This is a genomic window from Neobacillus sp. GCM10027624, from assembly GCF_042675345.1.
GTDB classification, from domain to species: domain Bacteria; phylum Bacillota; class Bacilli; order Bacillales; family Cytobacillaceae; genus Neobacillus; species Neobacillus cucumis_D.
The window spans coordinates 56,785-113,079 of sequence record NZ_JBHTHD010000014.1; the positions used below are offsets into that span (position 1 = coordinate 56,785).

Consider the following 56,295-nt stretch of genomic DNA (forward strand, 5'->3'; position numbering starts at 1 on the left):
AACAGCTGCTAATTCTGCAGCAATCGTAATAGCCCAGTTATACCAATAGTTCCACCCAAGAGCAAATCCTAGTGAAGGGTCAACAAATTTGGTTGCATACGTACTAAAGCTTCCAGCAACCGGCATATAGGAGCCCATTTCGGCTAAGCTTGTCATTAAAAAGTAAACCATAATCCCAATGATTAGATAGGAAAGAATCGCACCACCAGGTCCGGCAGTAGCGATTGCGCCGCCGCTTGCAAGGAATAAACCTGTCCCGATTGTCCCCCCGAGTGAGATCATTGTAAGGTGACGGGCTTTTAAGCTGCGCTTTAATCCTGATTTTTCTTTGTTCGAGATTAGAACATCAGCACTTGAATTTTCTTTTGATACACGTGCAGTTTGCATATTATCTATACTCCTTTTCTTTGCTGTCTAGTTACAGCACCTAAAAAAAGGTGCTACAGCTCTTCTAATAGGAAGGAGTTTGGAATAAAAAATGCCACCGAAGTAGATTCAGGTGGCATATCAATACCCCGCATCATACCTTCCGAAAGATAGCTCAACACGATTGGCTGGTAGGGCTAATCATGACAGTTCTGTTCCTATTCGGAGACAGCCCCAGCATACTTTTTTAAGAGAAAAAAATACGCTTCGGCGGCTTTTCCTTTCAAACGGAGTTAACGATGTCTCTCGCATCTCGTCCGCATTACTAATAAAAACCGCGACCTCTACCTCATCGGTTTGATGAGGATTTAAATAATAAAGTTAATATATTAATAAAGTATAAATAATATTAAAGAATTGTCAATTGTTTTTCTTGAAGAATAATTTCCATCAAAATAAGGGAAAATATATCATTGAATAAATAGTACATATCCTACATAAAAATTCAATTTTATCAGGTTTTTTTCAATAATATTGGTAAAATATCCGAAAAGATTAATAAAAGAAAATTAATATTTATCTGATAATTGTATATTATTGTAAAAAACTATTAAATTTACTTGGGGACCGAGAATCGGTATGATATTTGAAAAGAATAGATAGTAGGAGGGACACTTTCTTGCAATATCTTGGAATAGTTTTCGGTTCTCTCATTGTTGCTTTTGGATTTAATCTTTTCTTAATTCCTCATCAAGTCTTAAGTGGAGGAATGAGCGGAATTTCCATGATTCTAGGGATGATAACCCCGTTAAATACGGGATTTGCAAACTTTCTTTTGAATCTTCCGTTATTAATTATTGGATATAAAATGCTCGGTAGAAGATTAATTATTAATTCAATCCTATCGGTAATCATTATTTCGATTGGTCTTTATATCATTCCTGTTCATGCCATTGCGCAAGATAAAATACTTTCTTCTATATTTGGAGGAGCTATTACGGGACTTGGGGTTGGGATGGTATTTCGCAGCTCTGGATCTACAGGCGGTTTTGATATCATTAGCATGATTCTAGCTAGAAAAATGGATTTTCCGATTGGTGCCCTTCTATCTGGAATGAACGGTGTAGTCATTATCATCAGTGGATTTTTATTCAATTGGGATTCTGCTCTTAATACATTGGTCTCCATTTTTGTTACCGGTAAAGTAGTCGATGCCATTTACACGGATCATGCCAAGCTCACCATTATGATTATTACTGAAAAAGGCGAAGAAATGCGGAAACATCTGCTATCTAATTTGTACAGAGGTTTAACCATAATGGATGGAGTAGGCGGTTACTCCAATAACAAAAGGAATATTTTAGTCACGGTTATTTCCAGGTATGAATTAAATGATGTTAAAAATCTCATCTCTGAGGTGGATACTTCAGCATTTGTTAATATTACCGAAACAATCGAAGTAATGGGACTGTTTCATCGACCCAGTCCAAATTAGTACACAAAAGGCTTGCTCCTAGTTTAAGGAGCAAGCCTTTTTAATTGCAAAAGAAAATGGGAATGATACATTACCAATGGGGGGCTTTAACAAAGAAGAATTTACGAAGAAGTTCAATGTACCGGATTCCGCGAAAAATGAAAATAAGTTCGTAAAGACGAAAAGATCCTTATCTATTGAATAAGGATCTTTCTTTTTAACCATTCAAATATGGTTCTAACTGATCCATTGCATTTTGTACAATCATCGCATTCTTCTGATACATTTCCTTTGAATTTTGACACTCTGTGGCTAGAGAAAATAGTTCTAGGTCAGCATGAGTCTTTTTCAGCATTGCCATAAGCAGAGGCCTTTGCTGCGGGGAAGGCACTTGTAATTTGTCATCATAAATATCAATGGTTAATTCCCCGTATGAGTCGACCTGTCCAATAAACACATTATCAAGTGTTACCCCGAGTTTTTCTAATTCTGTATTAAGCCAGCCACGGCTTTTCCCTGATGAACGCAATGCTTCATCTAAAATTTTCCCATCCATAATAACGGTTTGAGGCTCTTTTTCATTGGCTGTTTTCATTTGCAAATCTTTTGGGGTAAGAGGACGATTTTCTTTTTTCAATAAAGCACTCAAATTCCCTTTAGGTTCAAGAACAGCAAATTCAACATCAGCGATTTTAAAAATATCCTTCTGCCTAAGCAGGGCGGATAATTCATCAATCGTGTATTTTTCCTTCTTTAAATTTTCTTCTAAAACTCGTCCATCTTTAATTACTACAGCTCCTCTACCATCCATGACATCTCGGAATTTTTTGCTTTTTAATGAAAGGAAGTCTGCCATAAAAGTAACTAGGCCAAAAACGATGATGGCCAATGCTCCATGATATGCATTACTTTCAAGTCCAGTCACTACTTCACCGGCAATACTGCCAATAGTAATACCTGCAACATACTCAAAGAAGTTAAGTTCAGAAATTTGCTTTTTTCCAAGGAGTTTTGTGGTTAAAAATACTAGTAACAAGAAGATTAGTGATCGAGCAATAATTAAAACCCATCCAGGCATCTTTTCTCACCCCAATCCATTATCCTTTGTATTGCGGTTCTTGACGTTCAAGTTCATATACTCTTGTTTGAATGTCTTTTTTTACATGTTCAAATGTAAGGGCAGTCTCATGAAACACTCTTTTTGCATCCTCATCCAGTGAATTCAGAGCTAGAGCTGACAATTGTGCCTCAATATCCTTTATCGTTACAAGGGTTTGCTTTACGTTAGAAGCAACTGTCATGATTGATCTTCCTTTCCTGCAAGCTTTGGTATGTAATGGGATTACTTATTGAAATGAAAAATGGGTTGGCATAAACGCCAACCTATTTTGCTTATTATTGATTGTATTGGGGCTCTTCCGCCTGAATTTCCTGAAGGCGTGGCTCCAAACTATCTAAAACGGATTGTGTTTGCTGGGCAGCTTGTTGATATAGCTGTTTTGCATTTTGGTTATCAGTGGCTAATGCGAAGGTTTCAAAACTTGCTTGGGCACTTTTTAAGCTTGCTAAGGCTTGCTTTACTTGTGTTCCGACTGTCATCTAATAATCCCTCTTTCATTAATGAAATCAAATACAAAAATAGTATGCGAACTTACACATTAACCTATGTACATTTTTGTTTTCTTTTTTAAAAATTTCGCGCATATAGTTAAGCAGCAGGGATTTTCAAACATGGAGGGAAGAGTATGAGAGATAAAATAGGAAAAGATGATTTTGTACCAGGTTTTGTTCCCCATCATAACCATGGTTCTGTTGATTATACAGGTGTAAGTTCCAACCATGTCCACCAGTGCCTAGATGTAACATCGCCCCCAATTCAAACCCAGGATGGAAGTCATATTCATTATACGGAAGGGTATGTACTATTTGAGGATGGGCATACCCATTATTACAAGGCCTATTCAGGTCCAGCTATTCCTGTCGGCAATGGTATGCATGTTCATTATTATGATTTTCATACTACAGAAGAAAGTGGACATAGCCATCATGTAAAGGGCGTCGATCACCCCGCTCCAGGGTCAAAATAACGGAAACAAAAAGGTCTCTCTTCCGTAGAAGAGGGACCTTTAAGGTTTAAAAAATGATTTTTTCCAAAACAAGGGGATTCAAAGCTGTGGTTTGGTCTATAAATATGAACGCATCATAACGTTCACCCATTTGAGAAGGAACATAAATACCAAAATGCTCATATTCCGGCTGATAGACAACACCGATTGCACGATGACCAATGGTATTGTCGAATTCATGGCGATTTACATCTGTAAACAAAAGAAACTGATTAAATTCTCCACTCAAATGCATAAGATACTCCCAACTTCCATATTGAGCAGGAGGCACTTCCGTAATTTGAAAATTCAATCCCCATTCCCTCGAAGCAATGACAGTGCCGCTATAGGTACCAAATCCCACGATATAAACATCATTTTCGGAATGATTCTCCCGGAGCAATTGTCCAACATTGACCATTCCTTCGTCCTTCATGTCGGTTGCCCGAGCATCACCAACATGTGTGTTATGCTCCCAGATAATGATTTTTGCATCGTTACCATAAAAGTTGACGATTTTTTCCACTGCTTCAGCCATGTGACGATCCCGAATATTCCAAGACTCTGAATCACTTCGTACCATAATTCGATAATATTCTTCTGCATGGGCTGTAACCAGGGCGTTCACTTCCATGTTAAGGCTACCCTCAAAGTCATCCCGGTATTGCCATTTATTTTTTTGAATGGATGATAATAATTGGAGTGCTTCATTGGTGCAGTTTTCTGATAAATAACCAGCTGAAACAGCATAAGATTCATGATTACGATTATATGTTTCGAAACAGGAAAAAGCTCTTCTAGCTGTTTCAAGTTCTGGAGATTGTGTTTTTTCAAGGTAATGGATAATTTCATCCAAGCTTTCCCATAAACTGTAGACATCGATACCGTAAAAACCAATATTTTGATTACATTGTTGATTATAATCTTTTAACCATTCGATGAAACCGATTATTTCATGATTTGCCCACATCCAGGTTGGCCATCGTTCAAATGCCTCTAATACTTCTTTTACATTTTGTTTTGTTTGGCCGTATCCTTTTATATAGCGATTGATATTTTGACAAGCCGGCCAATCTCCTTCAACCGCAATCATAGAAAATCCTTTTTCCGTAATTAATTTTTTTGTTAATTCAGCACGAAGTGTATAAAATTCGGAAGTCCCATGTGATGACTCCCCTAAGAGCACATATTTTGCTTCCCCAATTTGCTGGATAAGTGGTTCTAAATCATTAATGGAAGAAAACCGTTTGGCATGTTTCTTAATTGATTCTTGCATTCCATCCATTCCTTTCATTTTAGACTAAATGAAGGTCTGGATTTAATGTTCCCTAGTCCATAAAAAAATGCTTCCCACTTTTCCATTGGGAAAAGAAGGGAAGTTTCTTGATAAGATCAGCAGTAACTTAATGTAAGAGTGAAATATTTTGTTGTTGACATACTAAAGGGTATCTATATATAATTCTATCTTGTAATAAATCAATTCGTATACGAAATATTCGATTTAGAAACCTTAGATTATCGAGGCAAAGGAGGAAGAAATGTACGAATTAAATAATGTAATTGTTGAGTCATTTTCAGAAATAAACAAGGCCATTTATCGGCTTATTAAGACTGAGGCAGACCGGATGGGAATTACGGTTGTTCAACTGAAGGCTCTTTATAGAATTTCTTCAAACCCTAAGATTGGATTGGGCGACCTAGCCGATAAATTGAGGTTAACGAACAGCACAGTCAGCGGGGTTATTGACCGATTAGTTCAAAGTGGTTTGGTAGAGCGGATTGTTCCGCCTGAAAATCGCAGAGCGGTTTCGATTCATTTAACACAAGCTGGAAAAGAGCTGTTAGATCAAGTTTATTCTTCTGAATCTACCCTAAGAAAAAAATTAAATGATGTGATGGATTTACCAAAAGAAGAAATTGAACATTTATTAAGTTTACACAGGCTTATCCTATCGAAGCTTTCAATTGAGGAGGATTAACTTTTTATGAATACTAAACGAATGGTTTTACTAAACATTTTGATATTACTTATTTTAGTTGGAGGGGGTTTTGCAGCCTATTCCTACTACAACAAAACCGTAAATTATATATCTACTGATAATGCTCAAATTGCAGGACAACAGGTGACTGTTGCTGCCCCGGCTAATGGGAAATTAACAGATTGGACAGGAAATGTAGGCGATCATTTTTCAAAGAATCAAAAAATCGGAACCATTGTATCTGCTGGAACGGGAGCGGGGGCAGCTGCTGCACCTACTTCAATTAATATAACCCTTCCGACTAGTGGAACAGTAGTACAAACAAATGCTGTGAAAAATTCCTTTGTAGCTGCCGGTACCCCGCTTGCTCAGGTATATGATCTTGAAAAGTTATGGGTAACAGCTAATATTGAGGAAACTTCAATTGATGAAATAGCTGAAGGACAAGATGTTGATATTTATGTAGATGCTTTCCCTAATACAACATTAAAAGGAACAGTAGAGAAAATTGGTCTTGCAACTTCAGGTACTTTTTCTCTTCTACCAAGCTCAAACAGTACAGGTAACTATACAAAAGTAACTCAAGTCATTCCTGTTAAAATTACAATTGATGATAACAAAGGACTTCAGATTGTCCCTGGTATGAACGTGACCGTGAGAATTCATAAGTAGGTGATTCGATGTCAATATATATCACGGTTTATGTCATTTTAAGCATATTGGTGTTATTACTGTTTAATTTTATGTTTATGAAAAAAGGAAGAAAACCTAAGAATCGTTCTGTAAAGGATTCTCCTCTAGTTGTTCAGGAAGAGAAGCACAAAAGGAACATGGAAGAAGAAGTAGAAGATTTATTAAAAGTATCTGCGATAACAGAGCCAGCATTAGAATATGTAGAAGCAAATGTAGAACCGATTGAGGAAGAGGAGTCACCAACATTATCAAGGGTGAAAGAGTCGAAAAGAGAAGTAGGAAAAGGAAAGATTCTTACAGCTTTGATGCTGGGGGCTTTCGTCGCGATTTTGAACCAGACCTTGCTCAATGTTGCCATCCCACATATCATGTCGGATTTAAATGTTTCAGCAACAACTGTTCAGTGGTTATCCACTGGCTACATGCTTGTGAACGGAATTTGTATCCCAATCACTGCCTATTTAATTGAGAAGTTTGGTACAAGAAAATTATTTATTACCGCAATTTTGCTTTTTACCATCGGATCGTTTATATGTTCATTTTCAACAAATTTTAGCCTGCTAATGGTAGGCAGGATTGTGCAAGCATCCGGTGCAGGTATCATTATGCCTCTCTTGATGACTGTTTTCTTTGCTATTTTTCCACCGGAAAAGCGAGGAATGGCGATGGGGATGATGGGGATTGTTATGCTGTTTGCCCCTGCCATCGGTCCTACTTTATCAGGATGGCTGATTGAACATTATTCTTGGAGATTATTATTTGATATTGTTATCCCAATTGGTATTATTGATTTAATCTTAAGCTTTATATGGATGAGGGATGTAACGAAAGTTACCAATCCAAAGTTTGATCTCCCAGGTGTATTATTCTCCACATTGGGATTTGGTTTCCTCCTTTATGGATTTAGTGAAGCCGGAAGTAAAGGGTGGTCGAGTGGAACGGTAGTGATCTCGCTTGTCATTGGGATCATTACATTAATTGCCTTTGTCATTCGCGAGCTTACAACTGATCACCCGATGTTAGAACTGCGTGTTTTTAAATATGATATTTTCGCCTTAACCACGATTATCAGTATGATTATTAATATGGCGATGTTTGGTGCAATGATCTTGCTCCCAATCTATCTGCAAAATATTCGTGGATTTACTGCTTTAGAATCGGGTCTTCTGTTACTGCCTGGAGCAATTGTGATGGGAATTATGTCGCCCATATCCGGTGCCTTATTTGATAAAATTGGGGCCAGATGGTTAGCCGTTGTCGGGTTAACGATAACCGTTATTACAACTTGGCAATTTTCTAGCCTTAGCATGACCACAAGCTATTCTCATATTTTATTCCTATATGTAATGAGGATGTTTGGAATGTCATTTTTAATGATGACGGTTATGACAGAAGGGTTAAACCAATTACCGCGTCACCTTGGCGCCCATGGTACTGCTGCCTCTAATACAGCTCGACAGGTTGCCGGAAGTATTGGAACAGCGTTTCTAGTTACAGTTATGTCGACTAGACAAGAGGCCCATATGGGTGAATATTCAAACCTGATTACAAGTGCAAACCCATTTATTGCAGGAAAAGTATCACAAATTGGTCAAGGGATTGCGGCGCTTGCACATGTACCTGCAGGTGCTGGTAACCAACTAAGTTTGTATATGATTTATGGGCAAACCATGAAACAGGCAACCATTGATGGAATCAATGATTCCTTCGTTGTTGCAACGGTTATTGCAGCGGTTGCACTGGTTCTCGCTTTCTTTATTAAACGTGCACGTATAAAAGAACAATAATAGGCAAAGGGCTCAGCATTCGCTTAGCCCTTTATTTCTATAGGATTATTTCCAAATATTTCACATTTTTGTCACAGGTAAATGGTGAATTCTTATTTCTCGGTGCTATACTATAGGTGTAGAGGTTAATAAAACAAATTAACATCTTAGGAGACTCAACCATACGTGTTCGTTCCGTTTGTGAACGAGTAGTAAGGTAAATTTGTACCAATATTTGGATAGGAGGAGCGATGAAAGCAACAAATTGGAAAAAGGGAATTTCTTAACTGTGAATAAACAAAACCTGAAATCAAATCAGTAAACTAGAAATTATTGGGTTCTTGGAAAATGAGATTTTAATTTCTACCGCTTAAAATTCGGGCGTAGAAAAATAACTCAAACCAAAGCGATCTTTCTAATCATATTATAGAAGCTCCCTAAGTGGAGAAACCTATTGAATGTTAAAGAAAGAATCAAAAACCAATAATCGTAACTGATTAAAATAGGGTGTCCAACCGAATTTTTAGTTGGGTTCACAAATTAAAGAGTAATAAAAATGGATTCTATATCTAAAAGCATCCTTTTGTATGGATAGTAGAATCTACACCTTTTACTAATTAATTATTTCATTGCCATGAGACTGACCAAATGAATGGAAATGAGTCTAAAATCGGTAACACACCAAAAAAATTGTTTCTTTTTAGGAATTTGAATTCCATTTAACATGAGAATTAATTCCTTCAACGGAACAAACACATATCGGCTGATGGTTCAAACCTTCTGGTATATAGGAAGGGGGAATGAATGAACAAATTGGCGGATGTCATGGTTGGGTCCCCTAAGATATTATAAACCTAAAAGCTGCCGGCCCAAACGGCAGCTTTTTATTTCTGAGCGGAAATCAACAACTAGTTTAACAGGCTATTTTTCAATGACAAAATCAAGATTAACCGCTCGGTAAAAATGTTTACTCCCAAAAAATTGGAATAATCGCTGATGTTGTAGGAAAAAATTAGTGAGGAAGGAGTGGATTTGTTTATGTATAACCGAATAGATAAGAAAAAAGAACCAACTGTTGCACCTGGAATGGATGACCAGGAAGAGTTGGAGCAAAGTGCAACGGAAGAAGAGGTTGAAAGTGGAGAATACACAAGTGTCACGACCCTTTCATATGATGAAGTAGATCCAAGTTGATTTTCAACCGTTCTGCCTGATATACCAGGCAGTTTTTTTGTTCCAATTTGGAGCAAATGAATATCAATATCAGTCATAGTTCGATATACTTAAATTAGAACATCAAATGAAAGGGGCAGGTTAATGGCAGAAATTCAAAATATCTCTATTACGGAACAACAGGAAGCGCTTTTGGAAAGAATGCAGCACCGGAGACTAACAAAAAGAAAGATATTTCAAAGAATCTTATTAATCACGCTCGGGGCGACATTAATGGGAGTTGGGCTCGAAATTTTTCTTGTTCCCAACAATGTAATTGATGGAGGTATTACGGGTATTTCCATTATGCTTTCCTATCTTACCGGATGGAAAATAGGTATCTTCCTCTTTATTCTAAACATGCCGTTTTTCTACATCGGATATAAACAAATTGGAAAAACCTTCGCTTTATCCACTCTTTATGGAATTATCATTCTTTCCATTGCTACAACATTACTTCATCCAGTCCCTGCGTTTACACAGGATATTTTGCTTGCATCTGTGTTTGGGGGGATTATTCTCGGAATTGGAGTCGGAATTGTCATTCGTTACGGTGGTTCTTTAGACGGAACCGAAATCCTTGCGATACTTTTTAACAATAAGCTCCCTTTTTCGGTTGGGGAAATCATCATGTTTTTTAATCTCTTTATTTTAGGCAGTGCTGGTTTCGTCTTTTCATGGGATCGGGCCATGTATTCGTTAATTGCCTATTTTGTCGCTTACAAAACGATTGATATCACGGTGACCGGTCTGGATGAATCTAAATCGGTTTGGATTATAAGTGACAATGCCAAACAAATAGGGGATGCCATCATGAGCCGGCTTGGCCGCGGTGTGACTTATATGAAGGGTGAGGGTGCTTATTCCGGGGATGATAAAAAAGTAATCTTTTGTGTCATCAATCGTCTTGAAGAAGCAAAATTAAAGGAAATTGTTGCTGAAAATGATGACAGTGCCTTTTTAGCTGTTGCGGACATCGCTGAAGTGCGTGGAGGAAGATTTAAGAAAAAAGACATCCATTAGAAGCTTACAAAAGCTTCTATTTTTTTCGTGGTTTATGCTAATTTCCTAACTAAGTTGATTGAAGCGAAGTGCCTGAAGCGGAAATCAACAGGCAATTTCAGCTTCGGAAATATTATTTTTCCTTGTCAGAAATGGAGTGTTTATGCGGAGATTTTTGTCGTTTGCTGATGATTTTGAAGAGAAGAAATAACGTATTTTGTCAAAAAATGCGCTTACCTAGGAAATATTATCAGAAAATACAGGAAATTCCCTCAAAAAAAAATGGCAGAATCATACCGCCATTTTTTTTTGAAATATTAAAACAATAACTCATAAACTTCATTTAATTCATGTGCCCTTTTTTCATCAAGTTCTTCTTTCGCATACATAATTTCTTTTGGCAGGATGTCATTTAGAAATTCAATTTCTTTTTGACTTAAATGGCGAACAAAGTCCCCCTCAGAGGTAAATCTCCCCTCTGACACCTTGCGAAATAGGTGGCGGCCCTCTGAATGGTGCTCGTCATTGTAATTTGATAATATTTCACGGAGATATCCTAATGTTTTATCCATTTATATTTCACCAAACCTTTCCCGTTCTTATTTTTTGACGGAAAAGCATTTATATACGTTAAAATCTTATAGAAAAGAAAAAAGAGCAAGCGCGGAGGCATTGCTCTAAACTAAATGTAATTAAAAGAAGAAGACTGGGAAAAAAGGAACACCAAACGGTACAAAGAAAGGTCTTCCGAAAAACGGCCCAGGGAAAAATCCAAACCCATAGCCTTCATTCGGTTGTTTAGAATTTAATTCAGCCACTTCAAAACCGTCTTCTTTTACCTTAACAATTTTTCCGATCACCCAATCTCCCTTTTCATTTTTAAACCGAATCATTTGACCTTCAAGTTGACGAGATCTTTCATAATTCATGCAAAAATCCTCCTTCCGTTAGGGACTTGCTATAAATTATGTAAAGGGCTCACAAGTTGAAAGGGCGAGTAACCATTCTTGTCCAATAATTACTGACAAAAAAAGCCTCCCGATTAACGGAAAAGCTCTTTTTCAATCATTATTTTGTACAGGTAATAATCCGATAGCTTAGGACATCTTGATATTTTAAAACCATATTAGCATGCATGTTGAAAATTGCAAATAATTCTGGTTCGAAATTAGCTGAAAAATTGAATTCTGGTGCATGGTTTCCTTCTGCTAAGGACTGTTTTTGTTTTTTTACTTCTATATTTTTATATCCTGTTTTTTCTAATAGTTCTTTCCAATCTTCCTCCAATAATAAAGAATCCACAGCATAAAATTGTTTAATTTCTTGCTCCTCTTGTATTGAAAGCTTTTGGTTAATCGTCATTTCATTTGCGATAAAACGTCCGCCTTTTTTTAATACCCGATAGAATTCTTTTAACGTTTTGGGTTTATTTACAAAAGCCAAGACTGACTCAGATAAGACGAAGTCAAAAGAATTGTCGGCAGAAGGAATTTCTTCAATGGATCCTTGAATAAGTTGAACTGGCAATTTCATCGTTTGAAATCGATCTTTTGCTTTTTCAATCATAATCGGATTGATTTCTACCCCTGTAACGTTTGCTTGATATTGCTGGGCTAAAAATGCTGCAGTTTGCCCTGTTCCACATCCGGCATCTAATATATGTGATTGATTTGTGATTTTTTCATTTGCAAGTAATTCCTTTGTTAATATGATACCACCGGGATGAGCACCGCCAACACCAAACTTGGCTAAAAAATCAAAATAGGTTAAGGCTCCCACCAGACACACCACCCAAATCTCTTTTTTTGCATACTATGTAAAAGGACTTGAATGGGTTCTTTTTCAAAGATTTAAATTTATTTAAAATGGATAATAATATTATTATGTAAACTGATTAGCGAATCCCATTAACTCCCACTATAAGGAATCCCCCAAAGACTCTATACTTGGAAGTGGGAGGGGATCATTTGATTTATTTACTTGGTATCATTTTTTGCGTTTTCAGTATTTATTTTTTTTATAAAGCACATAAAAATACAAAAGATGTTGTTTTAAATAATATCACGGTTTCACATTCAAAATTAACAGATAAACCACTTAATATCCTTCATCTATCCGATCTGCATCTTGAAAATATATCGATTTCCCCAGAAGAATTGTATCAAACTGTCTCAAATCAAAAAATTGATTTAATTGCGCTTACGGGTGATTTTTTGGATCGAAAAAGAAGTATACCAAAATTGGTTCCATATCTTTCAGCATTATCACGTTTGAATCCGAGATTTGGAATGTATGCTGTGTATGGCAATCATGATTATTTCTTAAAAAAAGAAAATTTTGCCCTTCTTAAACAGACATTAGAAGAAAATGGATGTATAACACTTCAAAATCAGCATGTTTCTTTTAAAGTGGATGGTGAAGTGATTAACATCATTGGAATTGATGACCATCATTCACATCGAAGTAATGTGGAAGAATCCTACCGAAACCTGCAGGAGGGCTACAATCTAGTTTTAACGCACGACCCTAATGTGGTGTTGAAAATGAAAAACTATCCGTATGATTATCTTTTATCTGGTCATTTTCATGGCGGGCAAATCCATTGGCCCAAACCATATCATTTGCTAAAAATGGGAAAGCTTATTCGGATGAACATTGTGAAAGGTTTACATTACCATGAGGGGAAGCCATTTTATATAAGTGAAGGTTTAGGCCAAACGGGAGTGAATATCCGGATTGGCAGTCGTCCAGAAATAACCTTCCATCATATTTCGTAAAAGCTGGGGAGTTTCCTCAGCTTTTATCATTTTATCTTCAAAAACATATCCTGACATTACCATAACTAAAAAGGTGATACTTAAACATCCTAAAAAGGAACACTGGCAGAAGGAGAGCAGGCCATGAGGATACGCCTAACGATTTTATGGATATGGAAATTAATTGATCCGTTATTTTATTTGTGTTCACGATTACATTATATCCAAGAAGAGAATAAGAAAAAATCAATTTTTAGAGTGAGAATTACCAAATATAAAGGGAAAAACATCATTTTATCTGACGGTACTTTAATATGCCGTAACGATCTTTTGATTAAGATTCATTTACACAATGTCCGGCTCCTAAATGAATATATAAAAATTAAAAATGACTTAAACCGCGCAAGACTAATTTATAAGGCAGTTCTAAGGTCGATGCCCTCACTTGCCCGTTATGTAAACACGCATCCAAGAGAAACGCAAATTAAGGGTATCATTGGAATCACAACGATTAATAAAGGGGTTGTACCTTTAGGATTTGAAACTTTTAGACCCAAGAACCGCCTATATCGGCGCGTCAAAAAAGTCGGCCAACTGCCTATTTTTCTGCTTACAAAATCATCCTTCAGAAATTTTCAAAAAAATAAACTGAATTATTTATTGATGTCTAAGGATAAGCTTTATCAACGGTATGGACGTAATCTCCCAGCAAATAACAATCAATGAGTACATTCCCAAACATAAGCTCAAATTAAAGTGCACAAATTAAGCTAATGAAAGGGTTAAACCTTTTCATTATAATTCGAAGGAGTGCTTTGATATGAGGAACGTTAAAATCGAACCGTTTTTCAATATGTTTAAACGAAAACGAAAAAGTCGCGGGGCTATGTGGGCTTCCCTTTTTGGTCTTGGTTTAAGTGCTGCTGTTTATGGAGTTACAAAAGGAAAACGCAAAATTTCAGCACCTCCTTTACAAAATATGCAAAATATGCAAAATATGATGAAAACTTTCACTCCTAAAACCAATATAAATATGATGGATAATGCAGCATTAACAGAGTTTTCTGAGGAGTTATTAGAAAGTGCTTTAAGAAATAAAAGACAATAGTCGAAAAAAAGTCCGCTTCAGGAGCGGACTTTTTCAATAGGGTGGATTTGGTACTTCTTTTGGCTGATAATTTATGACTTCAGAAGAATAAAGCTTAATGATTAATAAATTCCCTAATGTTTTAGCACGAATTAAAACCGGCTGATTGTACTTATTTTTAAATTCGAAATCGGGTCCAAACCAGCTGACGGTTGCATCACGACCTTTTGGGATGTAAGGAACCTCTCTAGTATGCGAAAACCGTTGGACAATCTGCAGTCCTGCATTATCCACGGCATTAAAAAGGGTGGACGATACCTGACAAATTCCTCCGCCAATATCTTCAGCATATTCCCCCCTGACAATAACGGGAGCCTTTAAATAACCTTTTGCCGCTGTTCTTTTTCCAACCACTTGGTTAAAGGAAAAATTCTCACCTGGGAAAATAACATAATTATTAATAGCCTTTACCGCCAATTTAATATTATTGGTTCTCGTTTTATTTCCTGAATTAAAGGAGGTTACATATCGGCCAATTCGTTTACTTTTTATATCGGCTAACAATTCACTATCTATTCTTGGGTAAACAGTCAGCATGGGAATTTCTAGATTAACCGAGCTATTTCCAAAATAAAAAGCATAAAATTGTTCGGTAAAAGCTTTGCGGTAAACTTGGTATCCAACCTGCTCCGGTACAATATTCCCATTTTGATCAAGCCTGGCGTCCTGTGAAGGAACAGTGAGCTGTTGATCCAGTTGGTCTAGAAAAGAAGTGTATTTTTTTTCAGCGATAATCGGTAACCCGGGATATTGATAGGAGAATTCTGCCCGTTTAACAACAGATACGGTTCGGCCATCCTTTGTAATCGACAAAGTATCCTGTGGGAGCATTTGCCCAGTATAAACCATTAACCCTAATAACCATGATAACATTATCAACCCTCCTCATTTTAGGATGGTTCGAAAAAATGATTTCATGTAATCAATTTGGAAAAAAATTAACTATTTTTCCATCTTTGCCTTTACAAATATCAAAAAGTATAATATTATCATTATTGATAATGATAATAAAAAATAGGAGCATGGTTCATAATGAAGGAATCAACCGTTGATGTGATATTGCATCCAGTTCGTATAAGAATTATACAGTGCTTAATAAACCAACAACACACTGCCCAGCAATTGAAGGAATTGCTTCCGGATATCCCGCAGGCATCTTTATATCGGAACATAAAAAAATTAGCCGAAGCCGAAATTATTCATGTGATTGAGGAGATTCCGAATCGGGGAACCGTCGAAAAAGTTTATTCCATTCACAATCCGAATAAATCCTTAATTGGCCCAGAAGAAATCAATCGATTACCCAAGGATGAGCAAATGGGGTTGTTTATTAAATTTATGGCTAATTTAATGGCGGAGTTTGAACAGTATTTACAGCAGGAAAAAAAAGATTTTGCTGCAGAGGGAGTAACCTTCCGCCAGGCTTCTATTTATTTAAGTGATGAGGAATTTTCCGAGTTTGCCCAGGACCTTGTCAAAGCTTTTTCAAAGGTAATCAATAATAAACCGTCAAAAGAACGAAGGCGGAGAACCGTTGGCACCATAATTATTCCGGATAAAAAAAATATATAAAATAATTAGGGGGAATTCCAGAATGGAATTTAGGGAGAAGGAAGTAACGATTCATAGTCAGGTAGGGCTTAAAGGAACACTAAGTTTACCAAATGTGCGTAAAGAAAAGGGGCCGGCGATACTGATCATAGGCGGTACAGGGAAATTGGACCGCAATGGAAAAGTAAATGAAAAGCTGGATTTAAAACTTTATCGCCAGTTGGCTGAATTCTTAACGTCTATAGGATTCATTAGTTTGCGCTACGATAAGCGAGGAGTTGCAGAAAGCGAAGGGGATTATTATAAAACAGGACTTTGGGATTTAGTGGATGATGCCAGAGCGGGAGTTCAATTTTTGAAAAATCTACCTGAGGTCAACTCTGATCAAGTAATCGTGTTAGGTCACAGCGAAGGAAGTATGATTGGGACGTTAGTAGCTGCAAGAGAAGAATTAGCAGGGGTCATATTACTTTCCGGCGCAGTTGTAAACTTGAGCGAAGCATTAAAATATCAACGGGATATTGCGAGCCAAGACGTGCTGACGTTAAAGGGCTTTCAAGGATTTTTACTGCGATTGCTTGGAGTTCAAAATAAAATTGAAAAACAAGCTCAAAAGTTTACAGATAAAGTCCTTAGTTCCGATAAAGAGGTAATGAAAATCGGCTTTTCGAAAATAAATGCAAAGTGGATGCGCGAACATTTTCAACACAATGTGAGAGAGGACTTAGTGAAGGTAACCTGTCCGGTCCTTGCGATTACGGGGGCAAGGGATATCCAAGCAAACCCAAAGGATTTAGAGGATCTTTCCAAATACGTACAGGGTGAATCAGAATATTATATTGTCGAAAATATGGGGCATTCCTGTAAATTTCAAGAGAAAACATCTAATATGCTTTCAGCAAAGAAGGATATCATCTCGGATTGCAATTTGCCCATTCATCCTGAACTATTAGCATTACTAGCGAAATGGTTGGAAAAACAATGTACGGTCAATTACTCTGATGAACCGGTTATATTATAGAGCCTTATGCAGTGGGGGACAAAATGTCTCTCACTGTTTTTATTAAAATCAATGAAAAATATGTAGAAAAATAGTATAGTAGCAGTAGTTGTAACAAAAAGATAGCTTATGCTAGCAGTAAGCTATCCTATATATAGGAGTGGAAAACATGACGGAAAATGGACGTGTCCAATTAAATGTAAGAGTATCGAAGGAAATTGCTGTGAAGCTGGATGAAATTGTCGAATATTATCAGGAAAACTTAAAATTTGGCCGAGTGTATAAAGGCGATGTATTAACAGATATTATCGAAAAATACTATGAGGTGATGAAAAAACAGAAACAGATGAATAAAAGATTTTAGAATATTTACAAAATTATTTGAATAATAAAATTCAGAGAGTATAATTGTACTTATAACATACCAACTGGTTAGTATGTAGAAAGAGGTGGAAAAGTGGACTTTTCATATTCTCAAAGAGTGAGAGATTTACAACAGAAATTAAATGACTTTATGGAAGCATCTATTTACCCAAACGAGCATGTATATGAACAACAATTTAATCAACAGGAAAGCCGCTGGAGTGCAGTGCCGCCAATCATGGAGGAATTGAAGGAAAAAGCAAAAGCGGTTGGTCTTTGGAATCTATTTTTACCGGAAAGTGAATACGGGGCAGGCCTAACGAATCAGGAATATGCACCATTGTGTGAAATAATGGGGCGTTCCTTGATTGGTCCTGAGGTGTTTAACTGCAATGCACCTGATACGGGAAATATGGAAGTCCTTGTCCGGTATGGCTCCGAACAGCAAAAAGAACAGTGGTTAAAGCCGTTATTAACAGGCGCCATTCGCTCCTGTTTTTCGATGACGGAACCGGATGTAGCTTCATCGGATGCGACCAATATTGAGGCAAGAATCGAACGGGATGGCGACGAATATGTCATCAATGGCCGGAAATGGTGGTCTTCAGGTGCTGGGGATCCGCGTTGTAAAGTTGCGATTGTCATGGGGAAAACGGACCCGAATGCCAATCGTCATGAGCAGCAATCTATGATTCTTGTACCACTCGATACTCCTGGGGTGAAAATTGAAAGGATGCTGCCGGTATTCGGCTATGATCATGCCCCGCACGGACACGGTGAAATCACGTATGAAAATGTTCGTGTACCGGTAGAGAACATACTTTGGGGAGAAGGAAAAGGATTTGCGATTGCTCAGGGGCGTCTCGGGCCAGGTCGCATCCATCACTGTATGCGTTTGATTGGGGCAGCGGAGCGAGCGCTTGAAGAATTATGTAAGCGCGTCCAAAGTAGAGTGGCCTTTGGAAGACCATTGTCAAGCCAAGGAGTGGTCCGCGAATGGATTGCCGATTCACGAATGGAGATTGAACAAGCTAGACTGCTAACTCTAAAGGCTGCCTATATGATGGACACAGTCGGGAATAAAGAGGCGAAAACAGAAATCGCGATGATCAAAGTGGTTGCGCCTTCCATGGCCCTTCGGGTAATTGATCGTGCTATTCAAGCCTATGGTGCCGCTGGTGTTTCTGGTGACTTCCCGCTTGCCGCTTTATGGGCAAATTCCCGGACCTTACGTCTTGCAGATGGACCAGACGAAGTCCATAGAGCACAGGTTGCCAAGCTTGAATTAAAAAAATACCAATAAAGGAGAATCGTAAAATGGAAGTATTCAAACTTTTTGATTTGACGGGAAAAACAGCAATTGTTACCGGAGGAGGCCGCGGTCTTGGTGCCCAAATTGCCCAAGGTTTTGCAGAAGCAGGGGCAAATGTTGTTCTATGCTCACGAAAGGTGGAGGCGTGCCAAGAAGTGGCTGAACAGTTGGAGAAACTAGGGGTAAAAACGCTTGCGCTAAAATGTGATATTGCCAATCCGGATGATGTAGCCCATGTTATTGCAGAAACCAAAAAGGCTTTTGGTTCGATTGATATCCTTGTTAATAACAGTGGGGCAACATGGGGCGCACCTGCAGCAGAAATGCCTCTTGATGCCTGGAAAAAGGTCATCGATGTCAATGTGACCGGAACCTTTTTGATGAGTCAGGCAGTGGGAAAAGAGATGATTGAACAGCGGTCAGGAAAAATTATCAATATTGCTTCCGTTGCTGGATTTGGCGGAACCGACCCAAGATTAATGGATGCGATTGGCTATAACACAAGCAAGGGTGCCGTTATAACCTTTACAAAGGATCTCGCAGTGAAGTGGGGGAAATACAATATTAATGTGAATGCAATTGCCCCTGGGTTCTTCCCAACGAAAATGTCAAAGGGATTAATTGAACATGGAAAAGAAGCGATCTTGGCGGGAACCCCTTTACGTCGGTTTGGTACAGATGACGATTTAAAAGGAGCCGCACTGTTTCTTGCCTCAAATGCCTCAAACTATGTTACAGGTAATATATTAGTAGTTGACGGCGGAACAGCAGCAATGTAAAAACGGAAATGCGTATTAAGGGAGCGATTGGAGATATGGTATAATTTTCTTTAGATTTATAACAGATTGCGGGGACATAGGTGTGAAAGAAAAAATTACAGAACAAAGCATCCGTTTATTTGAAAAAAAAGGCTTCAGCGAAACATCCATACAGGATTTAGTTGAGTCAATTGGTGTCACAAAAGGGACGTTCTATTATTATTTTTCCAGTAAAGAAGAATTACTTTTAGATATCCATCTTGGCTATATCAATGACTTGCTGCAGCACCAGGAACGGATTTTACATGACACCAGCAAAAGCTGTAAGGAAAAATTATTTGAGATTGTCAGTATGCTGATCACAAATATTAAAACCCAGGGACAGGCAGCAAAAATCTTTTTTAGAGAAATGAAGAATCTTAGTGAAGAACGACTTGCCATAGTCGTTCCAAAAAGAGATCAATTTCGCTTAAATATCGAAGGCTTGATCAATGAGGGGATGAAGCTCGGTGAATTCCGTCCCGATTTAAATGCTTCTATCATTACGTTTGGGATTCTTGGGATAACGAATTGGAGCTATCAGTGGTTTAATCCAAGCGGTAAATCCTCTGACAGTGAGGTTGCCGAGATTTTTGTGGAAATGATTCTAAAAGGGATTCAGGTAAAATAAAACGATGTAGAGGATATTTTACACCCCTCTACGATCGTTTACATACTGACTAGTTAGTATGCAATATGAATTTGTTGACTGAAAGTGGAGGGATACGATGCCACATCAAATAAATCATGATACCATTCCGGTTCGAAAGGGTGAGGAATTAAATCCTCCTATTCTTGAACAGTTTTTACGGGCGAATATTGAAAATTTGCCGAATTATCCGCTTGAAATTTTGCAATTTTCAGCCGGGCATTCCAATTTAACCTATCAATTAAGGATTGGGGATTGGGAAGCGGTACTAAGACGTCCGCCGCTTGGCCCTGTGGCCCCCAAAGCCCATGATATGGAAAGAGAGTGTAAAATCCTTTCAGAACTACATCCGATTTTTCCAGTGGCACCGAAACCGATATTATTTTCAAATAGGCTAGAGATTGTGGGCAGTCCGTTTTTTATTATGGAAAGAAAAAATGGGGTCGTTCTTGATAGTTCTTTTCCACAGGGTGTCGAAGTCAATAAGGAACTTTGTCGCCACATTTCTGAAGTTATGGTTGAAAAGCTCGTTGAACTGCACTCGATTGATTATCAGCAGACTCGCCTAGCTGAAATGAGTAAACCAAAGGGGTTTATGGAAAGACAGGTAAATGGCTGGATAGGAAGATATGAACGTTCTAAGACAGATCAGGTTACTGAAGTGAATACATTAATGAAATGGCTGGTTGACCATACTCCTAAAAAACACGAGGCAGTCATCATTCATTATGATTATAAATTGAATAACGCGATGTTTAATGAAGAATTAACCGAAATGGTGGGTTTATTTGACTGGGAAATGACAACAGTCGGAGACCCGCTGGTGGATTTAGGGGCAGCGATGAGTTATTGGATTCAAGCGGATGATCCAGATTTATTGAAAAACGCATTTGGAAAGCCGCCGGTAACGATTTTGGATGGATTTTTAACGAGAAATGAATTTATTGATTTATATGCTAAAAAGAGTGGGCGGGATGTGTCTACTATTCATTTCTATATGACTTTTGCCTACTTTAAGCTTGCGGTTATTTGCCAGCAAATTTATTACCGCTATCAAAAGGGGCAAACAACTGATTCGCGCTTCGCCCATTTTAATCAATTTGTGAAAAGCCTGATTCAGCATGCCGCAGGAATTCCAGGAAAGGCCCTATGAAATTTTGCGGGCTTTTGTTGGTTGCGTACTAGATTAGTATAAACAGAATGAAGAGTTAGCAATTGCCGCTTGGGTAAAATTGACTTGATTGTGCCGGCAATAATTGATGGAAAATGATGGTTGAAAATAGTGAGAGAGGAAGTTGGAAATGACTCAAGAACATCTAATCGTCGAAAAATTAGGTCCGGTATTATCTTTAATGTTAAACCGGCCGGAAAGCTTAAATGCATTTAGTCCTGAAATGATTTTGGGATTGACTAGTTCCATTCGTGATGCACAGACTGATGCGGATGTTCAGGTAATTGTTTTATCGGGAGCTGGCCGGGCCTTTAGTGCCGGCGGTGATGTGAAAACAATGGGGCAGGCAGGTCCGGCGCAGGTTTACGAGCATATCGGCAAGCTCAATGAATTGATCTTAACCATGAAGGCTGTAGAAAAACCAATTATTGCGTCTGTTCATGGTTTTGCTGCTGGTGCAGGGTTTAACCTGGCGCTCGCCTGTGACTTAATTGCGGCAGCAGAGGATAGCATGTTTGCTCTCAGTTTTTCACAGGTTGGTCTGGTTTCGGATGGCGGCGGCTCCTATTTTCTGCCAAGATTAATCGGCCCACATTTGGCTAAAGAATTTTTCTTTAGTGCAGAACCGGTTCCGGCACAAAGACTTTATGGTCTTGGCTTAATTAATTTCCTTTTTCCATTGCAAAAGCTTCAGGAAGAGACCATGAAATTGGCGGTGAAACTGGCTAACGGACCAGGCAAGGCATTTGGGAAGCAAAAGAAACTGATTGAGCATTCGTTTACGGCTTCACTTGAGGAGATTCTTGAAGAGGAACGGCTCACCCAGACGTTAATGGTACAAACAGATGATCACCAAGAGGGGATTAGAGCTTTTAAAGAAAAAAGAAAACCAGTATTTAAAGGAAAGTAGGAGATTAGATGAAAGTAATACAATTTAGTGAATATGGCGGTCCGGAAGTTCTTCAAATGGTGGAAAAAGAAAAGCCTATACCCACAGGGAGTAATGTGTTAATTGAAATTAAAGCGATTGGTGTTAATTATGCGGATACCGCACGAAGGGAAGGTCAGTATGTGGTTCCGACTCCGCTGCCATTTATTCCGGGGGCTGAAATTGCCGGTGTGGTTAGGGAGGTTGGTGATCAAGTTAAAAATGTGTCGCCTGGTGATCGGGTTGTGACCTTGATTGAATCGGGTGGTTATGCGGAATTTGCGGTTGTGGATGAACGCTCCTTGATTCCTCTTCCTGAACAATTGGATTTTCGGACTGCAGCTGCTTTGCCACTCCAAGGCCTGAGTGCTTATCATATATTAAAAACAATGGGGCGGTTGGAGAAGGGAGAAAGTGTTCTGGTTCATGCGGGGGCTGGAGGTGTGGGGACGATTGCCGTACAGTTGGCTAAGTTGTTTGGTGCGGGGAAGGTGATTGCGACGGCAAGCAGTGCTGAAAAGTTGTCGCTTGCAGCGGAGATGGGGGCAGATGTTTTAGTCAATTATACCGAGGAGGATTGGGAGCTGCAGGTTCTTGAAGCGACCGGTGGCAGGGGTGTTGATGTTGCGCTTGAAATGGCGGGCGGAGAGGTGTTTAATAAGACTCTTAAATGTCTTGGTACTTTTGGCAGGTTAGTGATTTATGGGGTGGCTAGCGGAGAGCAAAGCCGTTTTTATCCGTCTAGCTTGATGGCACGAAACCAATCGGTCATTGGATTTTTTTTGCCGCAAATTATGAGAAAACCGGCGTTATTGCAGCCGAGTTTGGTCGAGTTACTTACATATCTGGGTGAGGGCAAGCTCAAACTGACAATTGGCGGAGTTTACCCATTAGGGGAAGCGGCTTCTGTTCATCGTTTGCTGCAGTCGCGAAAAACGAGCGGGAAATTGATTTTGGAACCGTGAATTTAATGGGTGAGTAGGTTAGTTGGTGCCCGTGCAGGTGGAAAATTGAGTGTAACGGGCACTGATAGGAGTTCATAGTGCCCGTGCGGATGAAAAACTGAGTTGGCCGGGCACTGACAAGGGCTTATATTGCCCGTGCGGATGAGAATATGAGTTGGCCGGGCACTGACAGTGTCTCATAGTGCCCGTGCAGGTGAAAAAAGGGTTGGCGGGGAACTGACAAGGGTTCATAGTGCCTGTGCAGGTGAAAAAAAGGGTTGGCCGGGAACTGACAGTGTCTCATAGTGCCCGTGCAGGTGAAAAAAAGGGTTGGCCGGGAACTGACAAGGGTTCATAGTGCCCGTGCAGATAAAAAACTGAGTTGGCGGGGAACTGACAAGGGTTCATAGTGCCTGTGCAGGTGAAAAAAAGGGTTGGCCGGGAACTGACAAGGGTTCATAGTGCCTGTGCAGGTGAAAAAAAAGGGTTGGCCGGGAACTGACAAGGGTTCATAGTGCCTGTGCAGGTGAAAAAAAGGGTTGGCCGGGAACTGACAAGGGTTCATAGTGCCCGTGCAGGTGAAAAACTGAGTTGGCGGGGAACTGACAGTGTCTCATAGTGCCCGTGCAGGTGAAAAACTGAGTTGGCGGGGAACTGACAAGGGTTCATAGTGCCCGTGCGAATGAAAAACTGAGTTGGCCGGGCACTATAAAAATGGAAATTTAAGAACTTAAAATTTTTTACATTTAAATGCGACAAAATAGCAGCACCAAGCCATCAAACTATCACCAATAGCCCCGATAAGCAACAAAATCAAAACTCCCAAATTCTCCAATACCACAATCCCCACATAATACTACCTCACCAATCCCAATTATTAATAAACTATGAACAAAGTTTTAAAGAGTATGTAAGAAATACCCCATTCGGTTGATAAGCTCTAAAATTGGTATACACTTGAAATAGGTAGTTTTTCATGTAGGAGATGAATCATATTGAAAATACTCGTGATTGAAGATAATAAAAGTGTATGCACAATGATTGAAATGTTTTTCGCCAAAGAAGGAATTCAAGGAGAATTTATCAATAACGGCTTAGAAGGCTATAACCGTTTTAAATGCGAAACCTGGGACGCGCTCATTGTCGATTGGATGCTGCCGGGAATGGACGGAGTCACCATTTGCCGGAAAATTAGAGAAGAAAAACACTCGGTGCCCATTATTATGCTAACCGCAAAAGATAGTGAGTCAGACCAAGTACTTGGCCTGGAAATGGGTGCCGACGATTATGTGACAAAGCCGTTTAGTCCCCTCACATTAATGGCAAGAATTAAAGCGGTAACACGGAGATTCCAAAACCAAGTAACGGATCCCCAAGAAGAATTTCTTGAGACCGAGCATTTTAAAATCAGCAAAAATACCCGCGAGGTCATTGTCGACGGGGAGAACATCACCAATTTAACGCCAAAAGAATTTGATTTGTTATATTATATGATCGAGCATCCAAAACAAGTTTTTTCAAGAGAACAGCTGTTGGAAAGAGTCTGGGGCTACCAGTTCTACGGCGATGAACGGACCGTTGATGTTCACATCAAAAGGCTGAGGAAAAAAGTTGAAATGACAGGAAAACCTTTCTTCCACACTGTATGGGGAGTTGGATATAAATTCGATGAGTCGATTAAAACGGATGAAATTTAGGTATGCCTATCAACAATTTATTAGCCATATAAGCATTATTATTGTTGCTTTTTTAGTTTTAAGTCTATTGTTTGCCCATTATATTCAAAGTTTGGTCTATGAAAATAAGGCGGATGAACTGGTTTCATATGGCAAGGCCATTATTTCAGATATTGACCACAATCCGGAGGAAACTGGCCAAATTATCAATCAATACAGCACTGTCTTATCCAAAAGGAAAATGACCTTTAGTATGTTTGATCAAGGTTTTAATCTTTATTCGGTGGGGAAACGCGGGCCGACCATCACCAATTTAGAACCCGAGCAATTAAGGGAGATCGCCAAAGGGCATACCCTTGTGGTCAATGCCGATTATAAAACCTTTGGTTCAGAAGGCGTAACCTTTGTCGTGAAACCGTATATAAATAATGGTCGATTTTACGGTGGTATCCTCATAGCTTCACCTATTAGTGGAACAAGTGCAATGATTGAAAAAGTCAATCAATTTTTACTCTATACCATTCTCATTGCGCTGGGAGTTTCGTTTTTACTTAGCTGGCTATTATCAAGATTACATGTGAATCGAATTAAAAGGCTCCAAGAAGCAACATCACAAGTATCGGCGGGGAATTACCACGTCAGTGTGCCAGCTTCCGACTTTGATGAAATCGGCGAATTGGCCAGCGACTTTAATCGCATGGTCAATAAAATCAACCGTTCTATGGAAGAAATTGAAAGCTTGGAAAATCGGAGAAGGCAGTTTATGTCCGATGTTTCTCATGAATTACGAACCCCTCTAACGACCATCAGCGGGGTGATTGAAGGACTGAAAAACAATATGATTCCTGAGGGAGATAAGGAAAAAGGAATCAATCTTGTCAGTCAGGAAGCGAAACGATTGATCCGCCTCGTCAATGAAAACCTGGATTATGATAAAATTCGATCGAATCAAATCCAGCTTTTCCGTGAAGATATACAGCTACAGGAAGTGCTTGAAATTATTCAGGAGCAATTATATCTGCAAGCAGAAGAGAAAAATAATCAAATTGTGGTGGAAGCAGATCCTGATGTGCATGTAAATGCGGATTATGACCGCCTCATTCAAATTTTGATTAACATCACTAAAAATAGTATCCAATTCACCACAAATGGAACGATTTGGCTGAGAGGCAGGTCGGAACAGAACGATACGATTATCGAAATTGAAGATACTGGTGTGGGGATTGACCCAAAAGAAGTTGAGAATATTTGGCATCGCTTTTATAAAGCGGATATCTCGAGAACCAGTAACCCATACGGAGAGTTTGGATTAGGACTTTCTATTGTAAAACAATTAATTGTTCTTCATAACGGGGAAATTGATGTTTTTAGTGAAAAAGACAAAGGAACTAAATTTGTCATCCGTTTTAAAAATGAGAAGAATGCTGCGGTGTAAAAAGCTGCAGCTTTTTCGTATGGAGAATATAGTCGAGTTTTCATATTTTTTCTTGTTTTATTACAAAACCATTTAAAGTTTGTTAATAGTTTTGTCATATTTGTTGGATAAAGTAAGAATAAATACATGATTCAATAATAAGCAAAAGGAGATCGAAAGCTTATGAATTATAAAGACGATTTTAACCTAGAAAATGAACAAAATGAAACCAATTCCATTGACCTTACCATGCCGGCAAGTTCGCGAAACGAATCGGACGTAGAGAAACCAAATGTTGACCATGAAACCAACACACATGATTTTGATCGATCATCCTATGAGACTCATAATACACAAGAAACAAACTACAGAGAATATACTACTGCCTCTCATGGTGGAGAAGCAACCCGTTCTAAAGAAGAACCGAAAGCCAGCAATAAAAGAAATTTAAAAGGCTTCGCATCAACCTTAGCTGCAGGTGTCATCGGGTCGGTACTGACCTTAACGATTCTACCGCATACGGACTATATGAAAAATTATTTTGAGAAGGCGGATAACCAATCAGCTGCTACGGAAGTAAAACCAGTGACGGCACAGCCAACGGTGGCAAAAACTTCGGGTGCTTCCATTGCCGATACAGTTGAAAAGGTCTCAAAAGCAATCGTCGGAATTGAAAACTATCAAAAACAGCAAAGTAGCGATTTCTTTGGTAATTCCAGCCCCTCTCAAAGTGTTGAAACAGGCTCCGGATCTGGGGTGATTTTTCAAAAAAATAATAATGATGCCTATATCGTAACCAATAACCACGTAGTCGAAGGGGCTTCAAAACTTGAAATCTCTTTATATAATGGTGAAAAAACAAAGGCAGAGGTCGTTGGTACGGATGCTTTAACCGATTTGGCTGTCTTAAAAATTGATGCAAAATATGTGAATGCTACGGCGAGCTTTGGGGATTCTTCCACACTTCGACCTGGTGACCAAGTGTATGCCATCGGTAACCCGCTTGGACTTGACCTTTCTAGAACAGTAACACAGGGAATTATCAGTGCTACCAACCGCAGTATTGCTGTTGATACCTCTGCAGGAAGCTGGGATACAAATGTCATTCAAACCGATGCCGCCATTAACCCTGGGAACAGCGGTGGTGCGTTGATCAATTCACAAGGACAGGTTATTGGCATTAACAGCCTAAAGATTTCTGAGAATGGTGTCGAAGGTTTAGGCTTTGCCATCCCAAGTAATGATGCGATCCCAATTGTCAATCAATTAATAAAAAATGGAAAAATTGAGCGGCCATATATCGGCATTGGTCTTGAAGATTTAGATCAAATTCCGCAAATCTATTGGCAAAATCTGCCTAGCAGTGTCCAAAAGGGCGTAATGATTACGCAAGTGGATCCGCATTCTGCTGCTTCAAGTTCTGGGCTGGAAGTGAAGGATGTCATTGTTTCCATGAATGGTGCGAAAATTGGCTCCTCTTCCGAATTACGTAAATATTTATATACGAAAGTGAATGTAGGAGATACCGTTAAGTTTGGGGTATACCGCAATGGCAAGCTAAAAACGATCGATGTAAAGCTATCTAAATAAGCTTTCATGTTTTGATGCAAAATAAGACCTAAAGAATCAAGTCAGAGGTGATGAGATGAATCGGGTCGGAAAATATGCGAGCGGAAAGAATGTAGAGGATACCGAGCTGTTAAAAATGGTTCTTGATCTTCCAGAGAAAGATAAAATGCTGATGTGGTCTGAGGGATATATCGACATTGTCATTGAAAAATTACCAGAATATGGGCGGGATATTTTGGTGAATCGCAAGAAGAAATGGGAAGACACCAAGGCTTATTATCAGGACCAGCTAGGCGACATTCTTTCAAAGGAAGAGGTAAAGTTGAAAATGAAGAGCGAACGCAAAGAGTTCGCTCTTTTTGTCATGCAGCAGTATAAGGAATTTCAATCCTTACTGTTTTTATGCTATGACGGGAATTTAAAAGATGTTGATTTAAGGAAATTTGTTTTTCGCAGGCGATATGGTTCAAAAAAATCATATTTAAGATAGTCTGCCAGCGATAATTTAAAAGATTTAAAATTTTTTTAAAAGTATATTTACTTTTTCGGTTTAAAGTTGTAAACTTTAAAATAATTCAGACATAAACACTATTGATATAGTAAAAATAAGTTATTTTTAAAAAATAAATAATTCCTTATCACGAGTGGTGGAGGGACAGGCCCTATGAAACCCGGCAACCGCTGTTTTATTAAAACAGAAGGTGCTAAATCCTGCAGAGTGCTTACTCTGAAAGATAAGGGAGAGTCGAGGTGAAAAAGCGCTCTTCCTTATGGGAAGGGCGCTTTTTTGTTCTACATAATCATGGTTTTGCTTTTTCCTAAAAAAGGAAGAAATTATATTATAAAAATAAATGAGGGGGTTCATCATGAAGAAACTAGCATTAATTGTTACGATTTTTGCCTTTTTGTTAGCAGGCTGCTCAGGGGCAAATTCTTCTTCTTCAAAAAGCAAGGAGAAGGGTTCAGAAAAGAAGCGTGTTGCGTTAATTTTACCAGAAAAAATTGGGGTTAACCCTTTCTTCCAACAAATGGATGAAGGCGCTAAAAAGGCTGGAAAAGAATTTAACATCGATGTAAAAACCATTGAGTCAACTGACCAAGCAGCGATTGAACAAAATCTTCGTACAGCTGTAGCGGAAAATTACGATTTGATCATTACTTCATCCTTTGAATCAGAAGATGCTTTAAAGAAAGTGGCAACTGAAAATCCAAAAAAACAATTTGCGATCATTGATACAACCGTTGATTTACCAAACGTTCGCAGTGTAACCTTCCGTGAACAAGAAGCAGCCTATCTTTTAGGAGCAGCTGCAGGTCTTGCGACTAAAACGAATAAAGTCGGGATGGTTGTCGCAATCGATGCACCGTTGATGAAGAAATGGACAGGCGGCTTCCAAGAAGGATTGAAAGCAACAAATCCCAAAGCGCAATTTCTTGTAAACTATGTTGGCAGCTTTACAGACCCAGCAAAGGCAAAAGAACTTGCCCTGCTTCAAGCCTCTAAGGGTGCAGATTTTGTTGCAGGTGCTTCAGCCGTTGGTGATTTAGGCGTATTTGAAGCAGCAAAAGAAAAAGGATTCTTTACTTCCGGACAAGACGTTGACCGTACCGAAGTGGATCCAAAGCATGTTGTTCTTTCTCAATTAAAGGGAACAGATGCGGCCGCCTATGAAACCATTAAAGATTTTGCAAAAGGAACCTATAAAGCAGGAGTGGTTTCATATGGCTTGAAAGAAGATGGAGTCGGGCTAACGTATGTAACAAAAGAAAGCAAGAGTCCGCTAAATCCATTTGTTGGACAAGCGAATATCGATAAGGTAAAAGCCATTAAAGATGACATCATTTCCGGTAAGGTAACGGTAACAGACCCGTTAAAATAATCGCTTAATGCTAAATAGGGAAGCTATCTAAAGATTTTTAGAAGATAGCTTCCCTTTCACCATGAAAAACAGGTTTGAAAGGAGAAAAAAGGATGCCTCGATTGGAAATGAAAAACATGACAAAGCGTTACGGGAATTTTGAGGCAAACTCTGATGTATCGTTTACCTTAAATCCCGGGGAAGTCCATGCCATCGTTGGGGAAAACGGGGCAGGAAAAACGACACTTATGCGCATGTTATATGGATTAGAACAGCCGAGTGCCGGCTCCATTTTGCTTGATGGCAAGGTCGTTCACTTTAAAAGTCCATTAGATGCTCTAAGTCATGGCATTGGCATGGTTCATCAGCATTTTATGTTAATTCCAAATTTAACGGTGACAGAAAATATTGTCATTGGCCGCGAACCGAAGAAGGCGGGATTTTTTAATCGTAAGAAAGCGGCTGAAATGGTTTCGGAGGTTTCAAACAACTTTGGAATTCCTGTTAGACCAACCGTTAAGGTGTCGGAGTGTTCTGTCGGGGAACAGCAGCGCATAGAAATTGTCAAAGTCCTTTACCAGGGGGCCGACATCATCATTTTGGACGAGCCGACAGCGGTGTTAACTCCTTTAGAGGTAAAAGAATTGCTGAAGACGATTCGATTTTTAGCTGAAAAGGGAAAGAGTATCATCCTCATTACGCACAAGCTGCATGAAGTAATGGAAGTGGCAGATCGAGTAACGGTATTAAGAGGAGGAAAGGTGACAGGAACGTTTCAAATCGCGGATACGAATGCAGATGAATTAGCGAAAAGGATGGTTGGCCGGGATCTCGTTCAATTAAAGGATCGGAAACAAACAGTTGGAAATGAGTTTCTTAAGGTGCAAGGAATATTGGTCCAAGGGAAATCTGAAAAACCTTTACTAGATGGTATTACCTTTTCTGTTTCTGAGGGTGAGATTGTCGGAATTGCCGGTGTTTCAGGTAATGGTCAATCCGAATTGCTTCAGGCGATATCGGGACTGATCGAGGTGGATCAAGGCAGGATTGAACTAGGGGGAACGGAGATTACTCGTTCGTCCGTTAAGTATAGAAGAGAAGCGGGTTTAGCCCATATTCCGGAAGACCGCTACCTATGGGGGGCGGCAAAGGAGGCAAGTGTTGAAGAAAATGCCTTTATGGGATACCATCGCAATCCTGTTTTTTCGCGAAAGAATTGGTTATTAAAAAGAAATTTCCAACAAACCGTTCAAAAGTGGATTGGCAAATTTTCAATAAAAGCTGGGGCGTTAAACAACAACGCTGGGAATTTATCCGGCGGAAATTTACAAAAACTGATTGTTGCCAGAGAGCTCGGACATGAGACCCCTTTTCTCATTGCTGCTGAACCAACAAGAGGGGTGGATATAGGTGCAATGGAGGTCATTCATGATGCACTTATGGAAAAACGAAACGAGGGCGGAGCGATTCTTCTCGTCTCTTCTGAGTTAACTGAAATTATGTCATTATCGGACCGAATCCTTGTGATGTATGAAGGCAGAGTTGTTGGGGAGTTATCCGGGGAAGAGGTAACCGAAGAAAAATTAAGTATTTTGATGGCAGGAGGAACTATAAATGAATCGATTGAGACAACAGCTTAATGCCCTGATACAGCCGATTCTAGCCATCGTTCTTGGTCTGATTGTCGGTATGGCCGCCATTCAAATCGTCCATGGTTCGATTATCCAAACCTATACCGAAATGTGGAATGGCGCATTTGGGAACTTTTATTTCTTTACTTCTACTTTAGCGAGAGCGACTCCGATTTTACTCATCGCCCTAGGTGTCGGGTTTGCATTTCGGGCCGGGGTCTTTAATCTTGGTGCGGAAGGGCAGCTGGTTTTTGGCGGAATCGCTGCAGCCTTAACGGCTTTGTATTTACCCGGACCCGCCGCTTTGAAAATGATCGGTGCCCTTTTGGCAGGGGTTATGGCAGGAGGAGTATGGTCACTATTAGCGGGCTGGATGGAGTTAAAGTTTAAGGTTCAATTAGTTATTTCTACCTTACTCTTAAACTATATTGCTACGTATTTTGCTAGTTATCTAGTTTCAAAACCCTTTCAGGACAGGACTGGATCGGCTGCATTAGCTCAGACGAAAATGCTCGATGAACATCTCTGGCTGCCAAAATTATTCGCGGGTATGCCCGTGCACCTTGGCTTTATCATTGCCATCCTTTTTGCTATTGTGTTATATATTTGTTTCCGATTTACCTCGACAGGGTATCAAATTTCCATGCTTGGAAAAAACCCTTTTTTCGCCTCCTATGGGGGGATTCACAAGCAAAAAATTACGCTTCTCTCGATGTTTATCAGCGGGGCTTTATCAGGACTGGCCGGTACGTTTGAAATTATGGGGACACACTACCGTTTTATTGACGGTGCCTTAACGGCTCCTAGCTATGCCTGGACAGGCTTAATGGCTGCATTATTGGCCAATTCGAATCCGATTGGGACCATCTTTACCTCAATTTTACTTGCTGCATTGCAGACGGGGGCGATGGGAGTAGAACGAAATACCGATGTACCGCTTGAGATTTCTAGTGTGATTCAGGCCGTCATTATTCTATTTATATCAGCTAACTTTGCTTTTGAAGGCTTTAAAGGCATCAAGAAAAGGAGGAAGACAGATGGAGCAGCTGTTTGATGTTTCGTTGTTAAGTTCAACCATCCGCATGGTGGCTCCGATTCTGTTAGCTGCCCTGGGCGGAATGCTTTGCACCCGTGTAGGAATTTTTAATGTGGGCTTAGAAGGACTGATCATAACAGGAGCCTTCACAGCAGTGGTTGGAAATTATTATACCCATAGCCTTATTTTAGCTGTCCTTATGGCGGCAGGGAGCAGTGTGCTGCTTTCCCTTTTATTTGGCTTCATGACGATTAAAATGAAGGCCAATGAGATTGTGGTTGGGGTTGCGATTAACTTTTTAGGGCTCGGGCTGACGACGTTCTTTTTACGAACGATCTTTCATGTGAAAGGTGCCTATTACAACAAAGATATGGAAGGTTTACCACACTGGAAGATCCCAGTGATCGAAAAAATCCCTTTTTTAGGTGATGTGTTTTCAGGGCACTCCCCGCTTGTATATCTGGCCATTATTCTAGCCATTTTATTTTATATCTTTTTTTACAAGACCGTTGCAGGTTTTCGTATGCTTGCTGTCGGATTCAATGCTGCAGCCTCGAAAACAGTTGGTATAAAAGTACAGGCCTGGCAATACTTAGCCATTGCCTTATGCGGTGCGCTGTGCGGGCTTGCAGGTGCACAGCTTTCCTTAGGACAGGTAACAATGTTTTCAGAAGGGATGAGTTCCGGCAGGGGATTTATTGCTTTGGTGGCAATGATGCTGGGACAATCACATCCAATTGGAGTATTGGCTTCAAGTCTATTATTTGGATTAATGGATGCATTAAGTACAAGATTACAAGGCTTATCGGTTCCGACCCAATTTACAATGATGATCCCGTTTGTCTTAACACTTCTCGCCATGTTCTTCTTAAAGGATAAGGGTGTCGATCAAAATCAATCAGGCCAGCAAAGCTCTCGATAAGGAGGAGAATAAAATGAATAAAGCAGAAAAAATCAAAAAAATGAAGGTACCGGTTAATAATAATCCAGAATTAGCATCCCGGCTTCCACAAGGGCAAGTTCTCACAGAACGGTTCCCGATTCTTCATGAGGGAGAAATCCCAACCTATGATATGGACACATGGACGCTTAAATTATTTGGTGAAATCGAAGCGGAAAAGGTTTTAAAGTATGCAGATATTCTAGCCATGCCACAATCATCAGTTACCTGTGATATTCATTGTGTAACAAGATGGTCAAGGTTTGATAATACGTTTCAAGGCGTTCTATTTAAAGATTTTCTAAAAGCCGCTGGAGTATATCCAACTGCTAAATATGTAATGGTCCATGGGGATCAGGATTATACTGCCAATGTACCACTTGAAGATTTATTACGGGATGACTGTCTTTTAGCGCATTCGTTTGAAGGAAAGCCTCTGTCAGATAAGCATGGTTGGCCGCTCCGCCTTGTGCTGCCGCATTTATATTTCTGGAAAAGTGTCAAATGGGTGCGGGGATTTGAATTTATGAAGGAAAACCAACCGGGTTTTTGGGAACAAAACGGTTTTCATTTAAATGGCGATCCCTTTAAAGAGGAAAGATTTTCAGGAGAAGATCTGCCAATTCCAGAGGATGAATGGGAGTACAAAGATTATGACTAATAAGCTGCCAAATTTAAAAATCAATCCGGAGGAACTGCCAAAACGAGTTCTAGTCTGTGGTGACCCTTTTCGGGCAAAAAAAATTGCCTCCTTACTTGAAAATGCCACACTTTTAGCGGAAAGCAGGGAGTATCATAGTTTCAAAGGAAAATGGAATGGTGAAGAGGTAGGAGTCGTTAGTCATGGTGTAGGCTCGCCCGGTGCAGCCGTTTGTTTTGAAGAATTGGCCTTTGGGGGAGTCGAGCATATTATTCGGGTCGGTACAGCGGGTTCCTATCAAGCTGATGTTACACCGGGTAGCCTTGTCATCAGTAAGGCTGCTGTCCGATGTGACGGGCTGACGAACCAGTTAGTCCCGCAAGGTTTCCCGGCTGTTGCGGACGCTAAGATTGCTGAAGCGTTGGAAAAAGCATCGATCATGAACAAAGCTGATGTTCATTCCGGAATCACCTTGACCCTAGATGTTTTTTACCAAGGGGTTTTGGAATTCCCGCATGCACTTTATCAAAAAGCCGGTGTTCTCGCGGTTGAGATGGAAATTTCCGCTTTATATATCATTTCATCGTTAAGAGGAATGAAGGCTGGAGCAATTGTGGCCATTGACGGTTATGCCGATGCCGATTTACGAAATACATACAATCCGCATACGGACAAGGTTAAAGAGGCAGTGGATGATGGAATAAAAATTGCCCTAGATGCCTTGGTTACACTTTAAAAAACTTATTATGATGTCATCACTTCCCTCCTAAGAATATGCTATAGGTGAACAACATGGAGGTGGCGTGATGGCTGTAGTGAGGGCAAGAAAATCCGATATCGACCTGTTAGCCAGGTTGCTTCGGGCTGAAGGTGAGGGAGAAGGGGATCTTGGAATGCTTCTCATCGGGAATGTGGGAATTAACCGAATACGTGCAAACTGTTCTGATTTTAAAGGACTTCGCACCATTCCGCAAATGATATTTCAACCACATGCATTTGAAGCAGTTACACATGGATATTTTTATCAATCACCAAGATCATCTGAAAGACGTTTAGCGCAAAAGGTAATCGATGGGCAAAGATTTTGGCCCGCAAAATTCAGCCTTTGGTATTTTAAACCGGATGGTGATTGTCCAAATACATGGTATGATCAGCCGTTTGTTTCAAGATACAAGCAGCATTGCTTTTATCAACCAACATCCGAAACATGCGCGAATGTATATAATACATTTTAAGAAAAATAGAGCCGTTTATGCAGACGGCTCTATTTTTATTTGAAGGCTTTGTTAAAGGAGAATGTTGATTTCTGAACAGCGTTAATTGGAGCGGAAAATACACCTATGTATGAATTAGAATTTCATTAAATTCCATCCGGTCGAATAAGTTTTTCTCTTGGACATATATGTAGTAAAAAGAGTATTGGACAAGGATGGATTGCATGGTAAAAAAAATGGTGGTTATTGGCTTTGGGAGTACATTAATTGGCGTCGGTCTGAACGGATTTATTATTCCATTCCATTTAATTAATGGCGGCTTTTTGGGAATTAGTCTAATCATAAATTACTTATGGGGTTTGAAAGCAGGCTTGATCTTTATTTTCCTCAATTTTCCTGTTTATATGTTTGCCTTTAAATCTGATCCGCTTTATTTTGTTAACGGTATAATTGGGGCAATCATATCCGGAATAATGATTGAATTACTAATTCCATTAAATGGTGTCTTCCATTTACCGATTATGAGCAGTGTGATTATCGGTGCAGTCATCATTGGGATTGGGGTCGGGGTCATGTTAAGAAATCATATTAGCCCTGGAGGAATGGATTTACTAGCATTGCTTATGGCAAAATGGTCAAAAATCAATGTCGGTGTGATTATTTTTGCAATGGACACAGTTATCATTTTTGCTGCTCTATTTTTGCTACAAGATGCAAAACTGTTTTATTCGTTATTGATTGTCTCGATTGTTGGATTACTTGCCAGTTTGATTACCTCTTTTCGTGGGGTGCAGATTTTCATCCCATGAAATCAGAAGGTTTTTTGTCACGTTTTTTTCACTTTTTTTTCAAAAAAGCTTGCTATGATAATAGCAAAAGGAATTTTTTTGAAATGGAGTGACGAAAGTGAAGATTTTACTGGCTGAGGATGATGTCCGGCTTGGGAAGCTTATGAATCATATGCTTAAAAAAGAATTTTACCTCGTTGATTGGGTTAAGAACGGAAAAGAGGCATATGACCAAGCCGTTTTTTCCAGTTATGATGTGATTATTTTAGACTGGATGCTGCCTAAAGAAGACGGGCTTGCTGTTTGCAAACGGCTTCGTGAAAAAGGGATTAGCAGCGGGATTTTGTTTGTAACAGCGAAAGATGCAATCGAAAATATCGTTTCAGGCTTAGATGCAGGTGCGGATGATTATATTGTTAAACCCTTCGAATTTAATGAGCTTCTGGCACGGATACGGGCCATCAGTCGGAGAAAAGAAAAGCCTCTTGAAGATGTCATTACCATCCACTATTATACCCTCAATCTTCACACACATGAATTTAAACGTAATGCTTCCCCGATTGATTTAACGAAAAAAGAATACCAGCTCCTTGAACTTCTTATGCGCAACCAAAACCAAATTATGACAAGGGACGTTCTGTTTGAGAAGATATGGGGATTAGATGGCGAAGTTTCTGATAATGCTTTAGATGCTTTAGTCAAATTGGTGAGGAAAAAGATTGATGTACCCGGAAGACCTTCTTTTATTCAAAATATTAGAGGAATCGGCTATAAAGTGAGAAATTCTCATGTTTAAGCAGGTGAAAAAACGGCTAACGTTTCTCTATACAATTTCATTACTTTGTTTGCTGTTTTTGTTTATTGGAATCCTTTATTTTTTAATTTCACATGAAATCAATCAAAAACAGGTGGATGAAGTAAACGGATATTTTTCCAAAGAAAAGATGGACTTTATCGAAGACCTTTATGAACAAAAACATCGCGGTGTGGAATATGACCCAAATCGGACCATCTTTTACTATGTTTACAACCAAGAAGGCAATCTTCGCTACGGAAAAGAAGTATTTCAAAACCTCGTCGGTCAAATCAAAAAAACTGAAGGGAATTCTTCTATCAAAAGGATGGAATGGGGGAAAAAACATCTCCTGCTTGTAAAAAAAACGCTTGTCATAAATGGAGTGATGCATGGATTTGTGGTTCTTGGTATGGATATTACTGGTGAAGAGCACGTAATTCAAAACATTACATGGACGCTTGTTGGTATGACCCTATTTTTTAGTTTATTGTTTGCCTTTCTAGGATACTTTTTTGCGGGACAGGCAATGATACCCATTAAAAGAGCCTTTTTGAAACAGGAAAAATTTGTATCAGATGCTTCCCATGAGCTTAGAACCCCTTTAAGTATTTTTTATGGCTCACTTGATTTCCTGCAAAGGGAAGAAAAATTAAGTGCCTATGGTCTTGAAGTACTTGCGGATGCCAGGGTGGAAGCGGAACTGATGAACAAATTAATCAATAACCTGCTGTTTTTAGCAAGAAGTGACAAAAAGGAGCTTCCTCTGAGACTGGAAAATGTGAATCTCTCAGAGCTTTTGGAGAACACTTGTAAAAGGTTTTCTAGGAGAAAGGCTGAATCCATTGCTTTGATTACAAATATTCAAAAGGGGATTTACTTAAGATGTGATGAGCTAAAAATTCAGCAATTGATTTCTATTCTACTTGATAATGCCTTTCGCTATACAATAGAGGGAAAGATCATTGTCAGCTTAGATACCAGAATCGAGAGGTTGATAATAACAATAGAAGATACAGGATACGGAATTTCATCAACGGATCTTCCTCACATTTTCGACAGGTTTTATCGGGCTGATTTATCACGAGAAAAGGGCGGGACCGGGTTAGGGCTTTCGATTGCAAAATCAATTGTTGATGCTCACGGCGGGAAAATATCCGCCAGCAGCATAGAAGGGGAAGGAAGTAAATTTATCGTTTTTTTTAGTAGAGAAAAATAAATGGCATCCAGTTGGATGCCGTTTTATTTATTTACTGTTTTCGATCATGGTTCTGGTGAATAGCCTGTACACCCATATAGCGAGTTAAACTTAAAACGATAATTAGCGAGCTTCCGCATGCATAAATAAACAGTGCCCATGGTTCCCGCGAATCAGTTCCGATCGCAAGGCCATGAAAAACCATTAGAAACCAGGCAGGAAGTACGGCGAGGTGTAGTTTTTTCCATCTTTTGATTCCTAATTTTTTAATGAAGAATTCAGAAGAAACTATCACAAGAAAAAATAGATAAAAAGAAAGTGTGCCTAGCGCCGATTCTAGGGGTTCATTTTTAGCAGCAAACGGGATTAGCACTTCTTGTAATGAGTAAGGAACATATTGATCTTCTAATATTAACACGATGTGAAAGATGATGGTCAACAGCCCGTACCAGCCGCTGGTTTGATGAAGATTTTGGAGCAGCCCTTTATGTTTTTTCATCATGGATAGGCTGCTGCCTATCCCGAGTGAGAGAGAAACAGTTACTAGGAAAAAGGCGATAAACCCTGAGGCACGGATGAGTGTCCAGATATTAAGGTATTCGGTCATGATTAACATGTTCTCCTTTCTTAGATCATGATTTTTCCATCCTGTTGAACAAGAAGGAATGATAGACGGGTGGTGATTTGTTTCTTTAAGGCCTGTTTTTCTGTCATAAAGCAAAGTTTTGCGGCTACTTCCGCATCCAAGCAATCTTCAGTCGCTGCAGTTGCCTGAATTATTTTGCTTACGACCGGCTCTCCTGTTTTTCCGTTTAGAATATGGTGCTTTTTAATTTTCCCATGGTTCCAGCTGCGATAAATAGTATTGGAGGTAGCGATGCTGCCATTATTTATCTTGTATTGAAAAATTTCCTGATCTTCATTAAAAGGGTGGACGACCCCGACTCTCCACTCTTTGCTGCCATTCGACCATACGGAAATATCGCCGCCGCCATCGACGATGCCCGCTGCTGCTTCGCCCACCTGTTTTAGCCAGTTGGCAGCAGCCTGTACAGCATAGCCTTTACCAATGCCGCCAAGATCAATTTGCCCCGGTGAATTTCGGAACACCGACCTATTGGCGGCATCCAATTCGAATGGAGTATCCTCCAATCTTATTACCTTTGGGGTGGGAGTGTTTCCGATCTTTTCTGTATGAAATGGAAATGAATCTCGGTACCCGTGGAACTCCATTTGTTCTAATAAATAGGGTGTGAAAAGACCACCGGTTCTTTGCCGATAGGATTCTGCTTGCACTAGGACATCGAAGAGAGGAGGAGAAAGGGTTCGCTTTTCTCCAATTTTTAGTTGGTTGACTATATCAAGTTCGTTCCCCTTTCGAAAACGTGACCATTCCTTTTCGACATAATGAACCCAGCCTTGGATGACTTCTTTCCAATTTGAGATTTTACAGTTTGTTACTGCGATATAAAAAGTGGTGTTCATGGCGTCAATTGTTAAGGTATCAAGGCCATTATGATCTTCTTGTTCTACGATCACTTTTCTCGCCTCCAAGGGATGTTTCCACTCCATTAATAGAGTAATTCGACCAATCGAGCTTAGCCAATTTTCTTTCTTCTGTACTCATCGATTTCAAGGGTAAAGTGTTAGGTTGGAATCCTTCATTTGATTGATTCGAGCCGATTTGGCCAATAACAAATGCGGAAAACGCTGTTCCTGTTAATCCGATGATCCATTTCGATTTTTTTGATTTTGCCAACTAATTTCACCTTCCTTTGATAGCTTTCATGATTAATACTGATTTTTGGCTGTCCCATGAAACCCGGTATCCAATTACATTTGCTCCAACTGAGATGGGGAAGTATAAGCCGTTTTCATAGGCTGTCGCTTTGATTGGCATAGGTGTTTTTATTCCATTTACAAATGCGGCGTTTGACCCTGCTTTGATAATTAGTTCAATTTCCCCCTTTTTCATTTGAGCAATTTTACTTTTGGGATAAACTTTTAAATCCGCATCTAAAGCACCTGCTAGTGCCTCTGCGGAAACTAGCAGCTGTCCGTCACCGGGGATAAGGTACAATTTCGTTTCTCTTGTTTCAGCTAAAACTTTTACTTCGGTGGGTTCTGTGATGGGTAAAGGGTTATTCGGATTGTTCCGCGGTTCGCGCGACCAAATATTCCAATATTCGTTTTGCTGTTCAGCAGTGAATGGAGCTTGCTGCTCCTGATCCCATTCGTCCTTCTCCTCCTCATCATCACCGGATTTTTGGTAATACTCATACTTCGCATCATCATCATGTTCTTCGTGGTCATCGGCCATGACACTTGTTCCGATTGTGAAGAGCAAAATTGCTGTAAAAAGTGAAATGAGCCATCGTTTTCTTTTTTGAAGCATTTTTTAATCCTCCTTTGTGCTGTTGTAAGTAAGTTTAATCCGGCTTTCTGAAAAGTAACTGAAATCTGTAGGGAAATTGGGGGAATTTTTATATTTTTGTTAAAATAAAACCATGAAACCAATACCAGATCATTTAAAGGAAAATTTAACGATTTTATTTGTGGGATTTAATCCAAGTATTCGTTCAGGTGAAGTAGGGCATCATTATGCAAACCCAAACAACCGCTTTTGGAAAATTCTTTTTGAAGCGGGGCTGACACCAAGAAAATATGAAGCCTCAGAGGATGGGGATTTAGTAGAAAGGGGTTATGGGTTCACCAATATTGTGGCCAGGCCAACTAAGGCCGCAGATGAAATTACTAGGGAAGAATATCGTGAAGGTAGAGAAATTTTGAAAGAAAAGATTCAACGATTTAAACCGAAAGTGGTTTGTTTCGTTGGGAAGGGAGTGTATCAAGAGTATAGTGGCCGAAAAACGGCACCGTGGGGAGTACAATCGGAGTCTATGGTTTCGGGGACGATTGATTTTGTCGCGCCATCCTCAAGCGGACTTGTCCGAATGAGGATGGAAGAGATTGTGGAGATATACAGGCAACTTACTAAATTAATTGTAGAGTAAAAAACATCGAGGGGTGTGCCTTCGATGTTTTTCTATTTAAAATCCATATTTTTTTCGATAATGCGAAAGGGCGATTAACGGGAAAACATAGCGGTAGCTGTGATAGTGGATGTAAAAGGCGCCCGCCATACCTTGGCCCTTAGGATAGTCTGTTGTCCAATCCTCTTTTTCAATAGAAGAGAGTAGAAAAGAAATTCCCCTATCAATCTCTTTTGTTGGCTGATCCGAAGCTGCGATTAAGGCATCAAGTGCCCAGGAGGTATGTGTTAGCGTACTGGCGCGGAGCGGGACATAGGTTTCCCGATGATCACTGTGACAGGATTCCCCCCAGCCGCCATCATCGTTTTGAGTGCTCTTCAGCCAAGTTACCGCCTTTACGACAGCCGGTTCAGCAGCAGGGACTCCGACTGATAAAAGCCCTGTGATCGCTGCCCATGTCCCGTAGAGATAGCAAATTCCCCATCTTCCATACCAGGACCCGTCCTTTTCCTGATTTTTCAAAAGCCATTTGACAGCTTTTTTCACATCCTCATGATTGCGTGATAGATTCGTATAATTCCCGAAGAATTCAAGGGTCCGGCCCGTAAGATCTGCACAGGTAGGATCCAATAACATATACTTACCTTTTTCAACGGGTAAAAACTCAACAAGCTTTGAATTGACGTTTTTTTCAAAGGCTGCCCAGCCGCCATCATCATTTTGCATCGAAAAAATCCAATTAATCCCTCGGTCCCAAGCGTTAAGATGAGTGGAAGCGATTCTTGAAATCGAGCGCAGTGAGGCGGTGGTATCATCAACATCCGGGAGTATATGGTTCACATGGGAAAACCCCCAGCCCCCCGGCAGACTGTTAGGATTATGAATCACCCAATCACCGAACTTATGATGCTGCCTTTCTAATAAATATTGGTTTGCCCTCACAATCATTGGGTCTTCGGGTACAATACCTGCCCCCTGCAGTGCATAACCAATTAACGAGGTATTCCAGACGTTTGCAGTCGTATATTGCATATGCGGCAAGCCCTTGATCTCACATTTCATAGACTTAATTCCATTTACCGCATTGATAATTATTGGGTCTGTCTTTTTGTACCCCAGTGAAAGGAGTGCGAAAATCATTAAAAAAGTGCAGCTATAATAGCTGTAAAACGTACCATCCGGCTCTATTCGGTCGAGCATATATTTTTTTGCCCGTTCGATGGCTAATCTGTGCAGGTCACCTGGTAATCCGAGTAAATTTTTCACACCATCTTCAAGGAAGGAAAACAGCGACCGCATTTCGCTTGAACGAATCCATGGGTCGGGTGTGTTTCGGTCTATCTGCAATTCAGATAAATTTGGACTTTTTGCAGTCGTGATCGTGAACTTTTTATCTGCCAAAATCATAATGGGAGTAAGATTTGCCCTGCCGAAAACGGAAAAAGAGTAAAAGTTAACGGGGAAACTAAGCGGCAAAAGAATGATTTCAACTGGCATCGGAGAAAATTTCGGCCAGTTATATTGTCCGGTTATGGCCAGCATCACCTTTGTATACATGCTTGCTTCTTCTAAGCCGCCATTCGCCAAAATAAATCTTTTGGCTGCCCTCAAACGTCGGTCGTTCTTTTGATAATACCCTGAATAAAGTAGAGCGTAATAGGCCTCAATAGTTGCTGTCAGATTTCCTTCGCCCTCATCGTAAAATATTTTCCAGGCCCCATTCTTTTCCTGTCTGGATAATATTCGATCAGCTAACCCTTGGATTAATTCTTCATCATGTAATTCCAATGTCCTTAATAAAATAATCATATATGCATCTGTTGAAATTCCGGTTTCAAAGGGATAGTTCCATGAGCCGTCGGGAGATTGATCGTTCTTTAGCTTTCCTACAATCCAGTCGATGCCCTTACTTGCAGTGATCATCCTATTTTCTCATTCCTCTCCCATTAATGGATTCTTATCTATACATATTCCCTTTAGGTAAAGAGAATTCGTAGGGGAGGTGCTGCGCCATATTTTTTCTGCGAAATCGAGAAAAATCACCACTTGAAAGTATTACCGAAGAACTGAAGAAGAAAAGCAAACTGATGGGGAAGGCTTCTGTTCATGAAGAGCTGTTACCGAAACGGGACCGTTTGCTGTTAAAACAAATTAGGCTGAAAACCCAAGAACATAATCTAAACAATGTCACAAGGACCCGAGCGTATTTTGAATTTTATCAGTACCATCCCGAAATTCATTGGGCATTTTTAGGTCATATGGTCTCAAGGAACGGCGGCTTTAATATGACTGATTTAAAAGGAGAATTTTTGACGAGATTGTTATCGAAAAAAGAAAGGAATTCATTTTTTTCCTTTCTGGAGAGGGGGAATTGGTTGATTTTCCAGGATGCCTATCCGCAATTTTTACTTTATCGCGAAAGCCTTACTGTTAACAAACCCTTATTTTACTTATTTCCCTACCTAAATATTTCGACCTTCATGGAAACGATTTGGAATCATTTTTGGGGAAATCATGACACCTACATCCTCACGATGGCTCTAATTGTTAATGAACAAAGCTATTTAGAAAAGAGAGTCGTGCAAAACCCTCAATATAAAAAGGAGGTGTTCAATAAACTGGAGTTTAAACTGCAAGATTTGCTTTCCTTTAACCAAATTCTTTTTCCGTATGGCAATAAAAATATGGTTGGCCAAACCCTTCATCAATTTGGGTCGGTCAATGAGCGAATTTTATTAGGAAAACGATTATATGCTGTTTTATATCAGGACCGGGATATTTTTGAGGGTGTGGTGGAATGGGCAAAAAGTCATCCGCATACAGGGTCAAGAAAGGATTACTGGCCGGATGTTTTCAATCATGTCAATGAAGGAGTTCCGGGCCTGGCTTACCAGCTGCGTTTAAAATCCTGCCGTCTTCGGTCTGGTGCAAGAAAAATATTTAGTCCCAATTTGGAATCCGCTTGGAAAAATCGATCGCATCCTGAAGCGGAAAAAGGTGATTGGTTTCTTGACTGGCGAGTTGTGGATTATTTAAAAGAGGACAATGAATCTTATGATGGGGAGATCAAGAATGAATACTGTAAAACACTTGAACGGCTCGAGCTTGCCGCCCTTGCGAAAAAAGCGATATCTATTTTGGATTAAGACGTATATTCCGGCAATGCTGCTTGGCTCACTTCTTGGAACGTATTTAGACCTTTATTTTGTTGAAAAACAAATGTATCGTTTTCCAATTCGGCCCTATCCGGAAATTTTTTCGATTAATATTGTGTTCACCCTTGTGGTGCTTCCTGTCTTTATTTTTATTTATCTTTATATGATGAAAAAAGTAAATGGTTGGGGGAAGGCGGGAATTGTCCTATTTTTAAGTCTTTTCATGCCAATCATGGAAAAGTTATCAGAGATGATAGGGATGTTCGCTCATTCCAGTGAATGGAAACACCTTTATACGGCAGGAGGCTATTTAATTTTTTTAACGGTGATTTATAGCTTTTTTCATTGGATGGAGAATAAAAACAAAAGCCAAGACTAATGTCTTGGCTTCTCAGGTACAGCGTATGCGGTACCTGCCCCTTCCGTCCGTACAGTGGTTAAGTGTCCCGCAACAAGCGAATGTTCGGAAGGGGTATATATAGTTTACCACAAATTTGGAAAAAATAAATATGGTTTAAAACTTTCTTTTCTTGTTTGAAAAGTGTTCATTTAATTAGGTTCTACGTGGACATGGACATCAAAGACATTATGTTCCTTTATTAATTCATTTTCAACTTTGGTTGCAATATCATGAGCTCCACGAATATCTAAGTCAGAATTTACTAGGATTACTATGTCCACTACCACGTTATTTCCGTAATTCCTAGCCTTAATGTCTTGAACACCTTTTACACCATAACACTTAATAATCGTATCTTTATATGATTCTATTTGTTTTACATCAAAGCCATCAGTTAAATGGTGCGATGTATCTCTAAAAATCTCCCAACCAGTCTTACAAATTATGAGTCCAACAATTATAGCAGTAATAGGGTCTAACCAAGGAAGGCCAAACTGAGCCCCAATAATTCCGATGAATGTTCCTACGCTAACCCATGCATCTGAGAGATTATCCTTCGCTGCGGCCATTACCGATTGACTATTAATTTTCGATGCTAGTTTTTTATTATACCGATACACAAGATACATGATTAAAGCACAAAAGAGTCCAGTCCATGCTGAGATTAAATCTGGTGATTCAGTTTTTCCATTAAACATACTGGATATTGCTTCGAATGTTACCTGTATTCCAACGACAACCATAATAAACGATGCGACCATTGAAGCAACTGTCTCAGCTTTCCAGTGACCATAGGGATGATCATCATCAGCTGGCCGTTGTGATAATTTAAGGCCAATAAGGACTGCAATTGATGCAATTATATCTGTGGCATTATTTAAACCATCTGCTTTTAATGCTTCGGAATTGGCAACATAACCAATGATTAATTTTAATGAGGACAAACAAATATACGCAATAATACTTATTATTGCTCCTTGTTCTCCTCTTTTAAGGTCTAAATATCCTTGTTCATTCATATTTTTATCCTCCGCAATTTCTACTTTCTATTATCGGATAAAAATATCTAGTGGGTCTAGAGAAACCTTTTGTCTTTCTTCTAACTTAGTAAAGGGCATGAAACAATGTTTCTTATGGCAAACAATTGATAAGAAGATGAAAACAACTATAATACTTTACCTATAAAAAAATAAAGGGGGATTTTTAAACCCCGCCTTTTTTGAGTGCGATTTATCTTAAAGTTTTTAATGCACCGCTCCATGCGATAAGTTGATCGAGCATAGCATTTACATTATTTAGATGTAAATCTTGAGGTTTGAAATTGGATCCGTTCTCGAAATCCGTAAATAATGATAATGTTGGATGGACTCGAACATCAGCTATTAGTAATTCACCACAGATTCCACGTAAATGTTCAGCAGCCCGAGCACCGCCAGTAGAGCCATAGCTGACAATACCTGCTGCTTTATTATTCCATTCATCACGAGCAGAATCTAATGCATTTTTTAATGCACCCGTAATACTGTGATTATATTCTGCAACGATAAATACAAAACCGTCTAATGAAGCAAGCTTTTCCGACCATGCTTTTAATCCAGGTTCATCCCCCGCAGTTGTAAACACAAATGGAAGATTGAATTGGGCAATATCTACAATCTCATAATCTGCATCCCCACGTTTATCAGCAATACCTTTAACCCATTCTCCAACTTGCGGACTAACTCTGCCTTGGCGTGTGCTGCCTAAAATAATTCCTATTTTTTGTTTTTCATTTGCCATTACTTCTTCCTCCTTTGTGGATTTTCCATATAATTTGTTTAAAAGACCCATAAGATCAACTGCCTCTTGTTTATATAATTTTGCCCGTTCTCTTAATGGCCCAAACAAATTTATTATTAGTAACGAAGTCATACTCTATTCGTAAACTTAAACATATAACATTATAGGAGTGTGAATATCTGTCATTATTTGCGACTGATTTTATTATTAATCAAAGGATAAAGGGGATAATATGTGTATCGGCAACAATTAATTTATTGACTCCATTTACTCTCCAACTACACCACCCATATTTAAAGGTGCGATTCGCAAGGAGTTTATTTGCTCATATAAAAAAATAAGCCATTTGTGATTTTATTGAAAATATCACAAATGGCTTATTTTTTAAAAAAGGCCAGCTTCCCTTGCTGCTGCAATACTATTTCTAGCAAACTCTTCCGCAGACATGCCAACATTCTCCCAATGTATATACATTAAACGTGGATTTTCAAACAGCCAATGGTTATGAAATGCTGTTACGATAAGTCCTCTTTTGCGCAATGCTGCAATAAATCGATTAAGTTCTCTTTCGAGAGCAACCGATTCACCAAGATTTAAACCTTTATTTTCATATGAAGATTTTAGTGTTTGGTTCAAAATGAATGGTTTTTTGTTCACATAATCTTCACTGGTAGCAATAAATCTCTAATTGACAATCAATATCAATGAAAATACAATAGTTTTAGATGAAATTGAAATTCGTTATCAATTGTCTGACTTCACAAGGGGGATCCTTTATGGGCAAAAATCTATTACTTAAATTATCTATCCTTCTATTAATAGTAGGATTTGGGGTACATAATCCTGTGTTAGCGGCTGGAAATTCCAGTGACGATATGAAGAAAGCTGAAGTATCGGTTGATCAAGCCATCGACTATGCTAATAAAGGGAATCTTTCAGAAGCACAAAAGGCGTATGATCAATTTAATAAAACCTGGAGAGAAATTGAAGAAGGGATTAAAGCTGATTCAGCGACTGCGTACCGAGACATCGAATCAAATATGGGGCAGGTCGTCTATGCGTTTACCCTAAAAAAACAGGATCAGGTTTTACAAGCTTTAAAAGGTTTAAAAGCAGTTAATGAAAAATTTGCAAGTGGGGGTTACCCAAAAGAAGCAGGCTTTAAAAAAGAGGATATTTCTTTAGATGATTTTATAGTGTTTCTTCAAGAGACAAAAAAGGAAATTAAGGAGCAAAAGCAATCTGAAGCTCTGGCAGATATAAAAAAGGCAAGTAGTAGCTGGTTGAGCGTAGAAGGAGTAGTTGTTGCACAATCTGCCACTGTTTATAGTGATTCTGAAAGAGATTTGGTTACGATTCAAGCCATGCTTGCTGCTAATCCTCCAAATTATAAAGAAGCAAATAAAACAATTGATAACATGATAACATACCTAACCCCTTTAACTGATAAATCGGGGTACACTTATTGGGATGCAGCAATGATTCTTATTCGCGAAGGTTTAGAAGCATTGCTTGTTGTTATAGCCCTTATGTCATTTGTAAAGAAATCAGGTGAGGCAAAGGGACAAGGTTGGATTTGGACTGGAGTTTTATCGGGTCTTGGCGTTAGTGTGATTCTTGCAGTCATTGTTAAATTTGTCATTTCTTCTGGAGCGTTTGGTGACAATAATGCTCTAATCGCTGGATGGACAGGGGTTTTTGCAGCAGTCATGTTATTGTATATGAGCTATTGGCTTCATAGTCAATCCAACATCGCTGATTGGAATCGGTATATTCGTGAAAAAAGTCAAACAGCATTAACCACTGGTAAACTTGTTTCTTTAGGGGTTCTTGCCTTTCTTGCAGTATTCCGAGAAGGAACGGAAACAGTATTGTTTTATATTGGAATGGCAAGCCAAATAAAACTTCAATCATTACTAATCGGCTTTCTAATTGGAGCTGCGATACTTGGAGTCTTAGCGTATTTGATGGTGTTTGTAGGATTGAAATTACCACTTCGTCCATTCTTTATGGTGTCTAGTTTAATTGTATTTTATCTTTGTATTAAGTTTACGGGAATGGGGATTCATAGTCTTCAGTTAGCGGGATTAGTGCAAACGACAAATTCTCACAGCATCCCAAGTATTGACTTTTTTGCATTATACCCCTCATGGGAAAGTACAATTCCACAAATCATTCTTGTTCTAGGTGCAGTAACTATACTTTTATCAAAAAGGTTTAAAAACAAAAAACTTATTGCAGTAGACCAAAATACAAATGAAAGCAGGAAATTATCATGAAAAAAATAACATCATTAGTTTTAGCAATCGGTCTTGGAAGTGCATTAGTATTATCAGGTTGTAGTTCAAATGATAATAAAGTGTCTGATGGTGTAAATAAAATGCTAGACACAACTGAACAGTTATCCAAAGCAATTGATAGTGGCGATCAAACAAAGGTAAAAGAAGTTGGACCAAAACTAGAAGATCAATGGTCCTCGTTTGAAGACGATGTGAAAAAGGATAATAAAGACCTTTATGAAAAAGTGGAAAAATACCTTGACCCAACTATTGCAGGTTCAGAAGCAAAAACTCTCGACCAAGAGGCGTTGGGTTCTTTGAATGATCAATTAACTGAAACCTTGAAAGAATTAAAGGAAAAAACCAAATAATTATGAAAAAACACCGACTACTTTCTAGATGTCGGTGTTTTATTTAATTCGCTGGGACAATTCCCAGATTGAATCACTCACTTTGGAATTATCTCTTTAATTATCATTTTCATAAGTGGTTTATATTTGATGTCATTTGTTGTTGAACTTAAGGACTATGTAAAGGCTTGGGTTCTTCCTAATGGACAAAAATTACTCTTAAAGCATATTAGTATTCTTCCTGTTTTAGTTTTTGCTTTTATAAATGGTGTCCTATCAAGGAGATCGTTAAAGATCACTTCCTTTAATTGGTAAAACTAATTCTTGGAATTGTTTTTGCTATTAGTTTTATCGTGGCATTATATATTGGTTTTCTGTTTCCCTTAGCAATATAAATCTTAGAAGAGAATCGTGACACTAGTAAACCTTGTTTCACTGGTGTTTTTTTCATTGTTATTTTGTTGAAAGTTCGTTTGCTGTTACCCATTTATGATTGGTTATTTTTTTCCCAGTTATAGAAGTGTAATCAATCATATAAACAGTTGTTTGTCGCGCGGAATCGATGACAGCCTTTGCGCCTTTCATCCCTGTCATATGGTCTGCCACTGCAACCACTTCATCTCCTGGTTTATACGGTTTATCGCTGGCATCTTTAATTTCTTCATGGATAATCCATTTATGATTTGTAACTCTTTTTCCTCCGGTCGTTGGATTATAGGAAATCGAATAAACTGTAGTATCGTATGCGCCAACAATGGTTGCTTCAGCACCATTCATTCCTTTCATATGGTCAGCATGAATGATGGCTTTACTTCCAATCTTAAATTTTGGATTTTCTGCTATTTTTAAACCTTCCGGAACTTCACCTGAACCTGAATGATTCATATCTCCATGATCCATACCTTCCATGTTTTCATTGACCACTTTATTTGTGTCCTTTTTATGCTCAATTTTCTCACCATTATTCATATTTGAATGCTCATTCTCCTTATCTTCGTTTGAGCATGCTGCGAAAAATACGGCAAGGACCAAGGTAAGAAGAAATAGGGTAGATCGTTTCGTTTTCATCATTGTTACCTCCTTTAATATATTTACTCAATCATAGTACAACAAGGATGTGCAGAATTTGTGCAGAGCGCATTTGCAAAATCTAATATCCCTATCCTATTAGTGCTTTTAATGGGGTTCAAATTACCCGAATGATCAATGAAATTCTTTTATGTATGTGTGTCGTTAATACTTTTAAACCTCAGTATTTGTCGATAATATTCCGTTTACTCGAATGTTCAGATAACTTACTATTTTACATGTAGGTAATTTGTCTATAGTAAAAATGAACTGGGGGATTTTGTATGGTAAAGAAAAAAATAATTGCAGGTATTGGTACTTTAGCTTTAAGTCTTGGTATAGTGGGTTCAGCATTTGCAGCTACGACAACCTCGGATGTGAACAAGGAATTGGCACAAGTTAGAAATTCAACAACAAAGTATCATGATGTAAATGAAGCATTGAAAGATGGGTATGTACCTGTTGGTGAAAGTGTTGCAGTACCTGGTTTAGGAACAATGGGTATCCATTACATAAATTTCTCTCTTATGGGTGAGGGCAAGGTCGACAAGGACCATCCTGAAGCCTTACTTTATGTTCCAACAAAAAACGGCGTTAAGCTCGTTGGTGTAGAATATGTAGTAAGTGTAGCTGAATGGGCTGCAGCTGGACATCAAGTAGATGGTTCGGATAATCCTACTGTGTTCGGGGAATCGTTTGAGGGGCCAATGGAAGGTCATGGACCTGGGGAACCTTCTCACTTTGACAAACATGTATGGTTATGGCATGCCAATCCTTCTGGAATGTTTGCACAATTCAATCCAGCAATTAAATCTGAGTAATAATAGAAAAACACGTCAAATTTACTGACGTGTTTTTTTATGAAATATTTGTCCTTGGTTACAGTTGTTTGAAATGAAGGAAAATAGTTGATATAATAACTTCTTGGGTTAGGTATGAAAAATCAGTATTAGGAGATGAAATGGAATGGCAAAAAAAGGATACATAACAATGCAAAATGGAAACAAAATCGAATTTGAACTTTATCCAAACGAAGCACCTGGTACAGTTGCTAACTTTGAAAAATTAGCAAAAGAAGGCTTCTACAATGGACTAACGTTCCACCGTGTCATCCCTGGCTTTGTAAGTCAAGGCGGGTGCCCGAACGGTACGGGGACTGGCGGTCCTGGTTACACAATCAAATGTGAAACGGAAGGAAATCCGCATAAACACGTTCCAGGCGCGTTCTCAATGGCACATGCGGGCAGAGACACTGGCGGTAGCCAATTCTTTATTGTTCATGAATCACAGCCTCACCTAAATGGTGTTCACACCGTTTTCGGACAAGTGACTTCAGGACTTGAGCATGCAAAAGCAATGAGAAATGGCGATGTAATGGAGAAAGTTGAAGTATTTGACGAAGAATAGAATTTGAAAAAGGCTTGTCCGGAAAGGTTTTTCTTTTTGGACAGCCTTTTTTTTTGTTTTTGGAGGGAATTTCAGCTTCGCAGATAAAAGCGGGCTTTCCGCAGATAAAATTACTTTTAGCGCAGATAAATCAGCATGCATCGCAGATGAATTTTATTTTTCCGCAGATAAATAATTTAAAACCGGGGCAAATTAACTCCAAATCTTAACTTTGGAGGGTCCATATGAAGAAATTTGCTTTTATTTTCATTTCCTTACTTGTATTTTTTATCGGAACTCCTGTTTTTGCAGAAAAAAATGTAGCTTATCAATTAAAAGCGGCCATTATTATTGATGATTTCGGCGGTGGAACTGGGGGTGTCCGTGACTTTTTAGAAGGAGATATTCCGATTACAGCTGCCGTTATGCCTTTTACAGAAAAATCAAAGGAACATGCCGAATGGGCTCATAAAAATGGTTTTGAGGTCATCGTTCATTTACCAATGGAACCGAAAAGAGGAAAAAGATCGTGGCTTGGTCCCAAACCGATTACAGCAGATCTTTCCCCTGAAGAGGTAAGAACGCGCGTCGAGGAAGCGATTAAAAGTGTTCCATATGCCGTTGGGCTGAACAATCATATGGGTTCCTTAGCGGTAGAAAACGAGTCAATTGTCCGGGCGATAGTAGAAGTTGCCAAGGAAAAAGGTCTCTATATTATTGACAGTGGGACGAGCGCACAGAGTAAATTTCCAAAGGTAGCTGAAGAGTTAGGTGTTCCGCTTTTAAAAAGAGATGTGTTTCTCGATGATATTTCATCCTCATCACATGTGAGAAAACAAATGATTCGACTTGCAAAGGTGACGGAAATCAAGGGAAAAGGAATTGGAATTGGGCATGTCGGGATTTCCGGAAAAGTTTGTTCCACCGGTATTTTTGAATCTCTAGATGAATTTAATAAGCGACAAATTAAAATCGTCCCTGTGTCAGAGCTCTTTCCTAAAAAAATGAAGAAGAAAACATTTCCCCTTTATTAAAATAGGATTTAAACGTCGAGCAATTTAGGAGTCGGCGTTTTTGATTTCGAAAATTTAATTTCATTTTTTATTAAACACTTTTTAAATATTAAAAAAATTGGAAATTATAGCTTGATTGTTAGTTAATTCTGTTATAGAATAAGAAAAATTAAAAAGCTAAAATAATTTAAACACATTGAATGGGAATATTAAGGAATCTTTATTGCGTAGAGAGCTGTCGGCTGGTGAGAGACAGTCAATAAATTCCCCAACTCGCCCAGGAGTGGTAAAGCTGATATGTAGGTTTTACCGGTTGACAGCCGTAATCAAGTCATTAAGTGGGTTCGCAGGTTTTATGCGAATCAAAAAGAGTGGTACCACGTAGGCAAAGCCTGTCGTCTCTTATGAGATGATAGGCTTTTTTATTTTTACTAAACGAACGATAAAAAATAAAAAGGTGGTCGTTAGAATGAAAAACGTACAAAAGTATTCCAGAGGATATTTTATGCCCCCAGTGAAAAGTTTGAAATGGACCGAAAAGGAGTACATTGAGAAAGCTCCTACATGGTGCAGTGTGGACCTAAGAGATGGAAATCAGGCATTAGTCGTACCAATGAGTTTGGAAGAAAAGCTGGAATATTTTCAATTACTTTTGGAAGTAGGTTTTAAGGAAATAGAAGTCGGTTTTCCTGCTGCATCGGATACAGAATATGCTTTTTTACGGACGTTGATTGAAAAGGATTTGATTCCGGAAGATGTAACGATACAAGTGTTAACACAGTCCAGAGAACATATTATCAAAAAAACGTTTGAATCGCTTCAAGGAGCAAAAAAAGCTGTCGTGCACCTTTACAATTCGACATCATTGGCACAGCGGGAGCAAGTTTTTCAAAAAACGGAAGACGAAATCATCGATATTGCTGTAACCGGAGCAAAACTACTTAAGAAATATGCTGCTGAAACCGAGGGGAATTTCCAGTTTCAATATTCACCGGAAAGCTTCACAGGTACAGAGATGGAGTTCGCGCTTGATATATGCAACCAGGTACTTGATATTTGGCAGCCTACTGCCGAGAACAAGGTGATTATCAACCTCCCAGCTACCGTGTCAATGTCAATGCCTCACGTTTACGCAAGTCAAATTGAGTATATGAGTGATCATCTGAACTACCGGGACAATGTAATCCTGTCCCTCCATCCACACAATGACAGGGGAACAGGGGTTGCTGATGCAGAGCTTGGAATGCTTGCCGGAGCACAGAGAGTAGAAGGAACACTGTTTGGAAATGGTGAGAGAACAGGAAATGTCGACATCGTCACACTTGCATTAAATATGTTTTCGCACGGAGTAAATCCAAAGCTTAATTTTGAAAATATCCCTGCCATCCTTGCCAAGTATGAAGAATTGACAAGAATGAGGGTTCCTGAAAGACATCCATATGGCGGTGAACTTGTCTTTACTGCATTTTCGGGATCCCATCAGGATGCCATTGCGAAAGGGATGAACTGGCGTGAGGAAGAGGAACGCCAGTATTGGTCAGTACCTTATCTATTGATTGATCCAAAGGATATTGGAAGACAGTATGAAGGAGATATCATCCGTATTAATAGCCAATCCGGTAAAGGGGGCATTGGTTATGTGCTTAAGCAAAATTATGGGCTTGATCTGCCTACGGAAATGCGTGAAAGCTTCGGATATCAGGTTAAAAATGTATCGGATCGTTTGCACAAGGAGCTTATGCCAAATGAAATCTATGACATTTTCATCAAAGAATATGTGAATATTAATAACCCTGTTGAGTTTATCAATTACAGATTCACTCAAAATGATCAATATGAAACCAATGTATCGATCAAGATCGAAAACGTGGTTCATGAAGCTTTAGGTGTGGGGAATGGAAGATTGGATGCGATCAGCAATGTTCTCCAAACGACACTAGGTATTCAGTATAAAGATTTACTCTATAAGCAGCATGCTTTAGAAATCGGTTCGGGAGCAAATGCTGTATCTTATGTAGGGTTTACCGCATTGGATGGTGCTGTTTATTGGGGCTGTGGGATTGACGCTGATATTATGACCTCCTCTGTAAAAGCTTTGTTTAGTGCAGTTAACAACATGATCACCAGTGTCAAACCAAAAATTGAAAAAGGATATTCTCTTTCAAATAAATAAGCGGAAGTATACTTTAGACGACCTATTTTTAGAAAGATAAATTTCCGGCTTTTTAATTTTTTCCATTGTCACAATTCAAAGTTTCCGCCAAAATAAAAAGAAAAAGGCAACAAGGGAGAAGGAAACAGAAAAATGAAATTAGTTTCATGGAATGTAAACGGCCTTAGGGCTTGTGTAAAAAAGGGCTTTTTAGATTATTTTAAAGAAGTGGACGCAGATATTTTTTGTATTCAGGAAACGAAGCTGCAAGAGGGGCAAATCGAGCTAGATTTAGAGGGATATAAGCAATATTGGAACTATGCCGAAAAGAAAGGCTATTCCGGCACAGCTGTTTTTACAAAAATAGATCCGATTTCGGTAAAATATGGATTGTTAGATGAGGATTCTGAGTCAGAGGGCCGTATACTCACGCTGGAATTCGATGATTTCTTCTTGGTGAATGTATATACACCGAACTCACAACGCGATTTAGCTCGACTTCCGTTTCGTTTGCAATGGGAGGAACGAATTTTAGAACATCTTCAAAAACTAGATGCCATCAAGCCGGTTGTGTTATGTGGGGATTTAAACGTCGCCCACAAAGAAATTGATTTGCGCAATCCAAAATCGAATCTGGGGAATTCCGGTTTTACCGAGGAAGAACGCGGGAAAATGACTGGGTTGCTGGAGTCAGGTTTCATTGACAGTTTCCGGCATTTTTACCCTGACCAGGAAGGGGCCTACACTTGGTGGTCTTACATGATGAAGGTCCGTGAGCGGAATATTGGATGGCGGATTGATTACTTTATTGTTTCTGAGCAGCTGCGTGATCGTTTAGTCGATGCGAACATTCATTCATCCGTTTTGGGCAGTGATCATTGTCCAATTTTACTAGAAATAAAGTAGAAGATGATAACTTTTTCTTATCAAAATTCATAAAAAAACCGTCATTTTTTTTACCGTAGATGTGGTTTATAGTTAAATTATTCCATAACGGTTAGGGGAAATGAAAATGGATATTAAAAAAGATGTTCAACAGCAATTTGGGAAAAGCGCAGACTCCTATGTATCAAGCGAGATTCATAAACTAGGGAAAGATTTGCAAATATTGTTACAGATGGCGGAGATAAGCGGAACTGAAGCTCTTCTTGATGTGGCAACGGGAGGCGGGCATACGGCCAATGCGTTTGCGCCATTGGTCAAACAAGTGACCGCCGTTGATCTTACTTCTGAAATGTTACAGGCAGCTGAGAAATTTATTAAGGGAAATGGAAACCAAAACGTTGATTTTGTTCAAGGTGATGCGGAAAACTTGCCGTTCCTTGATGAATCCTTTGATATGATCACATGCCGGATTGCCCCGCACCACTTTCCAAACGTCGATCAATTTGTAAAAGAAGTGTATCGTGTTTTAAAGCATGAAGGGCAGTTTTTATTGGATGACAATGTGGTTCCGGAAGAGGATGTATACGACCAGTTTTATAACTTCATCGAAAAAAAGCGGGACTACAGTCATTTTCGCGCATGGAAAAAGACAGAGTGGTTAAAGATGCTTGAAATGAATGGACTGATTGTCTTTGAATGGCATCGATTTGAAAAAACTTTCCGTTTTGATCCATGGTGTGATCGAATGAAATTATCCCAAGAGGATAAAGAAGAATTAACGCAATTCATTCTTGCGTCCACGGACAAAATCAAAGATAAATTTGAGGTTAGGATCGAGAATAATCAGGTTGTTTCATTTAAA

General features: G+C 39.2%; 62 protein-coding genes, 2 riboswitches and 1 other annotated feature (2 of these 65 cut by a window edge). Of the genes, 44 read left to right on the plus strand and 18 right to left on the minus strand.

What is annotated here, in order from left to right; translation table 11 throughout:
- A protein-coding gene (locus tag ACFQZ9_RS24125; protein ID WP_498945916.1) for an amino acid permease crosses the window boundary here: on the minus strand, positions 1-387 show its beginning. The gene continues 1,095 nt to the left of window position 1, outside the view; the window shows 387 of its 1,482 coding nt (coding positions 1-387); the start codon lies at positions 385-387; its stop codon lies beyond the left edge, outside the window.
- Positions 388-529: 142 nt separating this feature from the next.
- Positions 530-721, minus strand: a riboswitch (Lysine riboswitch).
- Between the two features lie 324 nt (positions 722-1,045).
- Between ACFQZ9_RS24125 and ACFQZ9_RS24130 the strand changes: the two genes are divergently transcribed.
- Positions 1,046-1,861: a YitT family protein gene (locus tag ACFQZ9_RS24130; protein ID WP_035425019.1), complete on the plus strand. Its 816-nt coding sequence runs from the start codon at positions 1,046-1,048 to the stop codon at positions 1,859-1,861.
- A 196-nt stretch (positions 1,862-2,057) separates the two neighbouring features.
- On the opposite strand, the gene ACFQZ9_RS24135 is transcribed toward ACFQZ9_RS24130, so the two are convergent.
- The 3 genes from ACFQZ9_RS24135 to ACFQZ9_RS24145 all read right to left on the minus strand — a co-directional run bounded on the left by ACFQZ9_RS24135 (position 2,058) and on the right by ACFQZ9_RS24145 (position 3,439).
- The gene (locus ACFQZ9_RS24135) at positions 2,058-2,918 is read right to left on the minus strand and encodes a DUF421 domain-containing protein (protein ID WP_498945917.1); all 861 of its coding nucleotides are present in this window, start codon (positions 2,916-2,918) and stop codon (positions 2,058-2,060) included.
- Positions 2,919-2,937: 19 nt separating this feature from the next.
- Positions 2,938-3,141: a DUF1657 domain-containing protein gene (locus ACFQZ9_RS24140; protein ID WP_198308732.1), complete on the minus strand. Its 204-nt coding sequence runs from the start codon at positions 3,139-3,141 to the stop codon at positions 2,938-2,940.
- 94 nt (positions 3,142-3,235) lie between these two features.
- Positions 3,236-3,439, minus strand: coding sequence for a DUF1657 domain-containing protein (locus ACFQZ9_RS24145; RefSeq protein ID WP_026576867.1), 204 nt, complete (start codon positions 3,437-3,439; stop codon positions 3,236-3,238).
- A gap of 146 nt (positions 3,440-3,585) precedes the next feature.
- Here ACFQZ9_RS24145 and ACFQZ9_RS24150 point away from each other — a divergent pair, with 146 nt between their 5' ends.
- Positions 3,586-3,927 carry a YmaF family protein gene (locus ACFQZ9_RS24150; protein WP_498945918.1) on the plus strand — a complete coding sequence of 114 codons (342 nt, stop codon included), beginning with the start codon at positions 3,586-3,588 and terminating at the stop codon, positions 3,925-3,927.
- 46 nt (positions 3,928-3,973) lie between these two features.
- Here the strand turns inward: ACFQZ9_RS24150 and ACFQZ9_RS24155 are convergent, their stop codons facing one another.
- Positions 3,974-5,230 carry an erythromycin esterase family protein gene (locus ACFQZ9_RS24155; protein WP_498945919.1) on the minus strand — a complete coding sequence of 419 codons (1,257 nt, stop codon included), beginning with the start codon at positions 5,228-5,230 and terminating at the stop codon, positions 3,974-3,976.
- A 253-nt stretch (positions 5,231-5,483) separates the two neighbouring features.
- Here ACFQZ9_RS24155 and ACFQZ9_RS24160 point away from each other — a divergent pair, with 253 nt between their 5' ends.
- The 5 genes from ACFQZ9_RS24160 to ACFQZ9_RS24180 all read left to right on the plus strand — a co-directional run bounded on the left by ACFQZ9_RS24160 (position 5,484) and on the right by ACFQZ9_RS24180 (position 10,618).
- Entirely contained in the window at positions 5,484-5,924 is a 441-nt protein-coding gene (locus ACFQZ9_RS24160) for a MarR family winged helix-turn-helix transcriptional regulator (protein ID WP_498945920.1), read from the plus strand.
- 6 nt (positions 5,925-5,930) lie between these two features.
- Positions 5,931-6,596 (plus strand): HlyD family secretion protein, encoded by a 666-nt coding sequence (locus ACFQZ9_RS24165; RefSeq protein WP_498945921.1) that lies wholly within the window; start codon positions 5,931-5,933, stop codon positions 6,594-6,596.
- Positions 6,597-6,604: 8 nt separating this feature from the next.
- Positions 6,605-8,404, plus strand: coding sequence for an efflux MFS transporter permease (locus ACFQZ9_RS24170; protein ID WP_498945922.1), 1,800 nt, complete (start codon positions 6,605-6,607; stop codon positions 8,402-8,404).
- A gap of 1,017 nt (positions 8,405-9,421) precedes the next feature.
- Positions 9,422-9,577, plus strand: a complete 156-nt coding sequence (locus ACFQZ9_RS24175) for a hypothetical protein (protein WP_198308726.1) — start codon at positions 9,422-9,424, stop codon at positions 9,575-9,577.
- Positions 9,578-9,757: 180 nt separating this feature from the next.
- Positions 9,758-10,618, plus strand: coding sequence for a YitT family protein (locus ACFQZ9_RS24180; RefSeq protein ID WP_429743564.1), 861 nt, complete (start codon positions 9,758-9,760; stop codon positions 10,616-10,618).
- Between the two features lie 296 nt (positions 10,619-10,914).
- Here the strand turns inward: ACFQZ9_RS24180 and ACFQZ9_RS24185 are convergent, their stop codons facing one another.
- From ACFQZ9_RS24185 to ACFQZ9_RS24195, 3 genes are all read right to left on the minus strand, one after another.
- Positions 10,915-11,169: a sigma-G-dependent sporulation-specific acid-soluble spore protein CsgA gene (locus ACFQZ9_RS24185; protein ID WP_327834176.1), complete on the minus strand. Its 255-nt coding sequence runs from the start codon at positions 11,167-11,169 to the stop codon at positions 10,915-10,917.
- A gap of 120 nt (positions 11,170-11,289) precedes the next feature.
- The gene (locus ACFQZ9_RS24190) at positions 11,290-11,526 is read right to left on the minus strand and encodes a hypothetical protein (RefSeq protein WP_498945923.1); all 237 of its coding nucleotides are present in this window, start codon (positions 11,524-11,526) and stop codon (positions 11,290-11,292) included.
- Between the two features lie 139 nt (positions 11,527-11,665).
- Entirely contained in the window at positions 11,666-12,376 is a 711-nt protein-coding gene (locus ACFQZ9_RS24195; RefSeq protein WP_498945924.1) for a class I SAM-dependent methyltransferase, read from the minus strand.
- Between the two features lie 188 nt (positions 12,377-12,564).
- Between ACFQZ9_RS24195 and ACFQZ9_RS24200 the strand changes: the two genes are divergently transcribed.
- From ACFQZ9_RS24200 to ACFQZ9_RS24210, 3 genes are all read left to right on the plus strand, one after another.
- Entirely contained in the window at positions 12,565-13,374 is an 810-nt protein-coding gene (locus ACFQZ9_RS24200; RefSeq protein ID WP_232489963.1) for a metallophosphoesterase, read from the plus strand.
- A gap of 123 nt (positions 13,375-13,497) precedes the next feature.
- On the plus strand, positions 13,498-14,079 hold the full coding sequence (locus tag ACFQZ9_RS24205) for a YkoP family protein (protein ID WP_498945925.1): 582 nt from the start codon (positions 13,498-13,500) through the stop codon (positions 14,077-14,079).
- Positions 14,080-14,173: 94 nt separating this feature from the next.
- Positions 14,174-14,461 (plus strand): hypothetical protein, encoded by a 288-nt coding sequence (locus ACFQZ9_RS24210; protein ID WP_198308721.1) that lies wholly within the window; start codon positions 14,174-14,176, stop codon positions 14,459-14,461.
- Between the two features lie 33 nt (positions 14,462-14,494).
- Here ACFQZ9_RS24210 and ACFQZ9_RS24215 read toward each other — a convergent pair whose 3' ends face one another.
- Positions 14,495-15,373 carry a VanW family protein gene (locus ACFQZ9_RS24215; protein WP_498945927.1) on the minus strand — a complete coding sequence of 293 codons (879 nt, stop codon included), beginning with the start codon at positions 15,371-15,373 and terminating at the stop codon, positions 14,495-14,497.
- A 159-nt stretch (positions 15,374-15,532) separates the two neighbouring features.
- Between ACFQZ9_RS24215 and ACFQZ9_RS24220 the strand changes: the two genes are divergently transcribed.
- The 23 genes from ACFQZ9_RS24220 (at position 15,533) to ACFQZ9_RS24330 (ending at position 37,994) form a co-directional block, all read left to right on the plus strand.
- Complete coding sequence (locus ACFQZ9_RS24220; RefSeq protein WP_498945928.1) at positions 15,533-16,072, plus strand: helix-turn-helix domain-containing protein; 540 nt, start codon at positions 15,533-15,535, stop codon at positions 16,070-16,072.
- A gap of 22 nt (positions 16,073-16,094) precedes the next feature.
- Positions 16,095-17,072: an alpha/beta hydrolase gene (locus ACFQZ9_RS24225; protein WP_498945929.1), complete on the plus strand. Its 978-nt coding sequence runs from the start codon at positions 16,095-16,097 to the stop codon at positions 17,070-17,072.
- Positions 17,073-17,220: 148 nt separating this feature from the next.
- The gene (locus ACFQZ9_RS24230) at positions 17,221-17,415 is read left to right on the plus strand and encodes a hypothetical protein (protein ID WP_198308717.1); all 195 of its coding nucleotides are present in this window, start codon (positions 17,221-17,223) and stop codon (positions 17,413-17,415) included.
- Between the two features lie 93 nt (positions 17,416-17,508).
- The gene (locus tag ACFQZ9_RS24235) at positions 17,509-18,717 is read left to right on the plus strand and encodes an acyl-CoA dehydrogenase (RefSeq protein WP_498945930.1); all 1,209 of its coding nucleotides are present in this window, start codon (positions 17,509-17,511) and stop codon (positions 18,715-18,717) included.
- A 14-nt stretch (positions 18,718-18,731) separates the two neighbouring features.
- The gene (locus ACFQZ9_RS24240) at positions 18,732-19,505 is read left to right on the plus strand and encodes an SDR family oxidoreductase (protein WP_498945931.1); all 774 of its coding nucleotides are present in this window, start codon (positions 18,732-18,734) and stop codon (positions 19,503-19,505) included.
- An 82-nt stretch (positions 19,506-19,587) separates the two neighbouring features.
- Positions 19,588-20,154, plus strand: coding sequence for a TetR/AcrR family transcriptional regulator (locus ACFQZ9_RS24245; RefSeq protein WP_198308714.1), 567 nt, complete (start codon positions 19,588-19,590; stop codon positions 20,152-20,154).
- 97 nt (positions 20,155-20,251) lie between these two features.
- Complete coding sequence (locus ACFQZ9_RS24250) at positions 20,252-21,325, plus strand: phosphotransferase family protein (RefSeq protein ID WP_498945932.1); 1,074 nt, start codon at positions 20,252-20,254, stop codon at positions 21,323-21,325.
- Positions 21,326-21,473: 148 nt separating this feature from the next.
- Entirely contained in the window at positions 21,474-22,253 is a 780-nt protein-coding gene (locus tag ACFQZ9_RS24255; protein ID WP_498945934.1) for an enoyl-CoA hydratase/isomerase family protein, read from the plus strand.
- 8 nt (positions 22,254-22,261) lie between these two features.
- On the plus strand, positions 22,262-23,236 hold the full coding sequence (locus ACFQZ9_RS24260; protein ID WP_498945936.1) for a quinone oxidoreductase family protein: 975 nt from the start codon (positions 22,262-22,264) through the stop codon (positions 23,234-23,236).
- A 974-nt stretch (positions 23,237-24,210) separates the two neighbouring features.
- The gene (locus tag ACFQZ9_RS24265) at positions 24,211-24,912 is read left to right on the plus strand and encodes a response regulator transcription factor (protein WP_198308710.1); all 702 of its coding nucleotides are present in this window, start codon (positions 24,211-24,213) and stop codon (positions 24,910-24,912) included.
- On the plus strand, positions 24,902-26,326 hold the full coding sequence (locus ACFQZ9_RS24270; RefSeq protein ID WP_498946037.1) for a sensor histidine kinase: 1,425 nt from the start codon (positions 24,902-24,904) through the stop codon (positions 26,324-26,326). The genes ACFQZ9_RS24265 and ACFQZ9_RS24270 overlap by 11 nt, the downstream gene beginning before the upstream one ends.
- A gap of 162 nt (positions 26,327-26,488) precedes the next feature.
- Positions 26,489-27,895 carry a S1C family serine protease gene (locus ACFQZ9_RS24275; protein WP_498945939.1) on the plus strand — a complete coding sequence of 469 codons (1,407 nt, stop codon included), beginning with the start codon at positions 26,489-26,491 and terminating at the stop codon, positions 27,893-27,895.
- 55 nt (positions 27,896-27,950) lie between these two features.
- Positions 27,951-28,364 (plus strand): hypothetical protein, encoded by a 414-nt coding sequence (locus tag ACFQZ9_RS24280; RefSeq protein WP_498945941.1) that lies wholly within the window; start codon positions 27,951-27,953, stop codon positions 28,362-28,364.
- 142 nt (positions 28,365-28,506) lie between these two features.
- Positions 28,507-28,615, plus strand: a riboswitch (SAM riboswitch).
- A 125-nt stretch (positions 28,616-28,740) separates the two neighbouring features.
- Entirely contained in the window at positions 28,741-29,754 is a 1,014-nt protein-coding gene (locus ACFQZ9_RS24285) for a BMP family protein (RefSeq protein WP_498945943.1), read from the plus strand.
- Positions 29,755-29,846: 92 nt separating this feature from the next.
- Positions 29,847-31,373 carry an ABC transporter ATP-binding protein gene (locus ACFQZ9_RS24290; RefSeq protein ID WP_498945945.1) on the plus strand — a complete coding sequence of 509 codons (1,527 nt, stop codon included), beginning with the start codon at positions 29,847-29,849 and terminating at the stop codon, positions 31,371-31,373.
- Positions 31,348-32,418, plus strand: coding sequence for an ABC transporter permease (locus ACFQZ9_RS24295; protein ID WP_498945947.1), 1,071 nt, complete (start codon positions 31,348-31,350; stop codon positions 32,416-32,418). The genes ACFQZ9_RS24290 and ACFQZ9_RS24295 overlap by 26 nt, the downstream gene beginning before the upstream one ends.
- Positions 32,402-33,322, plus strand: coding sequence for an ABC transporter permease (locus tag ACFQZ9_RS24300; RefSeq protein WP_498945949.1), 921 nt, complete (start codon positions 32,402-32,404; stop codon positions 33,320-33,322). The genes ACFQZ9_RS24295 and ACFQZ9_RS24300 overlap by 17 nt, the downstream gene beginning before the upstream one ends.
- A gap of 13 nt (positions 33,323-33,335) precedes the next feature.
- Positions 33,336-34,001 carry a sulfite oxidase-like oxidoreductase gene (locus tag ACFQZ9_RS24305; RefSeq protein WP_498945950.1) on the plus strand — a complete coding sequence of 222 codons (666 nt, stop codon included), beginning with the start codon at positions 33,336-33,338 and terminating at the stop codon, positions 33,999-34,001.
- The gene (locus tag ACFQZ9_RS24310; protein ID WP_498945952.1) at positions 33,994-34,716 is read left to right on the plus strand and encodes a nucleoside phosphorylase; all 723 of its coding nucleotides are present in this window, start codon (positions 33,994-33,996) and stop codon (positions 34,714-34,716) included. The genes ACFQZ9_RS24305 and ACFQZ9_RS24310 overlap by 8 nt, the downstream gene beginning before the upstream one ends.
- Before the next feature lie 70 nt (positions 34,717-34,786).
- Positions 34,787-35,215, plus strand: a complete 429-nt coding sequence (locus ACFQZ9_RS24315) for a cell wall hydrolase (protein WP_498945953.1) — start codon at positions 34,787-34,789, stop codon at positions 35,213-35,215.
- Positions 35,216-35,418: 203 nt separating this feature from the next.
- Positions 35,419-36,003 (plus strand): YitT family protein, encoded by a 585-nt coding sequence (locus tag ACFQZ9_RS24320; RefSeq protein ID WP_198308705.1) that lies wholly within the window; start codon positions 35,419-35,421, stop codon positions 36,001-36,003.
- Positions 36,004-36,100: 97 nt separating this feature from the next.
- Positions 36,101-36,778: a response regulator transcription factor gene (locus ACFQZ9_RS24325; protein ID WP_498945955.1), complete on the plus strand. Its 678-nt coding sequence runs from the start codon at positions 36,101-36,103 to the stop codon at positions 36,776-36,778.
- A complete protein-coding gene (locus tag ACFQZ9_RS24330; protein ID WP_498945957.1) occupies positions 36,771-37,994 on the plus strand; it encodes a sensor histidine kinase in 1,224 nt (407 codons plus the stop codon). Before ACFQZ9_RS24325 ends, ACFQZ9_RS24330 begins: the two co-directional genes overlap by 8 nt.
- A 31-nt stretch (positions 37,995-38,025) precedes the next feature.
- On the opposite strand, the gene ACFQZ9_RS24335 is transcribed toward ACFQZ9_RS24330, so the two are convergent.
- From ACFQZ9_RS24335 to ACFQZ9_RS24350, 4 genes are read right to left on the minus strand one after another with little or no spacing between them, the layout of a single operon-like run.
- The gene (locus tag ACFQZ9_RS24335) at positions 38,026-38,580 is read right to left on the minus strand and encodes a ferric reductase-like transmembrane domain-containing protein (RefSeq protein WP_498945959.1); all 555 of its coding nucleotides are present in this window, start codon (positions 38,578-38,580) and stop codon (positions 38,026-38,028) included.
- 20 nt (positions 38,581-38,600) lie between these two features.
- On the minus strand, positions 38,601-39,512 hold the full coding sequence (locus ACFQZ9_RS24340; protein ID WP_498945961.1) for an FAD:protein FMN transferase: 912 nt from the start codon (positions 39,510-39,512) through the stop codon (positions 38,601-38,603).
- The gene (locus ACFQZ9_RS24345; RefSeq protein ID WP_498945963.1) at positions 39,487-39,732 is read right to left on the minus strand and encodes a hypothetical protein; all 246 of its coding nucleotides are present in this window, start codon (positions 39,730-39,732) and stop codon (positions 39,487-39,489) included. The genes ACFQZ9_RS24340 and ACFQZ9_RS24345 overlap by 26 nt, the downstream gene beginning before the upstream one ends.
- A 6-nt stretch (positions 39,733-39,738) precedes the next feature.
- On the minus strand, positions 39,739-40,368 hold the full coding sequence (locus ACFQZ9_RS24350) for a copper amine oxidase N-terminal domain-containing protein (RefSeq protein ID WP_498945965.1): 630 nt from the start codon (positions 40,366-40,368) through the stop codon (positions 39,739-39,741).
- Between the two features lie 112 nt (positions 40,369-40,480).
- On the opposite strand from ACFQZ9_RS24350, the gene ACFQZ9_RS24355 reads away from it, so the two are divergent.
- A complete protein-coding gene (locus tag ACFQZ9_RS24355; protein WP_498945967.1) occupies positions 40,481-40,987 on the plus strand; it encodes a mismatch-specific DNA-glycosylase in 507 nt (168 codons plus the stop codon).
- A 36-nt stretch (positions 40,988-41,023) separates the two neighbouring features.
- On the opposite strand, the gene shc is transcribed toward ACFQZ9_RS24355, so the two are convergent.
- On the minus strand, positions 41,024-42,889 hold the full coding sequence (gene shc, locus ACFQZ9_RS24360; protein WP_498945969.1) for a squalene--hopene cyclase: 1,866 nt from the start codon (positions 42,887-42,889) through the stop codon (positions 41,024-41,026).
- Positions 42,890-43,053: 164 nt separating this feature from the next.
- On the opposite strand from shc, the gene ACFQZ9_RS24365 reads away from it, so the two are divergent.
- On the plus strand, positions 43,054-44,112 hold the full coding sequence (locus ACFQZ9_RS24365; RefSeq protein ID WP_498945971.1) for a DUF2515 domain-containing protein: 1,059 nt from the start codon (positions 43,054-43,056) through the stop codon (positions 44,110-44,112).
- The gene (locus tag ACFQZ9_RS24370; protein WP_498945973.1) at positions 44,039-44,500 is read left to right on the plus strand and encodes a CBO0543 family protein; all 462 of its coding nucleotides are present in this window, start codon (positions 44,039-44,041) and stop codon (positions 44,498-44,500) included. Before ACFQZ9_RS24365 ends, ACFQZ9_RS24370 begins: the two co-directional genes overlap by 74 nt.
- Before the next feature lie 170 nt (positions 44,501-44,670).
- Here the strand turns inward: ACFQZ9_RS24370 and ACFQZ9_RS24375 are convergent, their stop codons facing one another.
- The 3 genes from ACFQZ9_RS24375 to ACFQZ9_RS24385 form a co-directional block, all read right to left on the minus strand.
- Complete coding sequence (locus ACFQZ9_RS24375; RefSeq protein ID WP_498945975.1) at positions 44,671-45,540, minus strand: cation diffusion facilitator family transporter; 870 nt, start codon at positions 45,538-45,540, stop codon at positions 44,671-44,673.
- 211 nt (positions 45,541-45,751) lie between these two features.
- Positions 45,752-46,351, minus strand: a complete 600-nt coding sequence (locus ACFQZ9_RS24380; RefSeq protein ID WP_498945977.1) for an NADPH-dependent FMN reductase — start codon at positions 46,349-46,351, stop codon at positions 45,752-45,754.
- A gap of 333 nt (positions 46,352-46,684) precedes the next feature.
- Complete coding sequence (locus ACFQZ9_RS24385; RefSeq protein WP_498945979.1) at positions 46,685-46,957, minus strand: DUF1259 domain-containing protein; 273 nt, start codon at positions 46,955-46,957, stop codon at positions 46,685-46,687.
- A 119-nt stretch (positions 46,958-47,076) separates the two neighbouring features.
- Here ACFQZ9_RS24385 and ACFQZ9_RS24390 point away from each other — a divergent pair, with 119 nt between their 5' ends.
- Both ACFQZ9_RS24390 and ACFQZ9_RS24395 read left to right on the plus strand, forming a co-directional pair.
- Positions 47,077-48,579, plus strand: a complete 1,503-nt coding sequence (locus ACFQZ9_RS24390) for an FTR1 family protein (RefSeq protein ID WP_498945981.1) — start codon at positions 47,077-47,079, stop codon at positions 48,577-48,579.
- Positions 48,576-48,950, plus strand: a complete 375-nt coding sequence (locus ACFQZ9_RS24395; RefSeq protein WP_498945983.1) for a hypothetical protein — start codon at positions 48,576-48,578, stop codon at positions 48,948-48,950. The genes ACFQZ9_RS24390 and ACFQZ9_RS24395 overlap by 4 nt, the downstream gene beginning before the upstream one ends.
- 432 nt (positions 48,951-49,382) lie before the next feature.
- Here ACFQZ9_RS24395 and ACFQZ9_RS24400 read toward each other — a convergent pair whose 3' ends face one another.
- A complete protein-coding gene (locus ACFQZ9_RS24400) occupies positions 49,383-50,000 on the minus strand; it encodes a YdhK family protein (protein WP_498945985.1) in 618 nt (205 codons plus the stop codon).
- A 281-nt stretch (positions 50,001-50,281) separates the two neighbouring features.
- On the opposite strand from ACFQZ9_RS24400, the gene ACFQZ9_RS24405 reads away from it, so the two are divergent.
- The 6 genes from ACFQZ9_RS24405 to ACFQZ9_RS24430 form a co-directional block, all read left to right on the plus strand.
- On the plus strand, positions 50,282-50,818 hold the full coding sequence (locus ACFQZ9_RS24405) for a hypothetical protein (RefSeq protein ID WP_498945987.1): 537 nt from the start codon (positions 50,282-50,284) through the stop codon (positions 50,816-50,818).
- Between the two features lie 145 nt (positions 50,819-50,963).
- Positions 50,964-51,404 carry a peptidylprolyl isomerase gene (locus tag ACFQZ9_RS24410; RefSeq protein WP_498945989.1) on the plus strand — a complete coding sequence of 147 codons (441 nt, stop codon included), beginning with the start codon at positions 50,964-50,966 and terminating at the stop codon, positions 51,402-51,404.
- A 224-nt stretch (positions 51,405-51,628) separates the two neighbouring features.
- Positions 51,629-52,417 (plus strand): divergent polysaccharide deacetylase family protein, encoded by a 789-nt coding sequence (locus tag ACFQZ9_RS24415; protein WP_498945991.1) that lies wholly within the window; start codon positions 51,629-51,631, stop codon positions 52,415-52,417.
- 166 nt (positions 52,418-52,583) lie between these two features.
- Positions 52,584-52,802, plus strand: a binding site (T-box leader).
- A gap of 63 nt (positions 52,803-52,865) precedes the next feature.
- Positions 52,866-54,569, plus strand: a complete 1,704-nt coding sequence (locus ACFQZ9_RS24420; protein WP_498945993.1) for a 2-isopropylmalate synthase — start codon at positions 52,866-52,868, stop codon at positions 54,567-54,569.
- A 132-nt stretch (positions 54,570-54,701) separates the two neighbouring features.
- Positions 54,702-55,454, plus strand: coding sequence for an exodeoxyribonuclease III (locus tag ACFQZ9_RS24425; RefSeq protein ID WP_498945995.1), 753 nt, complete (start codon positions 54,702-54,704; stop codon positions 55,452-55,454).
- Positions 55,455-55,560: 106 nt separating this feature from the next.
- A protein-coding gene (locus tag ACFQZ9_RS24430; protein WP_498945997.1) for a class I SAM-dependent methyltransferase crosses the window boundary here: on the plus strand, positions 55,561-56,295 show its 5' portion. It continues 36 nt past the right edge of the window; 735 of the gene's 771 nt are visible here — the first part of the coding sequence; it begins with the start codon at positions 55,561-55,563; the stop codon falls past the right edge of the window.

What these genes read in the sequence shown, in the direction of transcription:
- ACFQZ9_RS24135 (WP_498945917.1), bottom strand. Translation starts at nt 2,918, where the DNA reads ATGCCTGGATGGGTTTTAATTATTGCTCGATCACTAATCTTCTTGTTA.
- ACFQZ9_RS24140 (WP_198308732.1), bottom strand. Translation starts at nt 3,141, where the DNA reads ATGACAGTTGCTTCTAACGTAAAGCAAACCCTTGTAACGATAAAGGAT.
- ACFQZ9_RS24145 (WP_026576867.1), bottom strand. Translation starts at nt 3,439, where the DNA reads ATGACAGTCGGAACACAAGTAAAGCAAGCCTTAGCAAGCTTAAAAAGT.
- ACFQZ9_RS24150 (WP_498945918.1), top strand. Translation starts at nt 3,586, where the DNA reads ATGAGAGATAAAATAGGAAAAGATGATTTTGTACCAGGTTTTGTTCCC.
- ACFQZ9_RS24155 (WP_498945919.1), bottom strand. Translation starts at nt 5,230, where the DNA reads ATGGATGGAATGCAAGAATCAATTAAGAAACATGCCAAACGGTTTTCT.
- ACFQZ9_RS24160 (WP_498945920.1), top strand. Translation starts at nt 5,484, where the DNA reads ATGTACGAATTAAATAATGTAATTGTTGAGTCATTTTCAGAAATAAAC.
- ACFQZ9_RS24165 (WP_498945921.1), top strand. Translation starts at nt 5,931, where the DNA reads ATGAATACTAAACGAATGGTTTTACTAAACATTTTGATATTACTTATT.
- ACFQZ9_RS24170 (WP_498945922.1), top strand. Translation starts at nt 6,605, where the DNA reads ATGTCAATATATATCACGGTTTATGTCATTTTAAGCATATTGGTGTTA.
- ACFQZ9_RS24175 (WP_198308726.1), top strand. Translation starts at nt 9,422, where the DNA reads ATGTATAACCGAATAGATAAGAAAAAAGAACCAACTGTTGCACCTGGA.
- ACFQZ9_RS24180 (WP_429743564.1), top strand. Translation starts at nt 9,758, where the DNA reads ATGCAGCACCGGAGACTAACAAAAAGAAAGATATTTCAAAGAATCTTA.
- ACFQZ9_RS24185 (WP_327834176.1), bottom strand. Translation starts at nt 11,169, where the DNA reads ATGGATAAAACATTAGGATATCTCCGTGAAATATTATCAAATTACAAT.
- ACFQZ9_RS24190 (WP_498945923.1), bottom strand. Translation starts at nt 11,526, where the DNA reads ATGAATTATGAAAGATCTCGTCAACTTGAAGGTCAAATGATTCGGTTT.
- ACFQZ9_RS24205 (WP_498945925.1), top strand. Translation starts at nt 13,498, where the DNA reads ATGAGGATACGCCTAACGATTTTATGGATATGGAAATTAATTGATCCG.
- ACFQZ9_RS24210 (WP_198308721.1), top strand. Translation starts at nt 14,174, where the DNA reads ATGAGGAACGTTAAAATCGAACCGTTTTTCAATATGTTTAAACGAAAA.
- ACFQZ9_RS24215 (WP_498945927.1), bottom strand. Translation starts at nt 15,373, where the DNA reads ATGTTATCATGGTTATTAGGGTTAATGGTTTATACTGGGCAAATGCTC.
- ACFQZ9_RS24220 (WP_498945928.1), top strand. Translation starts at nt 15,533, where the DNA reads ATGAAGGAATCAACCGTTGATGTGATATTGCATCCAGTTCGTATAAGA.
- ACFQZ9_RS24225 (WP_498945929.1), top strand. Translation starts at nt 16,095, where the DNA reads ATGGAATTTAGGGAGAAGGAAGTAACGATTCATAGTCAGGTAGGGCTT.
- ACFQZ9_RS24230 (WP_198308717.1), top strand. Translation starts at nt 17,221, where the DNA reads ATGACGGAAAATGGACGTGTCCAATTAAATGTAAGAGTATCGAAGGAA.
- ACFQZ9_RS24240 (WP_498945931.1), top strand. Translation starts at nt 18,732, where the DNA reads ATGGAAGTATTCAAACTTTTTGATTTGACGGGAAAAACAGCAATTGTT.
- ACFQZ9_RS24250 (WP_498945932.1), top strand. Translation starts at nt 20,252, where the DNA reads ATGCCACATCAAATAAATCATGATACCATTCCGGTTCGAAAGGGTGAG.
- ACFQZ9_RS24255 (WP_498945934.1), top strand. Translation starts at nt 21,474, where the DNA reads ATGACTCAAGAACATCTAATCGTCGAAAAATTAGGTCCGGTATTATCT.
- ACFQZ9_RS24260 (WP_498945936.1), top strand. Translation starts at nt 22,262, where the DNA reads ATGAAAGTAATACAATTTAGTGAATATGGCGGTCCGGAAGTTCTTCAA.
- ACFQZ9_RS24270 (WP_498946037.1), top strand. Translation starts at nt 24,902, where the DNA reads ATGAAATTTAGGTATGCCTATCAACAATTTATTAGCCATATAAGCATT.
- ACFQZ9_RS24275 (WP_498945939.1), top strand. Translation starts at nt 26,489, where the DNA reads ATGAATTATAAAGACGATTTTAACCTAGAAAATGAACAAAATGAAACC.
- ACFQZ9_RS24280 (WP_498945941.1), top strand. Translation starts at nt 27,951, where the DNA reads ATGAATCGGGTCGGAAAATATGCGAGCGGAAAGAATGTAGAGGATACC.
- ACFQZ9_RS24285 (WP_498945943.1), top strand. Translation starts at nt 28,741, where the DNA reads ATGAAGAAACTAGCATTAATTGTTACGATTTTTGCCTTTTTGTTAGCA.
- ACFQZ9_RS24290 (WP_498945945.1), top strand. Translation starts at nt 29,847, where the DNA reads ATGCCTCGATTGGAAATGAAAAACATGACAAAGCGTTACGGGAATTTT.
- ACFQZ9_RS24295 (WP_498945947.1), top strand. Translation starts at nt 31,348, where the DNA reads ATGAATCGATTGAGACAACAGCTTAATGCCCTGATACAGCCGATTCTA.
- ACFQZ9_RS24300 (WP_498945949.1), top strand. Translation starts at nt 32,402, where the DNA reads ATGGAGCAGCTGTTTGATGTTTCGTTGTTAAGTTCAACCATCCGCATG.
- ACFQZ9_RS24305 (WP_498945950.1), top strand. Translation starts at nt 33,336, where the DNA reads ATGAATAAAGCAGAAAAAATCAAAAAAATGAAGGTACCGGTTAATAAT.
- ACFQZ9_RS24310 (WP_498945952.1), top strand. Translation starts at nt 33,994, where the DNA reads ATGACTAATAAGCTGCCAAATTTAAAAATCAATCCGGAGGAACTGCCA.
- ACFQZ9_RS24315 (WP_498945953.1), top strand. Translation starts at nt 34,787, where the DNA reads ATGGCTGTAGTGAGGGCAAGAAAATCCGATATCGACCTGTTAGCCAGG.
- ACFQZ9_RS24320 (WP_198308705.1), top strand. Translation starts at nt 35,419, where the DNA reads ATGGTAAAAAAAATGGTGGTTATTGGCTTTGGGAGTACATTAATTGGC.
- ACFQZ9_RS24330 (WP_498945957.1), top strand. Translation starts at nt 36,771, where the DNA reads ATGTTTAAGCAGGTGAAAAAACGGCTAACGTTTCTCTATACAATTTCA.
- ACFQZ9_RS24335 (WP_498945959.1), bottom strand. Translation starts at nt 38,580, where the DNA reads ATGACCGAATACCTTAATATCTGGACACTCATCCGTGCCTCAGGGTTT.
- ACFQZ9_RS24350 (WP_498945965.1), bottom strand. Translation starts at nt 40,368, where the DNA reads ATGCTTCAAAAAAGAAAACGATGGCTCATTTCACTTTTTACAGCAATT.
- ACFQZ9_RS24355 (WP_498945967.1), top strand. Translation starts at nt 40,481, where the DNA reads ATGAAACCAATACCAGATCATTTAAAGGAAAATTTAACGATTTTATTT.
- shc (WP_498945969.1), bottom strand. Translation starts at nt 42,889, where the DNA reads ATGATCACTGCAAGTAAGGGCATCGACTGGATTGTAGGAAAGCTAAAG.
- ACFQZ9_RS24365 (WP_498945971.1), top strand. Translation starts at nt 43,054, where the DNA reads ATGGGGAAGGCTTCTGTTCATGAAGAGCTGTTACCGAAACGGGACCGT.
- ACFQZ9_RS24370 (WP_498945973.1), top strand. Translation starts at nt 44,039, where the DNA reads ATGAATACTGTAAAACACTTGAACGGCTCGAGCTTGCCGCCCTTGCGA.
- ACFQZ9_RS24375 (WP_498945975.1), bottom strand. Translation starts at nt 45,540, where the DNA reads ATGAATGAACAAGGATATTTAGACCTTAAAAGAGGAGAACAAGGAGCA.
- ACFQZ9_RS24380 (WP_498945977.1), bottom strand. Translation starts at nt 46,351, where the DNA reads ATGGGTCTTTTAAACAAATTATATGGAAAATCCACAAAGGAGGAAGAA.
- ACFQZ9_RS24390 (WP_498945981.1), top strand. Translation starts at nt 47,077, where the DNA reads ATGGGCAAAAATCTATTACTTAAATTATCTATCCTTCTATTAATAGTA.
- ACFQZ9_RS24395 (WP_498945983.1), top strand. Translation starts at nt 48,576, where the DNA reads ATGAAAAAAATAACATCATTAGTTTTAGCAATCGGTCTTGGAAGTGCA.
- ACFQZ9_RS24400 (WP_498945985.1), bottom strand. Translation starts at nt 50,000, where the DNA reads ATGATGAAAACGAAACGATCTACCCTATTTCTTCTTACCTTGGTCCTT.
- ACFQZ9_RS24405 (WP_498945987.1), top strand. Translation starts at nt 50,282, where the DNA reads ATGGTAAAGAAAAAAATAATTGCAGGTATTGGTACTTTAGCTTTAAGT.
- ACFQZ9_RS24410 (WP_498945989.1), top strand. Translation starts at nt 50,964, where the DNA reads ATGGCAAAAAAAGGATACATAACAATGCAAAATGGAAACAAAATCGAA.
- ACFQZ9_RS24415 (WP_498945991.1), top strand. Translation starts at nt 51,629, where the DNA reads ATGAAGAAATTTGCTTTTATTTTCATTTCCTTACTTGTATTTTTTATC.
- ACFQZ9_RS24420 (WP_498945993.1), top strand. Translation starts at nt 52,866, where the DNA reads ATGAAAAACGTACAAAAGTATTCCAGAGGATATTTTATGCCCCCAGTG.
- ACFQZ9_RS24425 (WP_498945995.1), top strand. Translation starts at nt 54,702, where the DNA reads ATGAAATTAGTTTCATGGAATGTAAACGGCCTTAGGGCTTGTGTAAAA.